The organism is Clostridium sp. AF34-13 (assembly GCF_003477845.1).
Lineage (GTDB): Bacteria > Bacillota > Clostridia > Lachnospirales > Lachnospiraceae > Butyribacter > Butyribacter intestini.
In genome coordinates this window covers 58245-115915 of sequence record NZ_QUEB01000007.1, presented here as the reverse complement: position 1 = coordinate 115915, position 57671 = coordinate 58245, and the positions used below count along the sequence as shown (strand labels likewise).

The following is a 57671-nucleotide window of genomic DNA, read 5'->3' as shown; positions in this document are numbered from 1 at the left end:
AAAAAAGTTGACAGCAGACGAAATATTTAATATTGTTGAGAGTGTGATAAAAAGCATTGGAGGGCTATATGATAAAAAATAGATATACAAAAGCGGCAGCGTGTGCCGTGCTTGCCGTGTCGATGATATTTACGGGATGCGGAAAAAAAGAGGGTACAAAGACCGCAGATAAAAAAGCGGAGACAACAAAAACAATTCGTCTTGAAAGAGGAGATATTACGGCAAATTCATATGTGATAAAGGTAGGTAATGCCGGTGTTCAGTACAGTGAAGTGTTAAACTATTGTTATCTTCTCAAAAATCAATATGAAAGCAGCTTTGGAAGTGAATTATGGAAATATAAGATTGATGATAAGACAACGATAGGGGACAAAGCTAAAAAAGAAATCGTAAGTACACTTACACAGTTAAAGCTTATTGGCGTAAATGCTGCAAAACAGGGTGTGACTCTTGATAATGACGAGCAGGATCAGGCATTGCAGGATGCACAGAAGCTTATAAAAAAGGCTTCAAAAGCTGACAGAAAAAAATATGAGCTTAATGTAAACAGCGTAAAAGAGCTGTTCGAGGACAATATACTTGCAAACAAAATGTTTTATGTTGCGACGGATGATGCGGATACAAATGTGACCGATGATGAGGCAAAGCAGATAAAAATCAGTTATATTGAGCTTATCACTAAGGGAACGGACAAAAACGGACGAAAAGTAAATATGAATGCAGCCGGGAAAGCAAAGACTTATAAGAGAATGAAAGAGATGCTTAAAGAAGCGAAAAAGGCTGATAATTTTTCTGACTATGCCGCTGTCAATACGGAAAGCAGACAGAGTGAGGTTACGATAGGAAAGGATACAAAGCTTCTGGATAAAGAAGCCGTAGATGCAGCATTTTCGTTGAAAAAAGGTAAGATGAGCAATGTAATAGGAGGCAAAAACGGATATTACATCATTTATTGTGAAAATGATAATGACGAAGATGCGACATATGCCAGAAAAGAGGCTATTATTGAAGAACGCCAGACGAAGATGTTTAAAGAAAAGTATTCTAAGTGGCTCTCAGAGTCAAGTGTCGATATAAGCAATAAGTTCTGGGATGTGTTTAAACTTTAGATGCAAAATTTCATTTACATAAAGTACACGATTTGTTATAATTAAATTTATATAATGCAAGGGGCAAAATAAATTTTGTCCAAACATCATTTAAATGAAACAAAAGAAAAGGTAGGTGATTAAGTGAAGGCAGAACATATCAATCCGTTTATTATTTCAGTATGTAAAATTATGAAAGATATATGTATGCTTGATTTAAAGATGGGTAAGCCTTTCGTAAAAGATGATAAATACGAGGGGGATAGTTCTTTGATTAAACTTGGAATTATCGGTGCCTTAAAGGGTGAAGTTGTTCTCAGTCTCCACTATGAAACAGCACTTGCGGTTATTTCAAAGATGATGATGATGCCCGTCAATGAGATTGATGCTATCGGACAAAGTGCCATATCAGAGCTTGGAAATATGATTGCAGGGAATGCGGCTACGGTATTTGCAAATGACAGTACTATTATAGACATAACGACACCGGATTATTGTGTGGGAAAAGATTACGCAGGCAGCGGTAAGCAGGTGTTTTGTATTCCGTTTGAATCTGATATAGGAGAATTATCAATAAACATATTTATTGAAGAATGATTTTTGGATTTTAATGATTAGGAGAGGATTTTTATATCCTCTCTTTTCCGTGAGTTAAAGATGTAAAGACAGAATTGGAGGAATGATGGATGGCAGCTTATAAAAGGTACAGAAAGGAAGACAGTGTGTCTTATTCACTTGGTATAACACTTACTTTTGAACTTTTAAAGTTTAAGACTGAGTATGTGAACCGGGTATTTGTTCACTCGGCAATGAAGCAGGGTGACACATTGGATAAACTTCTTAAACTTTGCAAGGACTCAGATATAGAGGTTGTTTATGCGGATAAAATATTTAATGTTTTGTCACAGAAAGACAATTGTTATGTTATAGGTGAGTTTAGAAAATTTGAGTCCGGACTTGATAAGGATAGTTCGCACATAGTTCTCGTAAATCCTTCAAATGCAGGAAATATGGGCACGATTATGAGAAGTGCACTCGGCTTTGAAATGAACCGTATGGCTATTATAAGGCCTGCCGTTGACGCATTTGATCCAAAAGTAGTAAGAGCATCTATGGGAGCAATATTCTCAACGGAGTTTGTTTATTTTGATTCTTTTGATGAATACATGAAAAAATACGGTGACAGAGAGTTATATCCGTTCATGCTCGATGCAAAGATAAAACTTCATGATGTAAAGCCACAGGGTAAATTTTCACTTATATTTGGTAATGAGGCAACAGGACTTCCACATGAGTTTTCTAAGATAGGAAAGTCGGTCATAATACCTCATTCAGACAGGATAGACAGTTTAAATCTTCCTATAGCAGCAAGTATAGCAATGTACGAAGCAACTAAGGCAGATTTTTAGATATATGATGCAAATGTCAGGCAGACAATAGCAATAAGATTAGAGCTGTTTGCAGGAACGTGGTAACTGTATAGATATGCGGTATCAGTGGCATCACAATATTAATATATAATAAAATTGAGAAAGGAAGTTATAAAAATGGCAAAAATTGATATTATCTCAGGATTTTTAGGAGCAGGAAAGACTACACTTATTAAAAAGCTTGTAGCAGATGCATTTCAGGGTGAAAAACTTGTTATCATTGAAAATGAATTTGGTGAGATAGGAATAGATGGTGGATTTCTTAAAGAGTCAGGCATCCAGATAACAGAGATGAATTCAGGATGTATCTGTTGTTCTCTTGTTGGAGATTTTGGAAATGCACTTAAAGATGTACTTGAAAAATACAGCCCTGATAGAGTTATCATTGAGCCGTCAGGTGTAGGTAAGCTTTCTGATGTTATAAAAGCAGTTAAAAATATCGGAGATGATGTGAAGATAAATAGTACGGCAACAGTAGTTGACGCATCAAAATGCAAGATGTATATGAAAAACTATGGTGAGTTCTACAACAACCAGATTGAGAGTGCAGGAACGATAATCTTAAGCCGCACACAGAATGTTTCAGAGGAGAAGCTTGCAAAAGTTCTTACAATGATAAAAGAGAAGAATGATGAAGCTTCTGTTATCACGACACCGTGGGATCAGATAGATGGAAAGAAGATTCTTGATGCTATGGAAAAAGTAAATACGCTTGAGAAAGAACTTCTTGAGGAACATCATCACCATGACGGAGAGTGCGGCTGCGGACATGAGCACCATCATCACGACCATGACGGAGAGTGCGGCTGCGGACATGAGCATCATCATCACGACCATGACGAAGAGTGTGGCTGCGGACATGAACATCATCACGACCATGACGAAGAGTGTGGCTGCGGACATGAGCATCATCACGACCATGACGGGGAGTGTGGCTGCGGACATGAGCACCATCATCACGACCATGACGGAGAATGTGGCTGCGGACACCACCATGAACATGGCCATCATCATGCAGATGATGTGTTTACAAGCTGGGGTGTTGAGACAGCTCACAAGTTTACAGAGGAAGAACTTAAGGATATTGTATCAAAACTTGCAAGTGATAAGTCATTTGGTGATGTTCTCCGTGCTAAGGGAATTGTTGCTTCAGATGAGGGTGAATGGTTCCACTTCGACCTTGTACCTGAGGAGACTGAGCTTAGAAGAGGTGCCGCAGATTATACAGGAAGAATATGCGTAATCGGTTCAAATCTCAATGAGGATGCTATAAAAGAACTTTTTCATGTGGCATAAACAGATATAAAACTAAATATATACTTGCACAATTTAAGATTTATTGATAGGTTTGTAGAATGTTATGTGCAACTTATAGGTAGTAAGTAGGAAGGAAAAATATGTTTGGTAAGAGAAAAGAAGAAATGATGGTTTATGTTGTCATGGGATTTCTTGAGGCTGGTAAGACAAGCCTTGTAAGAGATCTTATAGTTGACGATATGTTTGATGATAAGATAAAGACACTTATCCTTGCCTGCGAGGAGGGTGAGGAAGAATATGAGGAGGCTGACCTGAAGAAAGGCTGTGCTGTCTGCGAGTATATTGAGGACGAGGAGTCTTTCAACGGAAAAGTTATCCAGAAATTCCTAAAAAAACACAGACCTGACAGGATAATCATCGAGTACAATGGAATGTGGTCTGCCGCAAAAATTCCTGAGCTTTATGATGAACTTGAGGAAATCTGTTTTGACAGGGAAGTCATTATGCAGACACTTGATGTTGTCAATGATGAGACATTTTCACTTTATATGAAGAATATGCCGTCTCTGATGGTTGAACAGTTTAAGGTTGCGGAGATGATAATCGTAAACAGATGTACTGTTGAGAATACAAAGAAATCTGCGATAAGAGGAAGTGTAAAAGCCGTAAATCCTCGTGCACAGATAGTTTACGAGTCAGAAGATGATGCATTTTATGAGATGAAAGAAGAAATGCCATTTGATGTAAATGCTGATGTTATAGAAGTAAATGAGGGTGACTTCGGACTCTGGTATGTCGATATGATAGACCATCAGGAAACATACAACGGAAAGACATTAAAACTTACCGGAATGATACAAAAACCGGGTGGACTTGATAAAGGTTTTGCGGTATTTGGAAGATACGCAATGACCTGTTGTGCAGATGATGTTCAGTTTATGGGATTTTTGTGCAAGGCAGATGACTGGTCGCAGATAAAGAGCGGACAGTATGTGACAGTAACGGCACGCATGGAGTACAAGTTTATGGCTGAGTACGGCGAGGAAGGACCTGTATTTTATGCGGAGGAAATAGTTCCGGCACAGAAACCGGAGGATGAGTTGGTTTATTTTAACTGATTTTTGGCAGACGGACGAAAGTCAGGGTGACATATGTTCTTAGGTGGCACGCTTTTGCTATGCAAACACGCAGCGGTACTAACGCACCAAAATACGGTGCGCAAGTGCCGGCGTGTTTGAAATGCCGCTTGCAGAACATATATGCACCCTGACTTTCTGTTTTGTTGGTGAGAATATAGTTATTTTTGTTATATTATGTATAATATGTTTTTTTGTAATTAAATATGGGAATACTTGAAATAGCTGATTGAATATGTTATTATTGGATTAGCAAAATAATTGATAACAGTGTCATATATGACACAAAAACAAAACTCTCATAAGCCGCTAACTTATGAGAGTTTTTCTTTTTTGTTTGATAGAAAAGTAACTATCAGGCTAATTGTCACTGGATTTTTTCGTCTAACCATTTGCAAATATAGTAACTTAATATATTTACCATGACAGCATTTATAATTGATAACAACATATATGACACCCCCTCCCTGTTGTCCAGTTTGGGTTTGTGACAACATAGACATTATAATAGAATTTTGTATTTATTTCCATATAAAAGTTATTAATTTACTAATATGAGGATTGATTGGATTTTTAATTTTTGGTTTTATTTAGTGTATATTTTTTGCAACATTTTTTTCTAACTTCTGTCTTTATATGTAAGAAAGGTTTGCTTTCGTTTACATCTATGGTGCAAGTGACAGTGATTACAGGCAATTTCTATAGGATTAAAAAAAGTGTTTTAGGAGGCGGTTTTTATGAAGTTAGGAAAGTTATTTTTTGTGATGGCGGCTGGTGTTTTTTGTGTCGGGATTGGTGTGACGGCAGATAGTCACGAAGTTTCGGCGGCTGTTAAAGTTTCAGTCAGTAAAAATGAAATAAGGTCTTACAGTGGAAGTGGTGTTTTGAAAATAGGCAAAAATATTAAGAGTATAGCTGTTGACCCTACAATTTCAGGAAAGCACAGTATTTCAAGTATTAAGGTTGAGAGTGGTAACAAGTATTTTTATGTTAAAGACGGCGTACTTTTCAGCAAGGATAAGACTAAGCTGATTTTATATCCGAATATGCGTAAGAACACAACTTATACTGTTCCATCGGGTGTTAAAGTGATAGATGAATATGCGTTTGCAGGTGCAAATATTAAAAATGTCACGATTTCTTCTAAGGTAAGTGAAATTGGAAAGAACGCATTTGAAAATTGCAAGAGTCTTGAAAAAGTTCAGGGAGAATTTAATACAAGTGAATTACCGGAAAATTTGTTTTACGACTGTACGAAATTAAATTATTTTGTTATACCTGACAGTGTGAAAAAAATAAAATGGGATGTTTTTTACGGTTGTAAAAATCTTAAAGTTAAGATAGGCAAAAATGTTGAAAGTATAAGTCTAAACAGTGATGATTATGCTGCATCATATGAAGTTGACCCTGAAAACAAAGTGTATAAAATTGATGATGGTGTATGGTATTCAAAGGATGGTACAAAACTTTTGTGTTATCCGAAAAATAAAGCCGGTGAATATATTCTTCCGGACACGGTAACTGATATAAAACTTACGGCTGGTTTTGAGGAAAATAAAAAACTTACGGCACTTATTTTAAATGATAAAGTAACGGAGTTTGATATAAGAAAACTTGAGGGATGCTCGGCTCTTGAAAAACTTGTTTTAGGTGCTTCTGTTAAAGAGGTAAAGATGAATTTCACAAAAGAATATTCTCTTGAACTTGACAGTTTAAAGGAGATAAGCGTATCTGAAAAAAATGACTGCTATGCTTCATATGGCGGTGCTTTGTATTCAAAAGATTTTACTAAGCTGTATTTTATACCTGATGCTATGGATAAACTTGAGCTGAATGAAAATGTAGAGGAGATAGATGAGAGGATAGGTCTTGATAAAAATAATTATAATGAGATTATCCTGCCTGATACAAATAAAAATTTTTTTGTAAATGATAATGTCCTTTATGATAAAGGCATGACAAGAATAGTTATTTTTCCAAGTGTTATAACTTCATATAAACTTCCTGCTACAGTGAATGATGTATCGACGATAACAAGCAGTATGTATATAGATGATGGTGATAACGGATATGACAGATTTAGCCGCAGTGCCTGCAATCTTGAAAGTATTGAAGCGGATGAGAAGAGCAGTTATTTTAAATCTAAGGATGGCATTTTATATAATAATGACATGACAGAGCTTGTATTATATCCTCAGGCTAAAAAAGGTAAATATACAATGCCAAAAGGTATAAAAACAGCGGATATGGGTGTATTTTCAAATGCAACAGGACTTACGGAACTTACATTGTCTTATGAGAAAAGTCTTTCGTTTGACGGTTGTAAAGCATTGAAAAAGGTTACTTATAGTGAGGGTGTTACGAGTGTATCATTGTTCAGAACAAACAGTACGGCGATAAATAATATATATCTTCCGGGAACTTTGAGATATATTTCACTGTGCGGCTCTGGCAGGGGAGCAACAGTACACGGATATGATAAAACACTTTATTACAGTTCTGATGATGAATATTTCAAGACAAAGTTAGAGGATTATGTTAAAAAATACGGTTACAAATATAAAAGTCTTGGAAAAGCACCCGGAAAGGTTACAGGTTTGACGGCAAAAAAGACAGGTCACAATATAAAAGTGAGCTGGAATAAACTTGCGGGAGCAGACGGCTACAAAGTATATTATTTTGTGAAGAAAGATGGGGTAAACACGGAGGTTACATTAAAGAGCATCACAGGTTATAAAAACAGTTCATGTAGCTTTAATAAAAGTAAACTTCAGGGGGCAGTGCAGATATATGTTACTGCATATAAAAAAGTAAACGGTGTCAAGGTTTATAGTTTGCCTGTTTCGGTGAAGTGCAAATAAAAATTACATTGCATCGATTGACAGTCGCTTTGACATACAAAACCGCATCTGTTAAGATAATAGCAGATGCGGTTTTGCATTTTCCTGTGAATTTGTGAGAATGAAAGGTGATATAGATATGAGTAAAATTTTAATAATTGAGGATGATGCTGCTATTGCAGAGCTTGAAAAAGATTATCTTGAACTTAGCGATTTTGAGGTTGCCATTGAGTCTGACGGAAGTTCGGGTGCTGCCCATGCCGTTGATGAGGATTTTGACCTTATCCTTTTAGACCTTATGCTTCCGGGGATGGATGGTTTTGAAATTTGTAAGTATATCAGGGAGAAAAAGGACACGCCTATCCTTATGGTTTCGGCAAAAAAAGATGATATTGACAAGATAAGGGGACTTGGACTTGGTGCAGATGATTATATCACTAAGCCGTTTAGTCCGAGTGAACTTATAGCAAGGGTAAAGGCTCACCTTGCAAGATACAAAAGACTTACGGCATCGGGAACACAGGAGAATGATGTTATCGAGATAAGAGGTCTTAAGATTGATAAGACTGCGAGAAGAGTTTATATCAACGGTGTTGAGAAAAATTTCACGACAAAAGAGTTTGACCTTCTCACATTTCTTGCATCAAATCCAAATCATGTATATTCAAAAGAGGAATTGTTCAAAGAAATATGGGAGATGGAGTCAGTCGGTGATATAGCTACCGTGACGGTACATATCAAGAAGATAAGGGAAAAGATTGAGGAAAGCACGGCAAAACCGCAGTATATTGAGACTATCTGGGGCGTCGGTTACAGATTTAAAGTGTGATACCACAAGACGGGCAATTATCATTTTTGCCCGTCTTTTACTTTCAATGTAAAATAAATACTTGTCCCTGTTCCGGGTGTACTCTTTGCCCATATCTTTCCACCGTGGTCGAGTATTATCTTTTTTACTATGGCGAGACCGAGACCGCTTCCACGCTTGGCAGAATTTCTTGACGCATCTGCCCTGAAAAATCGATCAAATATGTTCGGCAGGTCTTTTTCCGAAATTCCGGGACCGTCATCGGAGATTTCTATGCGTACAAATTCATCCGGTTTTACCGGTGGATTTACATCCGTGCCATCCTTGTTTATCTGGCGGTATAAAGGTTTTTTTTGTTTGTGCGGTTTGTAGGAAAGAGCAATTCTTATATTGCCATGTTCTTTGTCCTTATATTTAAGAGCATTTCCGGTAATATTATTTAAAACCCTGCGAAGCTGCTCAGGGTCAGCAGATACCATGATACCCTGTGGTGCGTTATTTTCATAAGATACATTCATATTGTTTGACTCATAATCAAAAGAAATTGAATCAATATAATTTTCAAGATATTCTGAAATATCAAATGTAACATAATTGTACGGGATAGAATTCTGCTCTATTTTAGAAAACAGCGACAATTCATCTACGAGATATGTCATATCATTTGCTTTTGAATGAATGGTTTTAAGATATTTCTGCTGTTTCTCAGGTGTCTTTGCAATACCGTCAATAAGTCCCTCAGAGTAGCCTTTTATGGCAGTGAGCGGTGTCTTGAGGTCATGTGATATATTGCTCATCATTTCTCTTGTGTCATTTTCGTACTGGATTCGTTCCTCAAGCATTGACTTAAGTCTTATACGCATTTCCTCGAAATCACGGCATAGCACACCTATCTCATCGCAGGAATTTACATGGACGGGATTGTCAAGATTTCCGGCACCTATCTGCATTGTGGCGATACGAAGTATGTTCAAAGGTTTTATGATACTGTGGTATAGCCATATTATAAGGAGAGCCGCAGTCATAAACAGGATAAGTGTAAACGCTATGGCTATGTCTCTGACTGAACTTTCCCACCTTGGTATGAGATTAGAAAGTTTTGTTATAAGAAAAAGCTGTCCCGTAGTTCCATCAGAAAAATAAAAGTCTTTGCCACGGGTAAGTGTCGAACTTTTCTGGTCAATAAGGATATTATCGTTTTTGCCGTAGGAATATTCACCAAAAGACGGCAGCGTGGAAACACAGCCATAAAAATCTTTATTGCCTATGTAATATTCATTTTCACCTTTAAATACAACAATAAAAGAATCCTTTGAGGAAATAGAGCGGGAAGTATCATTTAAAAAATTTTTGTCAAGTAATTTGTCAGGATATTCGTCAGCAAGCGTAACAAGTTTATTATAATCATTAAGGGTAAGTTTATAAAGAAGCTGTACAGGATTTAAGACAAGACCATAATCATAGCTATTTTCACTTTCGGTACTGTAATAAGATGATAATATATCCGTCTGGTTCTGCACTATCAAGTGAAAACAGACAAGACCCGCACAAAGCGGAAAAATTGCGATAATCAAAAACGAAATAATCAATTTACCTCTAATCTTCATAAAAACCTCCATAAATCAAAGCTATCTGCCTGTTTAAGAGCAAATAGCTTTGTGAAAAAAATATTAGTAAGCATTTTTATTTACTTTTCGTCCAAAAAATGTAAGGAAAAGTATTTTAAAGTCAAGTGCAAGTGTCCAGTTTTCAACATAATAAAGGTCACACTCGATGCGGCCGGTTATGGAAGTATCGCCCCTAAAGCCATTTACCTGTGCCCAGCCGGTCATGCCCGGACGAACCTGGTGCTTTATCATATATCTTGGTATTTCTTCCTTGAATTTATTTACAAAGAATGGTCTTTCAGGTCTTGGACCGACAAGACTCATATCACCCTTTAACACATTAAATATCTGAGGAAGCTCGTCAATATTTGTCTTACGCATAAATTTTCCTATAGGGGTGACTCTAGGGTCATCTTTAGTGGTCCATGCTTTCTTTTCTTCGCTTGCTTCCTGAACTTTCATTGAACGGAACTTATACATATCAAACTCCCTGTTGTGAAGTCCGATTCGTTTTTGTTTGAATATAAGCGGACCCGGGGATGTTGTTTTTACGATTATTGCTGTTATAAGCATAGGAATCGCAAAGAGTATAAGTGCGACTGTAGCACCAAAAATATCAACGGCACGCTTTAATACAATATTGTATGAAGAACTGAGTGGTACATGGCGCACATGGATAACGGGTATTCCATCTAAATCCTCAGTGTAAGGTTTTGTAGGAATGATGTTGTTGTAATCAGGAGCAAATTTTGTATGGACACCTGATTTTTCGCAGATTGCTACAAGTCCTTCAAGTTTTGAATATTCATCGATGCTAAGTGTAATGACTATCTCGTCAAATTCATTTGATGAGAGATAATGTTCAAGGGCACCGAGCCTGTCTACAACTTTGATGGTACGGTATTCATCGCCTATTTTTTTGTTATCATCGAGAATACCATGTATTTTGTAACCCCATTCAGGATGCAGTCTTAAACGCCTTATATAATTTTCGGCGGTTCGGCTGTAGCCGACGATAAGGACATGTTTAAGATTTTTTCCGTCTTTTCTCATTTTTCTTAAGATAGAAATAACAACAAGTCGGAAAGCATAGTCGATAACAATATTTATGCAGGCAAAGAAGCCGAGTAAAAGTCTTGCGTAATCCCACTGTTTGAAGAAGTAAAGTGCTGCAAGGCAGTATATGATACCAAAAAAGTTTGACTTGATAAGGCAGAAAAGCTCCGCACGCCTGCCACTTGTTCTTTTTGGGTCATACATCCCGCAGAAACCGTATATGATGAGATAGCAGGGAACTATCATAGTCAGAAGATTCTGATACTGTGACATATCCTTGTAATATCCGAGCGGCGGAGAAATAATATGCCATCTGATAAGCGGGCTGTTAAATTCATCAAGTCTTAAGATATATGCTAAGTTAAACGATAAATAAATTATTATTGCATCAACAATAATGTGTAAAATGTTTAGTAATCGCTGGTTTTCTTTAATCAATTTTTCATCCTCTCAATCTCTTGTAACTTTTTAAAACCTATGGCTTTTAAAAATAAAATGTGCTAAAATGTTAAATGTTTGTATGTGCATTAATTATTATAGATGTTTGGGCAGAAGCTTTTTATTGCTTCTTTGTTATATGAATTTTCCCCTTGCATCATTATATAAGGTATAATTATTTTGCGCAACAATAAAATTTAATATAATATATGAAATGAAAAAATTATATTTTTTTCACAAGTTAAACACAAAAACTTGCTAAAATCTGTTTTACAGATAAGAAAAAGAGGTTACAGGCCTCACTATAGATGTGGACAGTAACAAAAAGTAAAGGGAGGTACCGATGATGGATGAGAACAACAATTTAAATGGAACAGATAGCGGTCAGCCACAGAATGAATATACCGGAGAGTATGGAAATTCTGTAGAAACAGATGGTTCTGCTGATTCTGTTTACAGTTATTCATATAAAAATGGTGCAAACAATGCAGAGTCTACACATTCAGGTGATTATTATGCAGGAAACAATAATGCAGAGAGTACAATGAATGACAGCAGACAGCAGGGTTACCAAAGCAGCAATGACACACAGAACGGATTTGAATCTTCATACAGAAATGAAAATCCGTATCAGAAAGCTAATCCTTATGAAACGAATATGAATAATAATTATAATAATACAAATCCATATGGAAACAATGGGGGAAACGGACAGAGCTATTCTTTTAATGATAATGAGGAGAAAAATAAATCTTCTAAAAAAGATGACAAGAAGTCTTCTTTAGGAAAAAAGCTTTTGATATGTGCTGCGTGTGCTTTGGTATTTGGCATTGTTGCGGCGGTTTGTTTTGAAAGTGTATGTTACTTTTCAAGTAAAGTTCTTGGTATAAACACACCGGCAATAACCACAAGTAAACAGATAGGAACAACGACAACGGGAAGCAGCAAAAAGGTTGCAACAGGAGCTGCAATAGCCGGAGGTACAAATGATGTGTCTTCAATCGTTGAGCAGACAATGCCGGCAGTTGTTGCCATCACTTGCACAAGCGAGGCTACAAACTATTACAGTTTGTTTGGAAATAGTCAGCAGCAGGAACAGCAGAGCAGTGGTACCGGATTTATAATCGGTCAGAGTAACAGCGAGCTTCTTATAGCAACAAACAATCATGTAATTGACGGAGCAAAGACAATATCAGTTCAGTTTATTGATGAGCAGGTATATGAAGCATCGGTTAAAGGTAAGGATTCAAGTAATGATCTTGCAGTAGTAGCCGTAAAACTTAAAAAGATTAAAAAATCAACAATGAATAAAATAAAGATTGCTGATGTAGGTGATTCAGATTCACTTAAGGTCGGTGAGATGGCTGTAGCAATTGGAAATTCACTTGGTTACGGACAGTCAGTTACAGTTGGATACATCAGTGCAAAGAACAGAGAGATAACAGAGACTTCAGAGACAGACGGTTCAACAAATTCAATCAAGGCAATCCAGACAGACGCTGCTATCAATCCGGGTAATAGTGGAGGACCGCTTATCAACCTCAAAGGTGAAGTTATCGGTATAAATTCAGCAAAGATTGCTGATTCGTCAGTAGAGGGTGTAGGTTATGCGATTCCTATCTCACAGGCAACACCTATCATTGATGAACTTAAGGACAAAGAAGAATTGTCGGATTCACAAAAAGGCTATCTTGGTATATCAGGAAGAACAGTCGGAAGTGAAGCAAGCAGCTACAATATTCCGAGCGGTGTATATGTCGCAGAAGTATCAAAGGGCGGTGCCGCAGAAGAAGGCGGCATTAAAGTCGGAGATATTATAACAGCTATCAACAATCAGGATGTCAGAAGTATTGAAAGTCTTAAGGAAAAAGCAAACGGTTACCGCAAGGGAACAGAAGTTGAGCTTACGATACAGAGAAGTGACAATGGAACTTATAAAGAGAAGAAAGTAAAAGTAAAACTTCAGGGTTCAAAGTCTCTTGACGGCTTGTCAAATGGCAGCGGTTCTGACAGTTCAAATAATGACAGTAATAACGGAAGCAATGGTTATAATCAGGGTAACGGAAACAGTGGAAACGGAAGTAACGGTTATGACAATAATGGAAACAGCGGTTCGGACAACGGTTCGGACAGTGGTGACGACAGCGGATTTGGCAATTTCTTCTCTAATCCGTTTGGAAATTAAATAGTAGAATTCAGTTTAAGCATATAGTGTTTGGACTGTGGATAACATCAGCCAGCCGTGATGATTAATGCACGGCTGGCATTTGGCGTTTTTAGGAATAAGAGACAAAAATTAAAGCGGATAAGGGGAATAAAATAATGCAAAATTGGACAGCGGGTGAAAAAATAGATGATGACAAAAAGGATGATGCCCGAAAAAATGTACCGGAAACAACAAATGAAGCCATTGGTTATGAACCGGAAATGGGAACAGGCAGGAAAAAGTTTATAAACGATATAAAAAGACTGGGTGTTATTCTGCTGTTTTTGGTGCTTACATTATGGCAGTTTTCATCACTGGAATTATTTTTTAAACAGACCATCAATAATTTCAATACGGAACTTATAATTAAAAATATGGCATTGTTTGCCACTGCCAATATTGTGCTTGTCGCATTGTTTCACAGAATGAAGCCGGCATTTTTAATATCATTTATTTTGACAATGTTCATAGGGATAGCAAATTATTATGTCATATCATTTAGAGGGTATGGTATAGTTTTTATGGATTTTTATGCCATAAAGACGGCGGCAGCTGTTGCAGGCGGATATAAATATGGGGTTGATATTTATCTTATTGCAGGAGTTTTAAGCTGTATAGCGGGAATTGCAATAAGCCTTATCCTGCCGTCAAAAAAGAGAATGTATTTTAATGTAAAAGATATGTGTGTATCTGTTTCTGCCTTGTTTATAGCTGCGGTGTTTGTTGTATGGCTGAACACTTCAGCAACATTCTTTGATAATGTAAGTTCGCTTTCATGGGATCACAGTATAGGGATAAATGACTATGGTTATCTTCTTTATTTTGTTGCAAATGCAGGAGAGTCAACGGTAGATGCACCTGATGGCTATTCAGTAGAAAAAGTCGATAAGATATTATCAAAATATGAGGATAAGAAAAAAACATCGGATTTGCAAGAAAAACATCCTAATATTATAATGGTAATGAATGAATCATTTTCAGATTTAAGGGTTTTAGGAAAATACACTACAAATAAAGAAATTATGCCTTTTTTTGACAGCCTTAATAAAAATGTGATAAAGGGTTATGCCGAATCATCAGTTTATGGAGGATATACGGCAAACTCTGAGTTTGAGTTCCTGACAGGATGTACAAAAACTTTTCTGCCTGGAAATCCGTATCTGCAATATATTGATGACTACCTGCCATCTGTTATAAGTAACATAAAAAGCCAGAAAGGTTATGGTGAGGCGGTTGCCGTGCATCCTTACAACCCGTCAGGCTATAACAGAAACAGAGTATATCCGTTATTGCATTTCGACAGATTTTTAAGCATAGATGATTTTAAAAATCCTTTGCTTATAAGAGATTATATAAGTGATAAGTCAGACTATGAAAAGATAATAGATTTGTATAAGAATAAGAAAAAGGACAAATCATTGTGTGTATTTAATGTTACAATGCAAAACCATAATCCATACAATTTCGACTATGTAGGTGATGTGAAAGTGACAGATTTTTCAGTTTCATCACAAGTGGAACAATATCTTTCTCTTATGAGAAAGTCGGATGATGCCTTAAAGGAGCTTATCACTTATTTTAAGAAGTCGGATGAGCCTGCTATCATTTTAGTATTTGGAGATCATCAGCCGCATTTGCCGGATTCATTTTATGAAAAACTATTTGGAAAAAATCCGGTGCAGTTTAGCAGGGAGGATAGTATGAAAGAACACTTGATTCCTTTTATGATATGGGCAAATTATGATATAGGAGAAGAAAATATAGAGAGGACATCCATAAATTATCTTTCTTCGCTGCTTCTTGAAAAGGCTGGTCTTAAGATGAGTGATTATAACAGGTATTTGCTGGAACTTTATAAGGAAATTCCGTCGTTGAGTGCAACCGGATTTTATGACAAAAATGGAGTATTGCATGACAATAAGGAAAGTACCGGAAAGTATGCAGAGATGTTGAAGGAATATGAAATGATTCAGTATAATTATCTTTTTGATAAAGATAACAGATTGGATAAACATTACAATGTAATGAAATAAACATTATTTAGGATTGGAGAGGGTAAAATGACGAGAATGTGCATTTATGATGATGATATAGAATTTTCATTATTGTTTGAAAAACTATTGTATAGATATGCAGAGGAAAATGATAAAGAGATTGATGTGGAAATCTTTCAGGGTGGTGAAAATGCGGCTTTACAAATAGCACAGAATGAATATGATATACTTTTTCTGGATATAGACCTCGGAGATGTGAAAGGTTTTGAGATAGGCAAACAGATACGCGATGAATTAAAAAATAATAAAATTCAGATAGTTTATATATCAGGAGATACCAGTTATGCTATGGAGCTGTTTAAGACAAGACCATTTGATTTTGTTGTAAAACCGGTAGATAAAAAAAAGCTTTTTAAGATGTTAGATACATATTTCAGTATATTTTCGGGTAAAAATAAATATCTGCATTACAGATGGCTTAAGCAGGACCATATTATAAAACAGGACAATATTATTTATCTTCAAAGCATTGGCAGGAAAGTTGTGGCAAAGACATTTGATGGTGATGTTGAATTTTATGATAAATTATCTAAAGTTATTGATAAACTTGATGATAATAAATTTTGCCGTGTGCATAAATCTTTTGTTATCAATTCAATTTATGTTGATGTATTTAAGAGTGATAAGGTTATAATGTGCGATTCAGCTTGGATACCGATAAGCAAATCATACAAGAAAAGTTTTAGGGAATGGCTGGTAAAACACAATGCATAAATTTGATGACAGTGTCTCATGCTGTTAAAATTCTGTGAAAAATTGAAAACTGACTTTTTTTACATATAAACAGCCTTTTTTTACATTTTTTTTGTTTTTTTTGATTAATTAGTGTAAATTTTGCTTTATTTTTTTATATGTATATGGTAATATGTAAATGAAATGCAAAGATAAGGCATACTATTTTAAAAGAGAGTGGAAGAAAGGAAGGGCAATTTTACTATGAATAGAAGAACTACGGAAATTTCACAGTGTGAACTTACTGTAATGAAGTGTATCTGGGATCTTAAGGCTGAGACAGGTGAGGTTACATGTGCACAGGTCATGGAAAAGCTAAAAGAAGATTATGGTCTTACATATAAAGACACTACAGTATATACTTTTTTGAAAAACCTTATCAATAAAGGCTTTGTATCATCAGAGAAAAAAGGAATTACATACTATACACCTATTCGTAAGGAAGAAGATTACAGAACAGATCTTTTAAAGCAGTCTAAAAAATTCTGGTTTAATGATTCTGTAGCAGACTTTGTCGAGGCAGTGCTTAAATTAGATACAATTACTGCTGAGGACAAGAAAAAGATTAAAGGACTTATTAAATAAATTGTCATTAGTTAAAAAAGTACCGTACTTACATCTTAATTGATGCAGGTACGGTACTTTTTGTTTTTATTGTATAGGAAAATGCCCGTAAAGTAGTGTGACACCAGGAGCAAAACGCTGGTTTTACTCTTTTTTAGATAAGCATAAATTAAAATGTTTATTTGTTTTCACTTTCATATGCTTCTCTTACGGCAATAGCAAGCTGGTCAGGACAGGAAGTAGGTTTAAAACCACATCTGATACCTTTAAGCTTGTTTTCAATCTGCTCTACGGTAAGTCCGTCTGTAAGTGATGAAATTCCCTGTAAGTTTCCGTTGCATCCTCCGGTAAATCTTACATTTGATACAATGTCTCCGTTTAATTCAAAATCAATCTGTGTTGAGCAGGTTCCTTTTGTTTTGTATGAATATTTCATGATATTCCTCCTTAATTTGTTAATGTGCTCTCGGTATCTTCTCAAAATGAGTCGTTTCGGCTGCATTTCCGATATACTGTTTCCATTTTCATTGCGAAAATGTCATTGTATATCAAAAAAACATATTGAAATTCTTCAATCAGAAGATTTTAAGAGTACATATTATTAATTGCGAAATTGTCTGTATGTTGTGTTAATTTTGCAGATATAACAAATACTGACGCAGGCTAAGTATGCCAAAATGAGTGATAACTCAAATTTGCGAAAATACTTCACCAAGACCACACTGTAGCAGTAAGTCTGCATTGTTGTCAAGTGGAGTTGACGATTTGTTTATAAGTACAAGACGGTTTCCGGTGTAGTATTGTAATAATCCGGCTGCAGGATATACGGCAAGCGATGTACCGCCGACGATAAGCATATCCGCATTTGCTATGGCTTTAATGGAATTGCTTATGGTCGAATCATCAAGTCCCTCTTCATATAATACCACATCAGGTTTAATAATTCCGCCGCAGTCACAGAGAGGTACACCCTGACTGTTTTTTATGTAGTTTACATCGTAAAATTTATGACATTTTTCACAGTAGTTTCTAAGGGTTGAGCCGTGTAACTCATAAACGGTCTTACTTCCGGCTGCCTGGTGAAGTCCGTCGATGTTTTGAGTGACAATTGCCGAAAGTTTTCCGGATTTTTCGAGTTCTGCAAGTTTTAAGTGTGTGATATTCGGTTTTGCATTTTCAATAAGCATTTTGTCCCGGTAAAATTTATAAAATTCTTTAGGATTTCTGATGAAAAATGAGTGACTTAAAATTGTTTCCGGCGGATAGTCATATTTTTGGTGGTACAATCCGTCAACACTTCTGAAATCAGGAATACCGCTTTCGGTAGAAACTCCGGCACCACCGAAAAATACTATATGGCTGCTTTCAGATACCCATTTCTTAAATAATTCCAAATCTTTTTTGTCAGGCTGCATGATGTCCCTCCTTTTAAAAAATCAGGCACCTTTTGGATGCCTGATGGTATTAAATTGAATATAGCACAAATTATTATAATTGGCAATCGTTGTGGTTGGAAAGCGTTATCTTTTTATGGTAGAATAGCTGTTTGCTTATTATATTTATAAATCAGCAAACAGGTTGTCAGTCGCAGTTATGCGGCTTTTCTTGTATTTGGATTTTTTAGATGGTATCATAAAAGAAATTGAACGCAGAATAAATATTTCTATACTGACAGGTTAAAAAGCGGCTGCGTTCATGAGCAGGCAGAGAAAGCGGATTTTGAATGTCCGTTTTACAATAAAAGCACAGAAATGGAGTAGTATATGACATTATTAACATATCAGGTTTTTAAGACAGTGGCAGACCACGGTAGTTTCAGAAAGGCGGCAGACATACTTGGTCTTACGCCGTCGGCAATAAGCCATGCGATTTCATCAATGGAAAATGAACTTGGTTTTTCTGTTTTGAACAGAAGTAAATCAGGTGTTACTCTCACTAATTATGGAGAAAATCTTCTCCCATATGTAAATGCTGTTTTAAACAGTGATGAAAGTTTATGGCAGGCAATAGCAGAGTTTAACGGATTAAAAAAAGGAAAGGTGAAGGTTGGGTGCTTTTCAAGTATTTGCACAAGCTGGCTGCCCGACATTATGAATTCATTTAAAAAAAAATATCCGGATATTATGATAGAAGTCTTTCAGGGGACATATGATGATGTTTCTTATTGGCTGAAAAACGGTGTTGTTGATATTGGATTTTTGTCGGTGTCGAGTGCAGGCGATATTCCGATAGAACCCCTTTACAAAGATAAACTTGTCTGCGTTGTTCCAAAAGGTCTGTTTGACAAAAATACGGATGAAGTAATGCACATAAGCGAACTCAGGAATCATCAGTTTGTTACACAGAGAGAGTCGACGGATGCAGATATTCAGAATTTCTTAAAAGAAAACTCATTGAATGTCCAGTCAAATTATCATGTGGTAGATGATCTTTCAACTATAGCACTTGTCGCAAACGGCTTTGGAATATGCCTTATGCCCGAACTTGTAATGAGAGATATTCCGTACGAGGTTGACTGCTATCAGATAGAGCCTGATGCATATCGAATTGTGGGGATAGCGACGATGAATTCTGATTTTATGGCACCGGCGGTCAGGACAATGTATAATCATATAATTAAGAATTATAAGAACATATGATGCAAGGGTCAAAAGCAAATAGCAATGTATGTTTACATACAAATTGCTATTTGGTGGCTTGACCCGCCAAACACCGACGATAAGATTGGATGTGGTTGCAGGATTGCGAAAATTGCATAGAAATGGAGCAATCCGTGGCATCAGTTTGGGTAAAAATATCAATAGATAGAAAAGAGGAATTTTAGATGAACAGATTACAGAGTGAATTGAGAAGAATTGACCACAGGGGGTATCCGGCATACAAGGATTTGCGTGGAAGTTATGATTTTGGTAAGTATATTTTAAATATTGAGCATATCCAGGGGGATCCGTTTGCGTCCCCATCTTCTTTAAGTGTGAAGATAAAAGGGAAGGCAGCTGGTTTTCCAAAGGAATATTATAACGGGTATGACAGAAAGACGGCTTTTGAGGATTTTATCTTAAGACGGTTCAGTTTTTTTGCTGCAGGAATCAGCTTTAAGGCAAAAGGTTCAGGAAAGAGCGGTATGGTATCAGCAAGCCGGCCGGGGCAGGAGATTATGGAGCGTAGTGCGTGCAAGGTTGATGAGAGTACGGGCGATATAATACTCAGATTTGTTGTGGGATTTCCTGCAAGAGGGCGTTCGATAGATGCGGGAGAGCTTGAAAAGATATTGTTCAGGCTTTTGCCGGGTGTTGTTGAAAAATCAGGGATATTTAAGCTGTTTACGGAAAATGAGAAAGTTAAGTTAAAAGAGCAGATAGAACTTTCAGACGATCAGAAAACATTGAGAAAGGCGGTAGGCGAAAACGGTTTTGCGGCATTTATAGCGGATGGTTCGATTTTGCCAAGAGAAAGCGGAGTGTCAGAAAGACCGATGAAAAATGCTGTTTTGTTTAAGTCACCTGAATCGATGAGAGTTACTTTTGAACTTCCGCATAAGGGAAAAATAACGGGAATGGGAATAAAAAAAGGTGTTACGCTTATTGTCGGAGGAGGTTATCACGGCAAGTCAACGCTTCTTCAGACACTTGAAAAAAGCGTATATCCGCATATAGCGGGTGATGGCAGGGAGTATATAGTGACCGATGCGACCGGTGTGAAACTTCGTGCCGAGGACGGACGAAGCGTTAAGAATGAAGATATTAGTCTTTTTATAAGAAACCTTCCTAATGGAAAAGATACAAAAAACTTCTCGACACTCGATGCGAGCGGTTCAACTTCGCAGGCTGCAAACACTATTGAGGCACTTGAAGCTGGGAGCAGGCTTTTTCTTATAGATGAGGACACGAGTGCGACAAACTTTATGATAAGGGATGAACTTATGGAGCGTGTCATATCAGCGGATAAAGAACCTATTGTTCCGTTTATAAAAAGTGTGGGACAGCTTTACAGGCAAAGAGGTATATCAACGATACTTGTTGCCGGAAGCTGTGGTGCTTTTTTTCATGTGGCTGACACGGTCATACAAATGGACAGATATATGCCAAAGGAGATAACAAAAGCGGCAAAAGAAGCAGCGGCAGACTATCCTCTGAAAATGCACGGGATTTCCAAAGACGGTATGTGTATTGAATGTACGGATAATTCACAAAATATGGACAACATAAATGAAAATCCTGAGATAGAGATAAACGGAGAAAGAAAAGTAAAACTTCCAAAATCTGATGACAGGACAAAGATTAAGGTGATGGGCACTGACGGATTTTTATATAACAAGACGAATGTGGATCTGAGGTATCTGGAACAGATAACTGATGCAGAGCAGATGCTTGCTATATCAAAAGCACTTGAATATCTTATAAAAAAATACGGCGGTAAGGAAATATCACTTAATTTATTGCTTGATGATATTGAAAATCTTATGGAGAAAAAAGGTGTCGAAGCACTTACGGGCAGAGGAAGTGTGCCTGATATGAGTAGACCGAGAAGATTTGAGATTGCAGGATGTATAAACAGGTTTGTGAAATAAGATTTAAGTAACAGTTCAGTCTTGCATTTCTTACATTCATAAACCTGCCAGCGAGCTGTCAGTCGCTGCTATGCAGCTTATGTTTATTTCATTTCAGAAATGAAAGGCTATTCTACCATAAAAAGGTACTTAACAATACAATGAACAAGCTCATTGTATTGTTAAGTACCTTTTTATGGCTGAACTGTTACAGATTTAGAGAAAATTGTCACAAATAATCGAGGATTATAAATAAATGTTTGTGTTTTAAATCTGAATTTATATATGTCAACATGAACAATTATACATGATTTATATATAAAATAATAAAAAAATTGTCACAAATAACGCCTAATTTGTAATATTTAACCATTTAAATGTGAACAAAGTGTGATATAATGAATATAGAGTTGGCAAATTTTGGAAAACAGGAGGTATGAAAAACAAAATACACTTATTATCAGTGATATTTTGCAATAATTTTGAGCTATATTCAGCCAACCGGAAACTAATTGACATCTAAAAACAAAAGGAGGAAAACTGATGAGATTTAACAAAAAAATTTTATCTCTCGTTCTGGCAGGTGCGATGGTAGTGTCGCTTGCACCGTCAAATGTCGGAGTTGTGTCAAAAATGGCTGCGGCATCGGGAAAAATGAGTGCAAAGAGCTATGACTATGACCCGGCTTACCAGACGCAGGAAACACTCAAAGATGAGAGCGGAGAAAAGATAGGAACGCTTACCTATACAAATAAGGCGTATTTTAATTCTATTATTTCAAGATATAACAATATGACATTAGAAAGTGAAGATGGCAACAGCATTTATACGGATACTATTTTATTCTTTGATTTTGATTATAATGCTACAACAGGTACAACAAGCAGTGCCATTGGAAGTGAAGCCAGTTCATCATTAGACATAGAAGATATGTATAAAAAGAAGGCAGCGGCAGAACTTAAAAAAGCCGGTGCCGATGAAAAAGATGTTGATTATTCTGACAAATTGAATAAACAGGTATCTGCTGACTGGAAAGCAGATGTAAAAGTAGGAAAGAAAATCTATGCTAAGTTATTATATTATTATTATGATAAAGATGATAAAAAGCAGAGTGGTGAAGTAAAACTTGCCTTTACATTAAGTGACAGTTATAAGAAATCAGAAGATTATGAGCAGTATGCAATATATAAATATAAGACTGATGATGACGATTCATATGTTGTCACAAATGACAATTATCTATATTCAGGATTAACAACTGTTGACAATGCTTATTCCATTGGTTCATACACATATCAGTGGTATAAGGCTGATGCATCAGGAGAATACACAAAGATAAACAACCAGACATCAAGGTCAGTTTATCTGAAAAATTCAAATGTCATCGATCCTCAGAGCAAGACTGATGATAAGTTAAAATGTATTGCAACAGTAAAATATGATGGCATTGAAATTCAGTCAATTGAGTATGATTACACGGTTTATAAGGTCGGTTCAGATTCTTTATATACAACGGATGATAATTCTAGCTGGGCATATGCAAAGAAAGATGGAAAAGCCGTATTAAACAGTGGATATGAAGCCATAAACGGAGCAACAGCAAAATATACATGGCAGAAGTATGATGAGAAAGAAAAAACATACAAGACAATAGATGGACAGTCAGGCAAAACACTTACAATAGATAAGTGCACAGATGCGGACTATGTAAGTTATAGAGCTAAGATACAGATTTCTGTTGGAGAGTGTTTATATACTTCATTTGAGAAAACTATCCAGCTTGTAGAAAATCCACCATACTCTGTTAATAATAAGACAGGATATGGCAAAAATGCAGAAAAAGATGATGCAGATGGAAAATATTATTCACAGTACAGCTTATCAAATAATGTTGTACCGGGTGATACAGACAATATGACTGTAGATGTAAAAGCAGATACAGGATATTCACTTACATACACATGGTATGAGTACAAAGATGGCAAGTGGAATGAGATAACTGATGCCAAGACTAATGTTTACTCAAAGAAATTTGAGACAGCAGATTTTGACAGTACCACATCTAAGCAGTATAAGTGTAAGGTAACAGCTTCAAATGGTACTCTTACATATGACAAGTCATGTTTTATTTTCTTTGAAAACAGAGATCCTGAAATGTACGAGAATTATTCAAATGTTAAGTATGGAAGTACATCAAGATCTAATGCAAAAGACAATGCACTTAAAACAGCAATAGGTTCATCTGCAACACTTTCAGGACCTAAGGTATCTGTGAACAGTCAGTACCAGCTCAATTATCAGTGGCAGAAATTTACTAAGATTGATAAAGATGAGTACAATAAGAACTATTTGATCAAAGTAGATGAAAACACATGGGAAACTAATACTGACTATGGATATACATCAGTATATGATGAAGATAAAGATGAGTATGTATATACTTATTATAAATGGACCGATATAAAAGATGCAACAGCAGATACATACACTATCGCAAGTGTGACAGATACTGCTGAAAAATCTGATTTTGGTGAGTACAGACTTAAGTATAACGCATACAAGGCAGGAACGACTGATCTTACAAATGCAAAATCAGTCGCATCCGGAGAGTTCTATGTAAATCTTGAGCAGTTTAATGGATTTACGGCAGCACTTCCAAAGAATACTGAGGACAATTATACTCTTGAAGTAGGAGGAACCATCGACCTCGGTGTAATTGCTTCTATTGCAAATACAGAAGCTAACAATCAGAAATATGACATTGCATATCAGTGGCAGAAATATGACAGCAAGACAAAGGCATATATAGATATTAAAGATGCCACAACAGCGGATTACAAGAAAGAAAACATCACAGCAGATGATTTTGGAAAATACAAATGCGTTATCACTGTTATTGACAAGACGACAAAAGCAGTAATAAGTGATGTTAAGCCAGCAGAATTTGAGTTTAATATCAAACAGGCTGTTAAGGCTGAAAATGATACTTTAACAGTAAAATCAGAGTCATCATATGTTGTCAATCACAAGAATGTAGGTGACAATGTAACATTAAGCGTAGCTGCTGAGACAGCAGATGCTGCAAAATATCCTCTTACTTACAAGTGGGAGAAGATTGAAAAAGACTCATACAGTGATTCATATGGCAAATATGTTGATGTTATGGGATCAGACGGAAAAGCAGTTTCAACTGCTGACTATGCTTTAAATATAGCGGATGAAAATGCATTTACAACATATCGTTGTACTGTTTCAAACGGTGCTCACAGTCAGAAAGTTACCTTTAATGTTTCAAAGAATGATAATTTCTATGCTTATGCAGCAGCAACAAAATCAGATAATAAAACATTCATTAAGAAAGCCGGCGAAAGCGTAAAGATGCAGGTCGTAAACGGCTCTGATGATGCAGCAGCTACATTCAGCTATAAGTGGTATGCTTGTAGTTCTAATCACAGGTCTTATAAGAACGAAGACGATGACGATTGGTACACTATCGGTGACGGTTATGTGCAGAAGAGACTTGCAAATACAACATCAGTTTATGAGATTTCATCTCTTACGGATGCAGATTTTGATGTAAATTATTATTATTGTGAAGTTAAGAACGAACTCACAAAAGAGACAAAGACAGTAACATTCTATGTAAAGAAATATGATACAACAGACATAACATTTACTGACCTTGACGGAGCATATGACAGTTCAGGTACATCTTGTATTGATGTTGAACTCGGCTCATCAAAAGAGTTTGGTGCAGTTGTTAAAAATCCTGAGTCAAAGAACTTTATTTACAAGTGGTCATTTGAAAAACTTCATAAAGATGATACAAAATATGAGTATGATTATGAGAGAGCACTTGACTGCGCAACAGAAAAGCTTACTCTTTCAAATATCACGGAAGACAATTTAGGAAGATATACACTTCGCATTTACGAGGGAAGTGCAGCAGATGATGATACACCTGTTATCACTCACTATTTCGAGGTATCAAAGAAAGATGCAGCAGCAAAGAAGTTTACATTAAGTGCTGTCGGCAATGGACAGACAGGTTACTATCGTTCAGTAGGCGGAAATGTTACATTTGCGACAGAACTCAGTACAGAGTCAACAGACACTGTAACATATCAGTGGTATCAGGGCGGATATTATGATGATGACGATGATACATATAATAAGGGAGATGCCATATTAGGCGAGACTGGTTCTTCACTTAACCTTACAAACTTAAGAAAATCTGACTTTGGTAAATATACTTGTGTTGCTAAAGCAGGTAAATTAACAGACTTTATTACATTTAGTGTATCAGAGGCAGATGCTATCACAGTTGACTGGAACAATGATGAATTTGACATTTATGGCGGCGGTGCAAGTTACAACAAGACAGTTAAGGCTAAGATTGGAGATTCAACAAATCTTACAGCGGTTGTGACAAGTGCAACAGGTGATGCTATCTCATATCAGTGGTATGAAGAGATTTTGGAAGATACACACTATAATTTCTACGCTAAAGATAATGTAGAAAAAGGTGCATATAAGATTATGCAGGGTCAGACAACTGACACACTTGCACTTAACCAGATGACTAAAGATGCATTTAAACGCTATAAGCTTGTGATTTCAAATGGCGGATATACAGTAAATGTTTACTTTAAACTTGTGCGTACAGACCTGCCTAAGGTAAGTGTTAAGGCTGACAAGACAAGTCTTGAAAAGGGTGAGACAGCAGTTCTTACTGCAAAGGTTACAAATCTTGGAGACAAGACAGCAACATATCAGTGGTACAAGAATGGCAAGAAGATTGATGGTGCTACGGCAGCAACATATACAACAGAAGCACTCTTTAGTGATTTAAATGAACTTAAAGATGATGAAAAATCTGTTACATACAAATGTGAAGTATCAACAGATATTGACAAGGTTTCAGATGAGATTTCCATCAACTTTGCAGGCTGGGGAACTATAAGCCAGACTAAAGATTTTGTCATGAAAGGTGATACTGTAGACATCGGTGTAAAGATGAAAGAAGCCGGTGACTGGAAGTACACATGGTATAAGAAAGACGCAGTCAGTGATGAGTATGTAAAAGTACCGGAAGCTACATCAGCTACAATTTCTGCAATCGCAACAAGTGATGACAGCAAGAAACTTGATAATAACAGATATAAGGTAGTAGCAGAAAAAGGAAGTGATGAGACATATGTTAGTTATTATGCATATGCTGATGTAGATGTATTTAATATATCTGACATGACTACACTTCCTTCAGGAAAGGTTGCAGCATACAATAAAGATGCTGATGAAGAGACAAACTACAATCAGTACTTTGGTTATGGTATTGATGGTGCATCTAAGCTTAGAATGACATTCAGCAAAGATTCAAATCTTTATGACAGCAATGCAGCATTATATGTATTTGAGCTTGATACACAGAAGATTCATCGTTTTGACGGTTATGACCTTGCAGGACGCACATATGTATTTGACAGTGGTAAGTGTGTATTTGAACTTACAAGTGCAGGTTCAGATAAATATACATCAGCAACTGACGGCTTTACAGTTGAAAAGGCAATCAATCCTGACATTGATTACTCAACACTTTCTGTAAGCAAGAAGAGTGTAAAACTTAATGCAGGCAAGAGTGCAACAATCACATACAGAGCACTTGACAACTTTGGTGATACAACTAAGGTTACAGCTAAGACATCTAACAAGAAAGTTGCTACAGTTTCTGTTGCAGCAGGAAAGGTTACTATCAAGGCTGCAGGCAAAGCTAAGGGAGCAGCAACAGCTAAGATTACTCTTAAAAACGGAACTAAGAAAGCAACTATCAAGGTTACTATCAACAACCCTGTTAAGAAAGTAAAGGCTGCCAAGAAGAAAGCCACTGTTAAGAAGAAAAAGACAGTTAAGCTTACATTCAAGGTAACATCTTACAACAAGGCTAAGAAGACATCTGATAAGATTACTTACAAGACATCTAAGAAGAAAGTTGCTAAGATTACAAAGAAGAAAGTTTCAAGCAAGAAGATTATTGTCTCAGTTAAGGGTCTTAAGAAGGGAACTTCTAAGATTACAGTAACTATAGGCAAGAAGAAAGCTGTTGTAACAGTTAAGGTTAAATAATAACTGTATCTTAAAGCAGTGAATATTTCTTAAATAAACGCACATATTAAGATGTGTAAAGAAAAACACCACCGGATGGCACTTGCCAGCCGGTGGTGTTTTTTGTTATCAGGAGGAGATTTATTGTATGTTCTGATGCGTGTTTATAACACTAACACTATTAGCTTCTATCGCAGCATATCAGAAGTGTGGACAAGTTCATGCCAATTATTGCTCTACACAATAAAAGTTTGGAATGCCTGATAGTATTAAAATATAGTTTCAAGTTTCTCTAAGTCAAGTTCCTTTTCAGGAGTAAACACATCTGAGGTAAGATAGTTTACAAGAGATTTTATAAACTGTTTTACTTCAGTGTTTTCTGCTATTTCTCCAAGTTTTGATGTGCATACCATAAGTTTTCCGTCACCAGCTTTTCCTTCAAAGAGGATACCGAGTTTATGGTTTCGCTCAAAGTTATCTGCCATCTGTACTATAGGTCTGTAATCTTTATCGGTCACATCATCAAGTATTGCACAACGGCTGTGAGATACTATCTTATACCACTGAGGGGTTGAGTATCTGTGTGTGGCAAAATCGTTAAGTGCAGGGTGACTGCTGTCGATGAGTAGCCCCATTGTGCCTACTGCGACAGGTTTTTTCATCCATTCACATATATCCCTGAACATCGGGTAACACCAGAAGTCAGTGCAATAAAATCCCTCAAGGCTTTCTTTTACTTCATTTGGCATAAAGAGAACCTTTTTGCCCTGCTTAAGGAGTGATTTTGTTTCAGTAAATTCATTTGTTATAAATACCTGATTATCACCTTCGCCTATGATTGCGATATTTTCAAGTGATAAAACATCATCATTGACAGGATAACAATAAAGTTCATATTTATTTTTGTATGGTGTGCCGTCAATCGTAAGGATAAGGTCATACACGGCAGTTTTGTCTGTCTCAGGCATTGCAAAGAAAATCCCGCCAAGCTGAACAAGTTCTTTTGCTCCGTCAGGAATTTTCACATCACCGCTTGTTACCACGCTTGTTTCACCGTTTACGGCAAAGCCCGTGGTTTCTGCGGCACTTACATCACGGCGGATAAGTTCATAGTGAAGTTTTTTGCCGGTGAGTTTTTCAGGATTGTAATATCTTATGGCAAGGTCAGCTTTAAAGTTTTCGCCTGATGTGTAGACATATTTTTCAAACTGTGCAAGGAGTATTGCATCTGAACAAAAGCCAGCCCATTCTTCAGGTGTTATATGACCCTTGCTGTCCATAAATGCATCAAGTATTCCAACAAGTGCCGTACCCTGTCCCGGAAAGTCCTGAAGATCGAGTATCTGGTAACCTGCTACAAGACTGCTTCTTGCGGCAGCTTCAAGTTCTTCTTTGTAGCATTGTACTGATAACATACCGCTTGCATAGAAGAAGTCGTCTGCCTGGTCGAGCATACCTTTCTTGTCAAGGTTATCCCTGAATACCTCAAAGTTTCTTGCTTTCAATACACCGGTATATTTAGGTATTTCCTTAAAGTTTGGATATACGGCATACTGACCGATTTCATGTGTCACGACAGGGATGTGTGGTATGAGCGGTCCGTCTGCACTTGCCGCCTTGACTTTTTTTACACCCGTTCCGTACTGGATTTCAATCTCCTCACCTGCATCGGTGCCATTGCCGGAGTTTTCATCATCAGGAACTATTTCCTTATCATAATTGTGTGTTGTTGATGGTTCTTCCCACTGGATATGACCGAGAGGTGCATCACACATACCATAAGAACCTCTTATAAGACGGTTCTTGCTGAAACGGACACCGACAAAGAAATCGTCTTCAGGCAGAAGAACCGGTGTGTGCTGGAAGTTGTTTGAACCCTGTGTGTATAGGTGGCGGTTGTCTACATTGCGGTAGCCCGTGATTATTTCAGCCATACGCTCTTTGCTGCCCCAGAGTTCATTTCCGAGTGACATCATGCAGTATGAAGCGTGGTTTCCAAAAGTATTTAACATACGGAAACCTTCTTCAATAAGATAATTCTGCTCGGTTTCATTGTGGTTTTCATCACCCGGTGCTGTGAGTGTTCCCCAGAATGGAAGCTGTGGTTCCATATAAATACCGAGCAGGTCTGCTGCGATAAAGGCGGCTTCAGGCGGGCAGCAGGTATGGTATCTGTAGTGGTTTATGCCGTAAGACTTTGAAATCTTCATAACGCGTACCCACTCGTCCACATCAGCAGGAACTGCACCTGTAAGTGGAAATACAAGTCCATCATGTTTTCCACGGAGAAATGCCGGCTCACCGTTTATAAGAAATTTAGTCTCGGTTGTTGAAAACTTTCTAAGACCAAAAGTAGTGACTGTATTTTCGTCTGAACCGCATAAAGAAATCTCAAGACGGTAGATAACAGGTGTGTATTCGCTCCATAAAACGGCATCTTCACCGAGGAAGTATTCAAACTCTGCCGTGCTTTCACCTTTTGCAAATATAACCTGAATCTCTGCTGCCGGTGCTTTTATACCTGTGTCTCCATTTATGTCCGTAAGAAAAGCATTGACATTTAAAGTGACTTTCTTATCCTCCGCTGTGTCATTAACTGTTTTTAATATGACGGTCACGGATTTTTTGTCAACATTAGGATAAGTTTTAACATCTGAAATATATATCTTATCAAATATGCGGAGTGAAATTTCACCTATGATACCGTTCCAGTTAGTCTGTGTGTCCGGTGAAGTTAGATGACCGCCTTTTGTAGGGTAATCCACATTGGACACAAGCACGGTTATCCTAAAATCAGTCTTTTTAACAAACCTTGTAATATCGTAATAATGCGGTGTCGTGAGACTGTCAAATTCACCTGCAAAGGTATCGTCTATCCATATTTTTGTAAGTCTTGTTCGCTCCAAAAAAAGAAAGATATTTTTATCTGTGTCGCTCTCATCAATATGTACATCTTTAGAGTACCATGCATATCCCTCAAAAAGATAAGGGTCGGTCAGAAATCCCGTTTCCTTTTTATCACTGAAAGTTCCTTTTTTGGCAATAGAAGTGGTTCCCGGAAGAGTGATAGTGTCATTTTTTGCTTTGTCAAATAATCTTGCTTCAATTCCCTTTTTGTCAGGGTCAAGTTCAAAATTCCAAATTCCTGATAAATCAATTTTCTTAATCATTTAAGTCCTCCGTATCAATTATGATGTATTCGCATTATCTTATTTATTATAAACGCTGATATAAGGGCTTTCAATATAAAAAGCCTACACAAATTACCTTAAAAAACTCAGTATGATGCAAGTGGCAAAAGAAAATATCTCCTTTTGATGGTGTAATATCGGTATTTTTATTGCAAGCCATTTTATAATGAGATATACTTAGATGTATATGAGTAATAATGGAAGAGTAAAGGTAGTTATTGAAAGCTGCATACTTCTGATAGCTTTAGTAATAGTAAGTTGTCTCTATACGGCAGAGCTTTCAAAAAGCAGAAATGTATTAAAAGAAGAAAACAAAAACGGTGTTGTGCATGAAGAAAAAAAGCAAAGTAAAACCGTAAAAAATGCTTTATTTGATAAGGATGATTATAAAGCGGAAGGATTTAAAAATATTACGGTTGTAGTGGATGCCGGTCATGGCGGAAAAGACGAGGGGGCGAGGTCAAATAACCGCAGATACAGAGAGAAAGATTGCAATCTTGCCATGGTAAAAAAGCTGAAGCAGATGTTAGACCAGACAGATATAAATGTTATATATACAAGGCTGGAGGACAGATATATCACTAAAAAAAGGCGTACTGTCATAGCAAATATGAAAAAAGCAGATCTGTTTATAAGCATACATTGCAATGCTTCAGACAATATTCATTCAAGGGCATCAGGCATCGAGACACTTTATGCAAAGCGTAAAGGTGATAACAGGCTTATGACAAACCGCAGATTTGCACATATTTTGTTAGATACCGTAGAGGCTTCTTCTTTAAATAAAGCAAGAAAATGTATAAGAAGAGAGGATCTTTTTGTACTTCGTCATACGGATATGCCGGCTGTTATAGTTGAGACAGGATATATGTCGAACAGAAAGGATATGAGTTACATAAATTCACAAAAGGGACAGTATGAGATTGCAGATGGAATTTATAAAGGTATAATAAAGACTCTTAAAGAAATGAGCAGGAGGAAGAAACGAGGATGACAAAAATTATAGTTGCCACAGGCAATGAAAATAAAATGAAAGAAATAAGACAGATAATAAAAAGAGATGATATTCAATTTGTATCTCTTAAAGACGAGGGACTTTCTGATGTTGAAATCGTTGAGGATGGAGATACATTTGAGGAAAATGCCATTATTAAGGCAAAAACGATAGCCGACATCACAGGCACTATCGTTATAGCCGATGATTCGGGACTTGAAGTTGATTATCTTGATAAGGCACCGGGAGTATATTCGGCAAGATATATGGGTGAAGATACTCCGTACACCGTAAAAAACAATCATATCATAGAGCTTCTTAAGGATGCCAGGGGCGTGGAGAGAAGTGCAAGGTTCGTATGCGTCATCGCCTGCGTTATGCCTGATGGAAATGTAATAACGACCAGAGGTACGATAGAGGGTCAGATAGGATATGAAGAAAAAGGTGAAAACGGATTTGGATATGATCCTATATTTTATCTTCCTGAAAAGGGATGCACAACGGCAGAACTTTCACCTGAGGATAAAAATGAGATAAGCCACAGAGGTCGTGCACTTACGGCTATGTATAAAAAGTTGGAGGGAGTGTTATAGATGGCGATGAAGATACTTATTGTCAGTGACTCTCATGGAAATAACAGAAACCTGATACAGGCTGTCAAAAATATGTCAGGGACAATGGATATGATGATACATCTTGGAGACATGGAGTGCAGTCCTGACAGGATAAGAGAGCTCGTTGACTGTCCGGTCGAGCTGGTAAAAGGAAATTGTGATTATGGCAACGAGCTTCAGGGTGCGAAGCTTATTCAGATAGGTGGGCATAAAGTATTCATAACACATGGAAATCACTATGGCGGCGAGTTTGGAATACCGACGATGAAAGATATTGCAAAGGAAAACGGTGCAGATATAGTGATGTTTGGGCATTCACACAAACCTGTTATTGAAAAGAGTGGAGATGTGACAGTCATAAATCCGGGAAGTATTTCAAGACCGAGACAGGATGGATTCAGACCAACCTATATGGTTATGAACATAGAGGATGATGGCAGAACGGATTTTGTCCTTGTAACTATGTGATGCAGATGTAAGATACAAATAAAATTTTATAACCTGCATATGAGATGCGGCAGCAATATAAAAACATAATACAAAACATTAATCCGTAACAGGAAATAATAGGGAATTTTCTAAAAATGAAACTGACAGAAAAAGAATTTAATTGGATAGTTGAATATATGCATAACCGTTATGGTATAGAGCTTGGACATAAAAGAGTATTGATAGAGGGACGGCTTGAAAATTATCTTTTAAAAAACGGTTATACGAGTTATGGTGAGTTTATCAACCGGATAGCTTCATCGCCGGATGGTGAAGAGGCAGGCGACATGATAAATATACTGACGACAAATCATACATTCTTTATGCGTGAATTCATGCACTTTGAATATCTTAGCAGATATGTACTTCCTTGGATAAGAGAAAAAAAAGCGGGGACAAAGGATGTAAGGATATGGTCGGCGGCAGCGTCAACAGGCGAAGAACCATATACCATAGCGATGATATTAAATGATTATTTCGGCATGGAGCCCGGTTGGGATACCCAGCTTCTTGCAACTGACATTTCAATGGAAGTTTTGCAAAAAGCAAGTGATGGTATTTATCTTACAGAACAGATAGAAAGTATTCCCGACAGATGGAAAAGACAGTATTTCAGAAAAATAAATGATGAGCAGTTTCAGGTAAGCAGAGAACTCAGAAAACAGATTGTCTTTAAGAGATTTAATCTTATGGATGACATAATGTTTAAGGGCAGATTTCAAGTGGTTTTTCTGAGAAATGTCATGATATATTTTGAGGATCAGACAAAGCTTAATCTTTTGAAAAAGATATATGACCATATGGAAGACGGCGGGTATCTTTTTATTGGTACGACGGAGAGTATAGATAAGATAAGATCCGGATTTAAGTATATACAGCCGTCGATATACAGAAAAATATAAGGTTATTTTCAAAAAATACGGGAGTAACTGATACAGGAAATGAGGGATTATATGAGGAGGGTAAAGGTTCTTGTAGTTGATGATTCGATTATGTTTAGGAAAATGTTGTCGGAATTTCTTGACGAAGATCCTGAGATAGAAGTCGTTGCCATGGCGGGAGATCCATATCAGGCAAGAGATATGATAATCAGATTTAATCCTGATGTTATGACACTTGATATAGAGATGCCGAGGATGAACGGTATAGAATTTATGAAAAAACTTATGCCGCAGCATCCGATGAAAGTTATAATGATTAGTTCGATGCAGCAGACACCGACGGATTATGCTATCTACGGGGCAGTTGATTATCTTCAGAAGCCGCATGACATGGACGGTGATGCGATATATAAATGGGTGCACGAAGAACTTATTGCAAAAGTAAAAGCGGCATATCATGATAAGCTTGTCGAGGAGAAGAAAAAGCAGATTGCGGTTTCTCCAAACAATTTTAAAAGAAAATACAACAATAAAATAGTTGCGATAGGGGCATCTACCGGTGGGACGGAGGCAATACTCAGTGTTGTCAAAAATTTTTATCCCAATATTCCGGGAACGGTAATAGTGCAGCATATGCCGCCGGGATTTACAGAGATGTATGCAGCAAGACTTGACAAAGAGTGCCGTGTTAAAGTCAGGGAGGCAAAGGACGGTGATCTTGTAGAGGATGGCAAGATACTTATAGCCCCCGGTGACAAGCATATGACGCTTATGCGTGAGAATGGCAGATATTATGTTAAATGTTTTGAAGCAGAAAAAGTAAGCGGTCATTGTCCGTCAGTGGATGTTTTGTTCAAATCTGTTGCAAAAGCGGCGGCGAGTGATGCTGTTGGTGTTATACTTACCGGTATGGGCTCGGATGGTGCGAGAGGGCTTCTTGCTATGAGGAAAAGAGGAGCACACACTATCGGTGAGGATGAGAAAAGCTGTGTTGTTTATGGAATGCCAAAGGTTGCATATGACATAGGGGCTGTGCAATATCAGGAACCACTTGAGAATATAGCATCAAAAATATATAATATTTTGAATACTATTCCATAGTAACGATGTCAAAACATCATTCCATAGTAATGATGTCCAAGCAAAACACCATTCCATAGTAATGATGTCAAGGCAAAACATCGTTCCATGGTAAAACTTTTTTATAGAAAACAGATAGAAATAAATATAAAAATTCCAGATAACAGGAGGAAGAAATTATGAGAATATTAATAGCAGAGGATGATTTTGCAAGCAGAAAGTTTATGCTTAAATTTTTATCAAAATTTGGTGAATGTGATATTACAGTAGACGGTATGGAGGCTGTAGATGCATATCTTATGGCACTTGATGCTGATACACCATACGATCTTGTGTGCCTTGACATTATGATGCCGGCACTTGACGGTTATCAGGCACTTAAAGCGATAAGAGATATTGAGCAGGAGAGAAAGATTCCGGAAGATCAGAGAGCAAAGATAATTATGACAACAGCACTCAATGAGGGGGCAAATGTAAACAAAGCATTTGATCTTGGCTGTGTAGCATACGCAGGAAAACCTATCGACCAGGTGAAATTTGAGAGCGTGCTTCGTAAACTTGAACTTATTGACTAGAACCGTGCCGGTTTACTTATCATAAATTTTTGTGTTATGCAAAAGGGATTTGGACACGGAAAATAAGATATACCGCCGCTATGAAACGGCCGGATAAATAGTACAGACAGAATAGGAGGGTGTTATGGGAGATGATATGATTACCGAAGGTATGCTCGATATGTTCATCTTTGAAACAGAGCAGGGACTTGAAAATCTCGAAAACATATGTCTTGAAAGTAAGGATGTTGGAGAGTTTGACGAGGACAATGTAAACGAGATATTTCGTATCATGCATACTATAAAGGGATCATCGGCAGTTATGATGTTTCAGAATGTTGCAACACTTGCACATAAACTTGAAGATGTATTTTATTTTATCAGAGAAAGTCATCCTGATGATGTACCACATGACGAGCTTGTTGATGATGTACTTGAAGTATCGGATTTTATAACAGAAGAACTGGAAAAGATAAAAGATGGCGCTGATCCTGACGAAGATCCGACAGCATTGATAGAGAAACTCGATAAGTTTTTAAAGAAAATTCAAAACAAATCAGATAAAGACGCAGAACAGGTTATAGCTGAAAAACAGGAAAAAGCAAAAGAAAGTGAAAAACCACATTTTTATATTGCACCTGTAGCATCGGATGACAGCAAGTTCTACAATATATATATTACATATTATAAAGAGACTGAGATGGCGAACATAAGAGCATATATGGCTGTCAATTCGCTTAAAGGGATTGCGGAGGATATACTTTATACGCCATCTGACATTATCTCAAATCCTGACAGTGCAGATGTTGTTCTTGAATTTGGTTTTAGGATTGCACTTCAGACTACAGAGGGACCACAAACTATAACTGAACTTATAAATTCAAGTGCAGGAATAGAAAACATAGAGATAAAAGAGTGTACCAGTGATGAATTTCTTGATTTCTGTGTGGAGGCTGAGAGTAAACCGGCATCGAGTGCAGGAGATGTTCTCACAGCTCCGGTAGAGAAACCTACGATACTTGTAGAAAGCCAGAAGCCGGGCAGTTCGCGGGAAGAAAAAGAAGGAGCTGACAAACAGACAAAGGAAAACGAAACGGATAAGGCAGAGCAGAAAGCAAAGCCAAAGAAAAAGCCAAAGCGTGCTCCGGTCAAGAAAGGTGAAGCACAGAGTTTTATCAGTGTGAATATTAAAAAGATGGATCTTTTGATGGATCTTATCGGAGAGCTTGTTATCGCAGAAGCAGTAGTTTTGCAAAATCCTGACCTTAAAGTGCCGGGACTTGACCTTACAAACTTCCAAAAGTCAGCAGGCCAGCTTTCAAAAATAACATCAGAACTTCAGGATGCCATAATGGCAATGCGTATGATGCCGCTTAAAAATACATTCCAGAAGATGAACAGAATAGTTTATGATACATCCAAAAAGCTTGGCAAAGATATAGAACTTGAGGTTATCGGTGAGGACACTGAGGTTGATAAAAATATTATCGAACATATTTCAGATCCTCTCATGCATCTTATAAGAAATTCTGTTGACCACGGAATTGAGAGTGACGAGGACAGAAAAGCCATCGGAAAGACGGAAAAGGGAAAGGTTGTGCTCGAAGCCAAAAATGAGGGCGGTCAGGTATGGATATCGGTATCAGACAACGGTAAGGGTCTTAAAAAGGATGAAATCCTTGAAAAGGCAAAGGCAAATGGTCTCTTGGGAAACAGAACAGAAAAAGACCTTACAGAAAAAGAAATATTCAATTTCATAACGGTACCGGGCTTTTCTACAAAGAAGAAAGTTACCGAGTATTCGGGCAGAGGTGTAGGAATGGATGTTGTTGTTAAGAATATCCAGCAGGTTGGCGGTGTTCTTGACATTGAGAGTGTTGAGGGGCAGGGTTCTACTATGACGATGAAGATTCCTCTCACACTTGCGATAATCGATGGAATAATTTTTTCTGTCGGGGAGACGAATTTTGTTACACCGACGAACTCTGTTACAGAATTTATACGCATTGAGAAAGATAAACTTATAGTAGAACCTGACGGTGAAGAATATGTCATGATAAGGGAGGAATGTTATCCGCTTATCAGATTAAACAGATTTTATCATCTTGATAATGCGGTTGAAGAAATTGATGAAGGAATAGTTATCATACTTAATCATGAGGACAGAAAACTTGCTGTATTTGCTGACAGACTGGCAGGTGAACAGGAGATAGTTGTCAAACCTATACCTTCATATGTAAAGAAAGTAAAAGGTATATCGGGATGTACGCAGCTTGGTGATGGAAGCATCAGCCTGATACTTGACACAGGCGGACTTGTGATGAATTGATGGAGGTGCAGAATGGATTTAACCGATGGAAAAATGGATATACCTGATGTTATTGTTGAGGACGAAATTCAAAAAGAACAATATATGACATTTAAGTGTGCGGACGAGATATATGGTATTTCAATCAAATATGTAAATGAGATAATCGGCTTATCGCAGATAACAAAAGTACCTGAAACGCAGGATTATCTTATAGGGCTTATAAATCTTAGAGGAAAGATTATACCTGTTATAGATGTAAGGATAAGGTTTGGAAAAGAACCACTTGAATACAATGACAGAACTTGCGTTATAGTTATAGATGTCAAGTCAACAGTCATAGGTCTTATCGTAGATGCGATTGATGAAGTTGCAGCTTTTGCTGAAAATGAGATAACTCCTCCGCCAAGCGTCAGCGACCTTGTAATGCAGGCGAAAAAATATGTGTTTGGAATAGGCAGGGTAAACGGCGAGGTTAAGCTTTTGCTTGACCCAGACAAGCTTATCAATGACCCGGAGCCTGAAAAGGATGATGAAGCGGAAGATGAAACAGAGGAAGAATAAATAAAAATCAATATAAATGGAGGAAAAAACATATGAAGAATTTGAGTTTGGCTAAAAAGACTTTCATTGGATATGGAGTCGCAGGAATTATTTTGATAGTATTTAGTATTATGGGAATAAATGCACAGAGAACAATAGCTGATAAATATAATACGGTATATGATACATATACACAAAAATGCATTGATATAGGAACTTTTACTAAGGATTATAAAGGACTTGAAAGTCTTTTGTCTGACTATGCATATGCAGCAAATGACGGTATAGATTTGAGTTCACTTTCAAAAGAGATTACGGAATCGTCAGAAACCTGTACAAAAGAGCTTGATGATCTTATAGACTCTATTCCAAAGACGGATGAGAACGGACAGGCTAAAACTTCTCTTGAAAATGTTAAAAAAATATTGAATGACGGAACTGCAGCATTTAAGCAGATAATGACACTTGTATCACAGAAAAAATATACTCAGGCAATGAAGATATACAATGATTCCGTAAAAGCAGTATCAGATGATGTTGACGAGGAAGTTTCAAGCGTATCAAAGTATTTTAGTGATAAGAGTGATGCAGGAAGAAAAAGTGTTGAAAAACGAAATGAGCAGTCAAGTGTTGTTTTGAGTATTATAACATTTATATGTCTTGTATTTTTTATCATTATTGCCACTACATATACAAGATTTCTTACAAAACCTATCAAAGCACTTACCGACCTGGCAGAAAAGATTTCAACAGGTGACCTTTCAGGTGATAAGATTGCTGCGACGACAAACGATGAACTTGGAAAAATGATAAACAGCTTTAATAAAGTTGTTGAAAGAATGAAGAGAGAGGTTGCCGTAGCGAATGATGTTGCAGGAGGAAATCTCTCAATGCAGATAAATCCACAGACAACAGCAGATCAGCTTGGTTTTGCGTTTAAACTTATGGTTGACTCAAATAATAAGACGCTTGGAAATATTAAAGAATCGGCATACCAGGTAGGTGCAGGAGCACAGCAGGTGGCAATAGCAAGCCAGTCACTTGCACAGGGTTCTACACAGCAGGCAAGTGCGATTGAGCAGGTGACAGCATCAATTACAGAAGTAACATCCAGAACTAAGCAGAATGCCGAGGAAGCAAAAGAAGCTGAAAATCTTGTGAATCAGGCAAAGGATGAGGCATCAGCCGGAACAGATGAGATGAACAGAATGATGTCGGCAATGCAGGATATTACAGAGTCATCAGAAAATATATCAAAGATTATCAAGACGATTGATGATATTGCATTCCAGACGAACATACTTGCACTTAATGCAGCGGTAGAGGCAGCGAGAGCAGGTGAGCATGGCAAGGGATTTGCAGTAGTAGCTGAGGAAGTAAGAAACCTTGCAGCAAAGAGTGCGGCAGCAGCGAGTGAGACAGCAGAGATGATAGAAGATTCTATCGAAAAGACTCAGAACGGTTCAGTTATAGCAAGTGAGACAGCTTCAAAACTTGCAGCCATAGCAGGAAATGTTGAGGAGATAGTCAGGATAGTTGCCAATATTGCAGAGTCCTCAACTGAGCAGGCAACAGCACTCAGTCAGATAGACGAGGCTATCGGACAGGTCTCATCTGTCATTCAGAATAATTCTGCTACAAGCGAACAGTGTGCAGCCGCAAGTGAACAGTTGTCAAATCAGGCTCAGAACCTTAAGGTGCTTCTTGGAAATTATAAACTTAAAAATAATCCGGGAATGACAGGTCCTGATTATGGCAGTCAGTCAGGAAATATAGGTACAAACACAGGTATGGCAAAAAAAATAGATTCATTTGGAGTTTCAAATAGTGCAGGATTTAACAACAGTGCACACCGCATACCTGATGCTTCAGAGTTTGCAGGACAGAGCAGCTACAGTGAAAATGAGAATATTATATCATTAGAAGATAATGGTTATAGTAAATATTGATTGACCGTACACTAATCATAAATATATAATATTTGAAATAATTTATTCATTAAGTAAATAAAGAAAATTCCTCAAAACACCCGTAATGCTTATTTTATGGGTGTTTTGTTGCTGATAAAAATGACATAAAAACTTTTTTTGTCAATAAAAAAGATAATATGAGAAAATTTGTTAATTAGAAATACTTGACTATAGGTTAAATACATGATAAAAATTAGTTGTTGCAGGTATAAAGTTATTTTTATACCATAACAAATATAATTTATACATTTTATCAATATACAGGAGGAAATTATCGTGGTAGAGATGAAAGAATGGGATGGCTTTGAAGGAAGACTCTGGAAAGAGGAAATCAATGTCAGACAGTTTATTCAGGACAACTATACACCATATGAAGGTGATGAATCATTCCTTGAGGGACCTACTGAGGCTACAGATAAGCTTTGGGGAGCACTTCAGAAACTTCAGAAAGAAGAGAGAGCAAAAGGCGGAGTGCTTGATATGGATACAAAAATCGTATCTTCGATTACTTCACATGATGCGGGATATATAGATGAGTCGTTAAAGGACTTAGAGAAAGTAGTAGGACTTCAGACAGATAAACCTCTCAAGCGTGCATTTATGCCTTATGGCGGTATCAAGATGGCAGTTCAGGCTTGCGAGACATACGGATATGAAGTAGACCCTGAGATTAAAAAGATTTTCACGGTATATCACAAAACTCATAATACTGCTGTATTTGATGCATATACACCTGAAATGCTTAAGGCGCGTCACAATAAGATAATGACAGGACTTCCTGATACATACGGTCGTGGTCGTATCGTAGGTGATTACAGACGAGTTGCGCTTTATGGTATCGACTTCCTTATTGAAGAGAAGAAGAAAGACAAGCTCAAATGTGGAAGCGGAAGCATGAAAGGCGAAGTTATCCGTCTTAGAGAAGAAATCGCAGAACAGATTCGTGCCCTTGAAAACATGAAGAAAATGGCTGAGATTTACGGATTTGATATTTCTGAGCCGGCAAAGAATGCAAAAGAAGCAATCCAGTGGATTTACTTCGGATACCTTGCAGCGATCAAGACACAGAACGGTGCAGCGATGTCAGTAGGCCGTGTATCAACATTCATTGATATTTATATAGAGAGAGATATGAAGAAAGGCATCCTTACAGAGAAAGAAGCACAGGAGCTTATCGATCATATGACAATGAAGTTCAGAATGGTTAAATTCGCAAGAATCCCATCATACAATGAACTTTTCTCAGGTGATCCGGTATGGGCTACACTTGATGTTGCAGGTACAGGTGTTGACGGACGCTCAATGGTAACAAAGACTGATTACCGTTTCCTTCATACACTTGAGAACATGGGACCTGCTCCTGAGCCAAATCTTACGGTATTTTATTCATCAAAACTTCCTGATAACTTTAAGAGATATGCAGCTAAGATTTCCATCACAACAAGCTCTATCCAGTATGAGAACGATGATGCAATGAAGCCTGTATGGGGTGATGATTACGCTATCTGCTGCTGTGTATCAGCAACACAGACAGGTAAGGAAATGCAGTTCTTCGGTGCAAGAGCAAATCTTGCTAAGTGTCTTCTCTATGCTATCAACGGTGGTGTTGATGAAAAGACAGGCGACCAGGTAGGACCTAAGTACAGACCTATTACATCTGAGTACCTTGACTATGATGAGGTAATGGAAAGATATGATGACATGATGGACTGGCTTGCAGACCTTTATGTAAATACGCTTAACCTCATCCAGTATATGCATGACAAGTATTATTATGAGGCAGCAGAGCTTGCACTTATGGATACAGACTTAAAGAGAACATTTGCAACAGGTATCGCAGGATTTTCTCATGTAATTGACTCGCTTTCAGCTATCAAATATGCAAAGGTTAAGGTTATCCGTGATGAGAACGGACTTGCAAAAGATTATGAGATAGAAGGAGATTTCCCTAGATACGGAAATGATGATGACAGAGCAGACGAGATTGGTGTATGGCTTCTTGGAACATTCATGGATAAGATTAAGAAGCATCACACATACAGACGCTCAGAGCCTACAACATCAATTCTTACAATCACATCAAATGTAGTTTACGGAAAAGCAACAGGTTCAATGCCTGACGGAAGAAAAGCCGGAGAGCCTTTATCACCTGGAGCAAACCCAAGCTACGGTGCAGAAAAGAGCGGACTTTTAGCTTCGCTTAACTCACTCACAAAACTTCCATATGAGTGGGCACTTGATGGAATTTCAAATACACAGACAATCAATCCGGGAGCACTCGGAAACGAGGATGGCGAGCGTGTGACAAACCTTGTTCAGGTAATGGACGGTTACTTCGACCAGGGAGCACATCACCTCAATGTCAATGTATTCGGTAAAGAAAAACTTATCGACGCTATGGAGCATCCTGAGAAAGAGGAGTATGCAAACTTCACAATCCGTGTATCAGGATATGCAGTTAAGTTCATTGACCTTACAAGAGAGCAGCAGCTCGATGTAATCGCAAGAACCTGCCATGACCATATGTAGGAAATCATAAGCTTGGTGTACTATGATTTTTAATGATGTTTAAGAAGAAATGGTATGCAAAAGGCATTTAATACTATCAAGCAGGCAGCAAAGCCTATCACGAATATCCGCTTGATAGATATTGAAAAAATAGCTGCCAAACGCACGCAGGTGTGGGCAGTAAATAAATAACTCCCAATTGCCGCCGGAAAGGCGGTGATGGGGAGTTTTTTGTTGAAATTTATGTCATGGATTGCAATTTTTACAATCATGCAAATAGCAATTTGTATGTAAAAATATATTGTTATCTATATTTGATGCTTTCATAACTTAATGATAAAAATCAATAAGCTATGTATAATTTCATGAGCAAATCTGCTATACTATAAGCGATTTAGGAATATAAAAAAAGAAATGGAGATTATTATGTCAGAAAATAAACAGATATATGCAAGAGTACATTCAATAGAAAGTTTTGGTTCGGCAGACGGGCCGGGAGTGAGATTTCTTGTCTTTTTACAGGGTTGCAATATGCGTTGTAAATATTGCCATAACCCTGATACATGGAAACTTCCGGGGGATGACTATGATAATTTAAAGACGCCGGAGGAACTTTTAAAACAGGCTAAAAGATACAAAAGTTATTGGGGAAAGACCGGCGGCATCACGGTAAGCGGCGGCGAAGCACTTTTACAGATAGATTTTCTTATCGAATTTTTTAAACTTGCAAAGCAGGACAAAATTCATACAACACTCGATACCGCCGGAAATCCGTTTACAAGAGAGCCGGAGTTTTTCGACAAGTTCAATGAACTTTTAAAATACACGGATTTATTTATGCTCGACATAAAACATATAGATGATGAGGAGCATAAAAAACTTACGGGATTTACAAATAAAAATATACTTGATATGGCTGAGTATCTTTCAAAACAGGGAAAAGATATGTGGATAAGACATGTTCTTGTTCCGGGGATAAATGATGATGAGAAATATTTAAAAAGACTTTATGAATTTATCTCAAAATTAAAGACAGTCAAAAAAGTTGAGATACTTCCTTATCATACGCTTGGTGTATTTAAATGGAAGGAACTCGGTTACAAGTATAGCCTTGAGGATGTCGAGCCGCCTACAAAAGAGCAGGTGGAGAGGGCAAAGGAGATACTTCATATTAAATAGAAGATGTATTGTGGGATTGGAAAATGGTTAATTGCAGATGTTTTTCACATGGTGTAAAAGCATATAAAGAAAAGAGGTTAAAATGAATAAAGATAAAAGACCAAAGATAGTTTTTATGGAAGCACAGTCGCTTGGTGATGATATGGATCTGTCTGCTTTTGATAAGCTCGGTGATGTTACTGTATATGATGTAGATACTCCGGCTGAAAATGCAATCCGTATCAAGGAAGCAGATATTGCCATTATGAATAAGATAAAGATGGATGAGTCTATTTTAAAGGATGCAAAAAATCTGAAACTTATCTGTATCACGGCTACAGGAACTGACCCAATTGATGTTCCTTATATAAAGAAGCGTGGAATTGCGGCTTCTAATGTTGTCGGCTATTCTACGGAGGCAGTGGTGCAGCATACCTTTTCGCTGCTTTTTTATCTGTGGGAAAAGTCGAGATTTTATGATGACTATGTAAAGAGAGGTGAGTACGAGAGACAGGTCGGCTTCGGCTGTTTTCCAGAGAAGTTTCATGAGCTTGCAGGTAAGACATGGGGCATTATAGGTCTTGGCAGGATTGGCAGGCGTGTTGCTGATATTGCAAAAGCATTTGGGTGTGAAGTTATATATTATTCAACTTCGGGAAAAAACAGTAACAGCGATTACAGACAGGTTTCGTTTGATGAACTGCTTTTAAAATCTGATATAGTGTCAATTCATGCACCGCTAAATGATGCGACAAGTAAACTTATGAATGAGAGTGCATTTAAGAAGATGAAAGAAGATGCGGTACTTTTAAATCTCGGCAGAGGTGGTATTATAGATGATGAAGCATTGGCAGAGGCTATAGAGAATGACGAGATAGGAGCTGTAGGACTTGATGTTTTAAACGGCGAGCCGATAAAGCACGACAATCCTTTAAACAGAATTCTTGACAGAAGCAATGTTTATATAACACCGCATATCGCATGGGCAGCGGTAGAAGCGAGAAAACGCTGTGTGGAGGAAGTTTATAAGAATATTGAGTCATTCCTTAACGGTGAGGTGAGAAATTCGGTGTATGATATTTAGGAGGGGTTAAATTTACCAGTGTGATTTGTAAAATATCTAAGAAAAGGATATTTTACTGGATATTTATGTCAGGTTTTAGAGAAAACTTTAAATTCTTACAAAAATGCTATATTTTTTTACATTAAATAAAAAATAACAAATGCTATGTTATATTAAATATGGTAGGTAATTACGAAATTCATTATTTGTACTTGGAAATTGCATTTATTTATTTGTACAAAATGCCAGCTAACACTATTTGTTAAATCAGCACAATTTAACATTATTAAGGAAGTCACCACATCTATTGCGTAGAGAGCGTGGGGGACTTGCTTGTATCAGGAGAGGGACAAGCCGCTTCTGATACATATGCTGAGGTAGCAGCTAATAGTGTTATGAGCAAGTAGCAGAGCGGATTGCGAATATCCGCTTGACTAATATATTATGAGAGTTTCGCAAATGCCTAAGAAGAATATGGAATTTAAAGGAGGAAAGTCATTATGAAAAGTTTTATGTCAAATATTAGTAGAGTATTTTTGGTGGTTTTAGCAATTTTTTTGTTTGGGAAAAAAGTTAATGCAAATGGGGTAACAAATTATAATGATATTTTTTTGACAAATTCAACAGAAAATAATTCAGTGTACATATCTGATAAAATTAATAAATTTGCCTTAGAACATTATGCTGAAATATCTGACTATGCGAGAGAATATATTGGGGAAAATGGTGATACAGAAGAAAAGCTTTATATTGGAGAACCATTTTGTGTAATAAATGTTGACGAAATTAATCAACAAAGTGTAGTATATTATCCAATTATGGATACAAATAAGAAATATAAGTTATTAATGGAAGTTGTTTGTATTAACAATGAACTACAATGTGGTGTGAGTACAGAAATGGTAGAATGTTTGAATCAGATAGATTATTATAATAGAGATTATGTGTTTTATTTAGAAGATGATATTCTTATAGCGCAATCCGATTTAGAAAAAGTAGAGTTTTTTGGGGATTCTAAGGAAATATATTACGGCAGTTTAGATTATTTTAAGTTATATAATAAGAGTATCGGAGTTATGTCAAATATTGAACAAAGTTATGTAAATATAACAGATTATGATAATACAGAAATTGTGATGGAAAAATATCAAGCAAAATTTTCAAGTCAAATTAATGATACAAATTTAAAAGAAACAATGCTGAAGTTAAATAATCCTAAAGGGCAGGGAAATCACAATTTATGTTGGGCTGCTTCAGTTGCAACTATAGTTAATTATGTAAATGGTAAAGATATATCTGCTAGAGCAGTAGCTGATATTATAGGTAGAAATTATGAAAAAGGTGGAACTATATATGACAAACAAAATGCTTTAGAGAAGTATAAAATTAAATATGAAATTAGACGAGGAAGGGTTTTAAAATGGGCTGAAATTATAAAGAATATTGATGCAAAGAAACCAGTGTCTATATCAGCTAGGTCGTTGGATTTAGGTCATTCGGTAACAATAATAGGGTATAGAAGACATAAGGCAGATGAATATATAGCTATATGGGATTCGGCATTAAATAATGATTTAGGCGGTACTAAGATAATATATTATAAAGGAGAAAAAACAACTTTTAAGTCATCTGTAAATGGACCAGTATTTACATGGGTTTCATCATTGTCTAAAAAGTAAGGAGTTGAATGATTACATGAAAAAAGGAAAAATTTTTGTATTGTGCATTGTGGTTTGCCTTATCTTAATTTTTGCAGTCTATAGTAACAGAAAGGTAAAGGGAGTAAAACTTTTTGGTTTTGCAAAGCCTGAGAAAATGACGATAGAAATGGAGATTGGTTCTGTAAGAAATAAAGTCATGGCAGATAAGGACAAAGAAAAGTTTATTTCATACCTTAATAATGCCGGCTATAAAAAAGTAAAAAGTGAATTGATTGAGGGAGTCAGTGTACTTTATATAAAAAGTAAAGAAAAAAAATGGCAGATTGGGATTGCCGGGTCAAAAGTATTTTATAATGGAAAATGTTATGAGATGGATAGAGAGGTTATTAACGATTTAAGAGAACTGGCAGGGTTTTAAACGCAGATAGAGAAAAGCTAATATCTGATTTACCTGAAAATGAGTGTTGCCGGATAATGTAAGTGTGAGCAGAAATAAAAAGCCTTACATCTTTAAATTCTTACAAAAACGCTTTGTTTTTTTACATCCTGCATAAAAATGCAATGAAATATGTTATTATTTTCATTGTAAATAGGTGTATTTTTGCCGGGAGTAGTGAGTTATAAGATTACCGTAGTATTGCAGATGTGATAAACGGTAATGATATAAATTGCGGCAGAAAGGAGGAAAAATGCAGGATGTTTGACAGTGATGAAATTTCCGAGAGACTTACAAATCGTCTTATAAGAAAAAAAACGGCTGAGTTGGGCGAGATTGAAGAGTATCAGCGGAGAATCAAAAAGACGATAATATATTTGAAAAATTTTATCATTGTATTTATCATCATAGTTGTGATTATTGTTTTGTGTCTGAAAGTATTATGAGAAGGCAGCAGAGTGGATTTAGGATATCCGCTTGAATGTTTACACTATGTATTGTTGACGGCAAAAATTTCATACATGGTGCAGTATTTGGTATGGGTGATAATAATTTTTGGTTCGTGAAGATAGGAGAAAAGGGTTAAGGTTGATATAAATAAATTACGATGTCTTGTGCAAAAGATGTTTTGTATCATGCATCATAAATTATAAAAGTATAATATATTATATGAAATAAATCAGAATGTTTCCGGTTGCACAAAATATGTGGATATCAGATATAAATCATTTTGACTTAGTTTATATATGATGTTATACTTTTTTTGACATATTTTTGACAAACGGTAATAGAAATGGAGTACAATGTGATAAAGATTGCTATATGTGACGATGAACCACAGTTTTGTTCCGATTTAGAGCGGACACTTATTAAAATATTAGATAAAAAATGTATAGAATATGATATTGATGTTTTTTATTCTGGGGTAGAACTTTGTGAAAAAATAGAAACAGGTGAGCTGCCATATTGCTATGATATGCTGTTTCTTGATATTCAACTTCCCAATATGAACGGTGTCGATATTGGAAGATATATAAGGCAGCAGCTTAAAAATCAAATAGTTCAGATAGTTTATGTTTCTTCGCAGAGAGAGTATGCTATGGAACTTTTTGATTTCAGACCGCTTAATTTTCTTATAAAACCCATAGATGAGAGTGCCATATTAAATGTCGTAGAACAGTTTGAGGAAATAAACGAAAAGGATAATTATTTATTCAGATTTAAAAAAGGCCGTGATTTTTATAAAATTCCGATAAGCAAAATTTTATATTTTGAACGAAAGGGAAGAAAAATTTATGTTCATTTGCAAAATGAAGAATATGATTATTATGATTCTCTCGAACTAATATATGAAAATCTGAAACAGTATGATTTTTTATTGATTCATAAATCATATCTTATTAATTATCGTTTTGTAAAGATAATGTCATATGATCATGTCGTTTTGGTTGATGGTACACAGATACCGATAAGTCAGGCAAAAAGAGAGCAGATAAGAAAAGAATTCATGAAGATAGAGGGAAGATAATGGATAAGATATGGTATATACTAACTTACTTAATTGTAAATGCACTGGATTTGGGTGTTACGGCAAAGTATATGAATTTTTTTCTTGGAAAACTGAAAGTGCAAAAAAACAGAGCAGGGATTACATATATTTTATGTTATATTATAGGCAGTTTACAGTATATTTTATTCCCGATTCCGCTGGTTAACGGGATTACATCGTTTATTATATTATATTTTATTGCGGACTGTTATGAGAAAAAATTAAACAGAATAATGTCAACAGTAGTGCTGGTTTTTATGTTTCCACTTATGTGTGAATTGGTACTTGGACTAATAATAGATGGAGGCAATAGAAATATGACTCAAAATGGATATTTTGGGGAAACATACCAGCTTATTTGTATTAGTATAATGCAGATATTATTATGTTGTGTTGTGACCAGCTTTAAAAATGTTAATTCAAAATTGCAGCTTCCAATAGGATTTAATATATCTATAATCTTAGTGATTTTGCTGATATATTGCATGGAATTAATGATTTATATGAGCAAAGATGTAAGCCAAAATATAAAAATAATATCAGTATTTTTGTCATTGTTTATACTTATGCTTATAATGTATATGTATGATTTGATGTCCGGAAGTTATATAAACAGTATCCATACAAAAATGATGGAGCGTGAAAATATATATTCTGCAAAACAGGCTGAGGTTTTACGGAAGAATAGTGATAGTATTAGAAAAATCAGGCACGATATGAATAATCATCTCTATGTGCTTGAATCATTGATTGATGAAGATGGCGAAAATGTTGAGGCAAAAAAGTATATTGAACAGATGATAGGTAAGATTAACCAGGCGAAAATGTATTGTGATAGTGGGAATGTGCAGCTAGACAGTATTGTAAATTACAAATTGAGTGAAGCAGCAGAGAAAGATATAAACATTGAATTAATTACAAAACTGCCTGAAATAATTGAGGCTGACATGGGAGATATGGTGACTGTACTTGGAAATATACTTGATAATGCCATAGAAGCTGCACAGATTCCTGATAAAGACAGATATATAAAACTTGATATTAAATATAAGTCGGGAGCAATGTTTATAACTTTGAAAAATAGTTATGATGGCAGAATAAATGCTAAGAATGGTGTTTTAAAGACAATAAAAAGCAATAAGATAGAGCATGGAATCGGATTAAACAGCGTACAGGAGGTTGTACAAAAATATAATGGGGAAGTCGAGATGGAGTATGATGATAGGGAGTTTTGCATAATGATTGTTCTTTATATGAATAATTATTGTTAAAAAGGCATATATAAAATTTTTATTATGTGTGATATACTTTCTTTGATATTGTCAGTGAGCTGTACTTTGCCGGCCGCCGCAGGCAGGTTAAAGAGACAGACTTAAAAGGGAATGCAGTGAGATGCTGCAGCAGCCCCCGCTACTGTAAGAAGGATGATTTTTTGTGCATGGTATAAAGACTTTATCAATATACAAGTAGTGCTATGAGCAGGTAGCATGATATGTTATGAAGAGTTTTATGCTTTGTTTAAAGCCACTGTGAAAAGACTATAGCCAGACAAATTCATGGGAAGGTAAAAAATCAGTTGAGTTCGAGCCAGGAGACCTGCTGACAAGGAGATTTTAGCTACCTTGCTTATCAGGTCTACTTCGGTGGGAAGTATCAGAGCGGATAGTGTTTTTTTGTTATGCAAAGACAAAAAGAAATCTCCGATTGGGGATTTTTTATTTTGTCTTTTTTAATGTTATAGGAAGTTTTGCAAATATTTATCATATGTGTGTTTGTCAGGAAAAAACAGTACATGAATATGGATTAGTAAGCAAACAAGAATGGAGATTTATATGAAGAATTATAGAAAATTTCTCATTCCTATAGTTTTAGTGGTTTTGTTAGTGCTTGGTGTTTCAAGGCTTGATATACAGTCGGTTAAAAATCATGATATGGCAGATGACAATATTGTTGCCGAAGAAAGCGATAAATCATCTGACAATGATACCTCGTCTGAGATTAAAGAGGATGAGAACAGCTTGCAGCAGGATGATAAAAATGATATAGGGCGAAGTGAGGATAAGACAGATAGTGGAGATATTGCAAGTGATGAAAAAGAAGAGGGGAAGAATTTAAAAAAGAAAAATACTTCTAAAAAAGATGCCCTAAAAAATGGAAGTTCAGGCGAGAGTAAGAAATCTAAAAAAGAAAGCGGTTTAAAAAATAAAAGTAATACCAGGAATGACAAAAGTATTTCCGCAAATAAAAATACGGAAAAAAAGAGTAATGTATCAGAAAAAAATACAAATAAAAAGAACACAACAAGGAAAAATAAGACAAATAAGGATGCTGCAAAGAAAAACACATCTGATAAGAATACAAAAAAAGATAATACTTCTGTATCAGATAAAAATTTAACCGATGAAAAAGATGATAAAAATTATATCAAATGTGATGTGACGATTGATTGTACTATTCTTCTTTCAAATATGGATAAACTAAATAAAAATGCGAGAAAATATGTGCCCGACAGCGGAAAGCTGCTTGATAAAACAAGTATTAAAATAAAAAAAGGTTCTTCGGCATATGATGTGCTGACAGCGGTATGCAAGCTAAAAAAGATTGCATATGATGCTGAATACTCACCAATTTACAAAACTTCATATGTAAAGGGGATTGGTTATCTCTATGAAAAGATGGCAGGTGATATGAGCGGCTGGCTTTATCTTGTTGATGGAGTTACGCCAAATGTAGGGTCATCGGCTTATAAACTGAAAGGTGGAGAGCATATAGAATGGACTTACACCTGCAGCGGCAGGGCGGGAAGTTGATAATATATAGATTTTTTACATTCAAGATTTGTATATGTGCACACTTGACACAAATTTTATAAAAAACATATGCAGAAATGAGGATTAGTATAGTGAAAAAAGGATTGTTAAGAGAATTGCACCCGGCAGTAAGTATGTTTTATTTTATCATGCTGCTTATAATGACAATGTTTACACTAAATCCCGTGATAATAACAGTGTCATTTGTGATGGCACTGTTTGGAGTATTAAGGCATAAAGGAACAGGAGCACTAAAAATGACAGCAATGTTATTTGTTCCGATAATGTTATTTTCAGTGATAATACTTCCAATTTTTAACCACAACGGAGTAACGCCTCTGTTTTATGTAAACGATATGGCAGTAACATTAGAAAATATCATATATGGATTGTTTATGACAATAATGCTCATGGCGGTGTCACTGTGGTTTGTAACGGCAGGATGCATGACAGACTCAGAAAAAATACTATATATAACAGGAAAAATATCACCTAAAATTTCACTTGTAATCTCAATGGTGCTGCGTTTCATACCGATGATGATAAAAAGATGGCGGGAGATACATGAAGCACAGATAGGAATGTTATGTACACAAAATACGGGGATGATACCCAAAGCAAAGCAATTCACAAAAGAATTGTCAATTCTCATATCGTGGAGTCTTGAAAACTCCATAGACACATCTGTATCAATGGAATCAAGAGGATACGGAACAGGCAGAAGAAGCAGTTACCACAGATTTAGGATAAAAAAGAGGGACATAATATTCATGATTGCATTTATAGTCATATCTGTATTGATAATATACACATTGTGCACGGGAAGATTTGAAACATATTACTTCCCGGAAATTGAAATAAAAAAAGCAGATGCGGTGGCAGTATCAGCGGTCATATTCCAGTGTATATATATGTGTGCAGCACTTATATGATATAAGATGAATGTAAATTTTAAAGTAAAAAATATATGCTTGAGAAACTATTGCAACATATATGAAGTATTTTAAACACAAAAGTGTAAAAGGAAAACTGTATATCAAAAATCAATCTCAAAATTCTTCATTCAGAAGAATCCGAGAGTTTATAAATAGGCGTTTGCGAAACTCTCAGTAAACTATACTTTGTATATGCTGCACAAAATTTAACAATATGTAATGAGTTTCGCAATTGCCTAGAGTTTATAAACTAGGAAAGGAGGTCACAATGCTTAAATTTGATAATGTCTCATTCAGATACCCCAATCAGTCCCAAAATGCAATAACAGATATCTCTTTCGAGATAAAAAAAGGCGAGTTTGTTTTGCTCTGTGGGGACTCAGGCTGTGGCAAGACTACGCTGTTAAGGCACGCAAAGAAAAATCAGATACCGACAGGGCATGGCAGCGGAAAAATGTATTTTGACGGGAAAGACATAGAGTTTATGGACGACCGGGAGAGTGCCGCATTGATAGGATATGTCGGGCAAAGCCCTGACGGACAGATAGTGACGGACAAGGTCTGGCATGAGCTTGCCTTTGGACTTGAGAGTCTTTCATTTGACAGGGAAACAATGTACAGACGGATTGCTGAAATGTCAGAGTATCTTGGGATAAGCGGCTGGTATGAAAAAAAGACTGAAGAATTGTCGGGAGGCCAGAAACAGATATTAAATCTTGCGTCCGTTATGGTAATGCATCCCAAAATACTGATACTCGATGAACCTACATCGCAGCTTGATCCCGTTGCAAGTGAGAGATTTTTGCAGAACATATTCAGATTGAACAGGGATTTTGGTGTGACGATACTCATATGTGAGCAGAGAGTACATGAAGTTATTCACATGGCAGACCGTGTTATGCTAATGAAAGACACAAGAGTTATCGGATTTGATGATGTGAGAACGATAGTGCATCAAATGAAAGAAAAATCCAGCAAGGTCTATGAAGCACTTCCGGGTTATATGAAACTTTGGAGTGAGTATGGTAAAATGGGAAAACTGCCATTGACGATAAGAGATGCAAAATTGTGGATAGAGGACATAAAAAACGACATATCTGTTAAAATAAATGCTCACAATAAAATGTCTGAAAAAGAAATGACAGACGATAGGGAATGTATGAATAATACTGCGGTGGTAAAAAATAAATCTGAACAGGATGGTATCAGACCGCATAAAAAGTCTGAAAATGACAGAAAAATAAAAGATATATTAATATCAGCAGAAAATTTAAGTTTTTCATACGGAAAAAATGAGGTTTTAAAGGATTTTTCGATAGACATAACAGGTGGAAAAATTTATGCGGTTATGGGCGGAAACGGCTCTGGAAAGACAACAGCATTAAAAATACTTGCAGGCATTTACAAAAAGAAAGGCGGCAGGATTAAAAAGCTAAAAGATTTAAGAAGTGTATATCTGCCGCAAAATCCGCAGACCGTATTTACTGAGATAACTGTTTATGATGAACTGCTTGAGGTATTTAAAAGCCACAGGGATTTATATGAGGGAGCACAGTTTGTTGACAATAATATAAAAGAAATGCTTGAAAAAATGGAGTTGTCAGAAAAAAAAGACTCGCATCCGTTTGATTTAAGTGTTGGACAGCAGCAGAGACTTGCAATAGGAAAAGTATTGCTGCTAAAACCTGATGTTTTGATGCTTGATGAGCCGACAAAGGGAATTGACGGGGAGTTTAAGAAAAAGCTTGCCGTGATGTTTGATGAAATGAAAAGAGCAGGGATTGCCGTTGTGATTGTGTCGCATGATATTGATTTCTGCGCGGAAAATGCAGATGAATGTGGGCTTTTATTTGATGGGGAACTTACAAAAATGCAGACGGCGGAAGAATTTTTCAGGCAGAATTATTTTTATACGACAGACATATGCAGGATATTTTCAGATATTTATGATGAGCAGGCAGATTTGTATGGATTTGTGACGGATGACAGAAAGTCAGATATAAACCGAAATAAGATTTACAAAAAAACAGATGTGCGGCAGATGGAGAGTAAACGGATATGTTTACCGGTAAATTACAGACAGGCGGTGGAATTATTTGAGAAATAAATATGTAAGTCGCAGAAATTATGATGAGGAAAAGATAAAAAAGAACATATTAAAAAGAAAAATATCCGTATGGCTTGTAATAATAACCCTGATACCGACTTTGCTTTATATATCCAGTTATGTATTAAGACAGAAACATTATCTGTTTATAAGTATGTTTATGCTTGTAGCAGTTATGCTGCCGTTCTTTGTAAGTTTTGAATACAAGGCAATAAGGGCAAGGGAGATAGTTCTTTTTGCGATGATGGTATCTTTCTGTGTGTCATTTAATCTCTTATGTGCACATACAATTCCACTGCATGGTGGAAGTGCGGTGGTAGTTTTATCGGGTATAGCGTTAGGACCTGAAGCCGGATTTCTGACGGGTGCACTTGGAAGATTTATATGCAATTTTTTTGACGGCCAGGGGCCGTGGACACCGTGGCAGATGGTATCATGGGGTCTTATAGGTTTTATAAGCGGAGTTGTATTTGTGAGATATGACTTAAGAGGAAAGAAAGATTTAAAAAACAACAGCTCGTTTATAACATTAATTGCGAGTGTAATATTGTTTGAAGTGACGGGGTATCTCTTTGTAGTGTTTACCGGCAGGGATATGGCAGACACAAAAGGCATAATGCTTTATATATTTGGTCTTGCAGGACTTATAACAGGCGGTCTTTTGCTGCGGAAAAGACTAAAAACAGACAGTATAGTTATGGCAGTATTTACATTTTTAGTGATATTTATAATATATGGAGGCATAATGAATTTTGCGGCACTTATAATGCAAAGTTCATATACAAAAGGTACAGGGATAAACCTTGCCGCATTGAAGGCACTTTATATAACGGGAGTGCCATATGATATAATGCACGCGGCAACAGCGGCATTATGTGTATTTTTAATAGGAGAACCATTCCTTAAAAAAATAGAAAGGGTTCAGATAAAATACGGGATATACCGTATGTAAAAAACATATTTATGGAGGTAAAAAGATGAGGAACAAAAAAGCGATAAGCATTGCATTATCAGCAGTAATGGCATTTACAACGGCGTTTGGAATGACAAGCGTAAAAGCAAATGCAGACGAAAAGGAAAAGATTGTTGTCTATGTGGCAGCAGAAGGAAAGAATGCATCAGGCTCGGCAGTAGCAGTAAGCAAAACAGCCATTCAGCTTGATGAGGGTGCGGTAGCAGAAGATGCTATTAAAACAGCACTTGACAAATCAGCATACAAGGATAACTATAAGATTTCATCTTCATCATGGGGTGACAGCCTTGATTCAATAGCAGACCTTGATATGTATAATGTCGGAAACGATTGGTATTATTGGGGCTTTTTTGTAAACGGACAGTATGCAAATCTTGGAATCAGCAGCCAGAAAGTAAACAATAATGACAAGATAAGTCTTATCTACAGCTATAACAACTACAATACAAGTGCATCATGCTTCAATGATGATGCTTCAAAAAATCCTGCTGGATATTCGGTATATTCAGAAAAAGCGAAAAAAGCCCAGGATGTACTTGCACAGAAGATTTATGATACTACATTTAAGAGTGGAAAATATGTACCGGGTGTAGAAGATTCATCAGGACTTTATACAGTATTCTCACTTGCAAGAGCAGGTTTTAAGGCAGACAAATTTTACGATGCAGTTTATGCAAAAGTTAAAACACAGCTTGGAGCAATAAAGAAAACGACAGGTAAATTCTATGATGATACAAACAAAAAATATGTATCACAGGGAAGCATATTAAAAGACGGTGCAGCAAGCCAGACATATGCTAAGATTGCACTTTGCGTAACGGCACTTGGAAAAGACGCATCAGATGTAAGCGGATTTAATCTTATAGAAAAACTTGCTGATAAGAGCATTTACGAAGCATCAAGCATCTACAGCAGAGAGACAATGATACTTATGGCAATTGACTCAAAGAACTATGAGTTAAAGACAGGAGACAACTATCTTACAAGAGCAGAACTTGTAAACAAGACCGTATCTGATGTTGACAGCCAGATTAAAACATCACTTGAGTGGAACAGCCTTGACAGTGCGGTAATGCAGATTCAGCCACTCTATGCATATGAGACAAAAGACGAGGCAGGTGTAGATAAAGAGGCAGTAAAGAAAGCCTGCGATAAGGTACTTAGTCTTATTTATAATATGCAGGGAGCAGACGGAAAATACGGAGATTCATACTCAGCAAGCAATGCTTGGACAACTGCTCAGATAATGATAACAGCAGGATTATTTAACATTGATGTGGCAGCAGAAGAAAACGGAACAGACCTCATCAAAAACGGTGTTACACTTTACGATGATGCACTCGGATTTGTAGATACAGACAAAAATACTGTAGATGAGGGTCTTATGTCATTCCAGCCGGAACAGCTTCTCAGAGGACTTAACGCAGCAGTAAGAGCATCAGAAAAAAGTGAACGTATGCTTCCGGTAGAAAAAGTGGCATACACAGCATCAGATGACGCAAAATATACACTTCCAAAAGAAAATAAAACAACAGCAGCAAAACTTGCCAAAGCAAAAATAACAAAACTTACAGCAGGCAAAAAACAGCTCACTGTAAAAATTGCAAAAGTAAAAAATGCAAAATCATACAAAGTACAGGTATCAACAGATAAGAAATTCAAGAAAAAAGTAACAACAAAAACAACAAAGAGCACAAGCCTTACAATCAAGAAACTTAAATCAAATAAGAAATATTATGTAAGAGTGCAGGCTGTATCAGGCAAGACAACAGGAACATACAGTGTAGTAAAAAATGTGAAAGTAAAATAATCACAAATCATAATCAGTAAGATAACAAAAAGGCGGGATTGAATTTAAATCCTGCTTTTTTCACATTGTAACGACATCCAAAACACAGCAGGAAAGGGATTATTATCGTGGCTGAATGGAGCGGGAGCGTCCATGAGGTCTGATAATAATCCCTTTCCTGCGTCCGTTGG

Annotated in this window: 42 protein-coding genes and 1 riboswitch (1 of these 43 only partly in view); of the genes, 37 read left to right on the top strand and 5 right to left on the bottom strand. The window is 36.6% G+C overall.

Annotated elements, in window-relative coordinates; translation table 11 throughout:
- The 8 genes from mfd to DWZ63_RS07630 all read left to right on the top strand — a co-directional run.
- A protein-coding gene (mfd, locus tag DWZ63_RS07665; RefSeq protein WP_118499344.1) for a transcription-repair coupling factor crosses the window boundary here: on the top strand, window positions 1-82 show its 3' end. 3530 nt of this gene lie to the left of the window's left edge; the window shows 82 of its 3612 coding nt (coding positions 3531-3612); its start codon lies off the left edge, out of view; its stop codon occupies window positions 80-82.
- Window positions 69-1109, top strand: a complete 1041-nt coding sequence (locus tag DWZ63_RS07660) for a peptidyl-prolyl cis-trans isomerase (protein ID WP_118499342.1) — start codon at window positions 69-71, stop codon at window positions 1107-1109. Before mfd ends, DWZ63_RS07660 begins: the two co-directional genes overlap by 14 nt.
- Window positions 1110-1232: 123 nt before the next feature.
- Window positions 1233-1685 (top strand): chemotaxis protein CheX, encoded by a 453-nt coding sequence (locus tag DWZ63_RS07655; protein WP_118499340.1) that lies wholly within the window; start codon window positions 1233-1235, stop codon window positions 1683-1685.
- An 89-nt stretch (window positions 1686-1774) separates the two neighbouring features.
- On the top strand, window positions 1775-2497 hold the full coding sequence (locus DWZ63_RS07650) for a TrmH family RNA methyltransferase (protein WP_055940955.1): 723 nt from the start codon (window positions 1775-1777) through the stop codon (window positions 2495-2497).
- A 138-nt stretch (window positions 2498-2635) separates the two neighbouring features.
- Window positions 2636-3814, top strand: a complete 1179-nt coding sequence (locus tag DWZ63_RS07645) for a CobW family GTP-binding protein (RefSeq protein WP_118499338.1) — start codon at window positions 2636-2638, stop codon at window positions 3812-3814.
- Window positions 3815-3915: 101 nt separating this feature from the next.
- Entirely contained in the window at window positions 3916-4893 is a 978-nt protein-coding gene (locus DWZ63_RS07640; protein WP_022013868.1) for a GTP-binding protein, read from the top strand.
- Window positions 4894-5648: 755 nt separating this feature from the next.
- A complete protein-coding gene (locus DWZ63_RS07635; RefSeq protein WP_118499337.1) occupies window positions 5649-7772 on the top strand; it encodes a leucine-rich repeat domain-containing protein in 2124 nt (707 codons plus the stop codon).
- A 118-nt stretch (window positions 7773-7890) separates the two neighbouring features.
- Window positions 7891-8580: a response regulator transcription factor gene (locus tag DWZ63_RS07630; RefSeq protein WP_022013870.1), complete on the top strand. Its 690-nt coding sequence runs from the start codon at window positions 7891-7893 to the stop codon at window positions 8578-8580.
- A gap of 20 nt (window positions 8581-8600) precedes the next feature.
- On the opposite strand, the gene DWZ63_RS07625 is transcribed toward DWZ63_RS07630, so the two are convergent.
- Both DWZ63_RS07625 and DWZ63_RS07620 read right to left on the bottom strand, forming a co-directional pair.
- Window positions 8601-10166 carry a HAMP domain-containing sensor histidine kinase gene (locus DWZ63_RS07625; protein WP_055940963.1) on the bottom strand — a complete coding sequence of 522 codons (1566 nt, stop codon included), beginning with the start codon at window positions 10164-10166 and terminating at the stop codon, window positions 8601-8603.
- A 63-nt stretch (window positions 10167-10229) separates the two neighbouring features.
- The gene (locus tag DWZ63_RS07620) at window positions 10230-11660 is read right to left on the bottom strand and encodes an undecaprenyl-phosphate glucose phosphotransferase (RefSeq protein ID WP_055940966.1); all 1431 of its coding nucleotides are present in this window, start codon (window positions 11658-11660) and stop codon (window positions 10230-10232) included.
- A gap of 343 nt (window positions 11661-12003) precedes the next feature.
- On the opposite strand from DWZ63_RS07620, the gene DWZ63_RS07615 reads away from it, so the two are divergent.
- The 4 genes from DWZ63_RS07615 (at window position 12004) to DWZ63_RS07600 (ending at window position 17237) form a co-directional block, all read left to right on the top strand.
- Entirely contained in the window at window positions 12004-13845 is a 1842-nt protein-coding gene (locus DWZ63_RS07615) for a trypsin-like peptidase domain-containing protein (protein WP_082440576.1), read from the top strand.
- Between the two features lie 137 nt (window positions 13846-13982).
- Window positions 13983-15899: an LTA synthase family protein gene (locus DWZ63_RS07610; RefSeq protein ID WP_118499335.1), complete on the top strand. Its 1917-nt coding sequence runs from the start codon at window positions 13983-13985 to the stop codon at window positions 15897-15899.
- A gap of 27 nt (window positions 15900-15926) precedes the next feature.
- The gene (locus DWZ63_RS07605; RefSeq protein ID WP_055940974.1) at window positions 15927-16634 is read left to right on the top strand and encodes a LytTR family DNA-binding domain-containing protein; all 708 of its coding nucleotides are present in this window, start codon (window positions 15927-15929) and stop codon (window positions 16632-16634) included.
- Window positions 16635-16856: 222 nt separating this feature from the next.
- A complete protein-coding gene (locus DWZ63_RS07600) occupies window positions 16857-17237 on the top strand; it encodes a BlaI/MecI/CopY family transcriptional regulator (protein WP_022013877.1) in 381 nt (126 codons plus the stop codon).
- A 157-nt stretch (window positions 17238-17394) separates the two neighbouring features.
- Here DWZ63_RS07600 and DWZ63_RS07595 read toward each other — a convergent pair whose 3' ends face one another.
- Window positions 17395-17652 (bottom strand): TIGR03905 family TSCPD domain-containing protein, encoded by a 258-nt coding sequence (locus DWZ63_RS07595; protein WP_055940976.1) that lies wholly within the window; start codon window positions 17650-17652, stop codon window positions 17395-17397.
- A 253-nt stretch (window positions 17653-17905) separates the two neighbouring features.
- The gene (locus DWZ63_RS07590; protein ID WP_022013879.1) at window positions 17906-18631 is read right to left on the bottom strand and encodes an NAD-dependent protein deacylase; all 726 of its coding nucleotides are present in this window, start codon (window positions 18629-18631) and stop codon (window positions 17906-17908) included.
- A 348-nt stretch (window positions 18632-18979) separates the two neighbouring features.
- Between DWZ63_RS07590 and DWZ63_RS07585 the strand changes: the two genes are divergently transcribed.
- The 3 genes from DWZ63_RS07585 to DWZ63_RS07575 all read left to right on the top strand — a co-directional run bounded on the left by DWZ63_RS07585 (window position 18980) and on the right by DWZ63_RS07575 (window position 27888).
- Window positions 18980-19855 (top strand): LysR family transcriptional regulator, encoded by an 876-nt coding sequence (locus DWZ63_RS07585; RefSeq protein ID WP_022013880.1) that lies wholly within the window; start codon window positions 18980-18982, stop codon window positions 19853-19855.
- Window positions 19856-20040: 185 nt separating this feature from the next.
- The gene (locus DWZ63_RS07580; protein WP_118499333.1) at window positions 20041-21786 is read left to right on the top strand and encodes an ABC-ATPase domain-containing protein; all 1746 of its coding nucleotides are present in this window, start codon (window positions 20041-20043) and stop codon (window positions 21784-21786) included.
- A gap of 522 nt (window positions 21787-22308) precedes the next feature.
- Entirely contained in the window at window positions 22309-27888 is a 5580-nt protein-coding gene (locus DWZ63_RS07575; RefSeq protein ID WP_118499331.1) for an immunoglobulin domain-containing protein, read from the top strand.
- A gap of 248 nt (window positions 27889-28136) precedes the next feature.
- Here the strand turns inward: DWZ63_RS07575 and DWZ63_RS07570 are convergent, their stop codons facing one another.
- Window positions 28137-31037, bottom strand: a complete 2901-nt coding sequence (locus tag DWZ63_RS07570) for a sugar-binding domain-containing protein (RefSeq protein ID WP_118499329.1) — start codon at window positions 31035-31037, stop codon at window positions 28137-28139.
- A 202-nt stretch (window positions 31038-31239) separates the two neighbouring features.
- On the opposite strand from DWZ63_RS07570, the gene DWZ63_RS07565 reads away from it, so the two are divergent.
- The 22 genes from DWZ63_RS07565 (at window position 31240) to DWZ63_RS07460 (ending at window position 57501) form a co-directional block, all read left to right on the top strand.
- Window positions 31240-32052 carry an N-acetylmuramoyl-L-alanine amidase gene (locus DWZ63_RS07565; RefSeq protein ID WP_022015013.1) on the top strand — a complete coding sequence of 271 codons (813 nt, stop codon included), beginning with the start codon at window positions 31240-31242 and terminating at the stop codon, window positions 32050-32052.
- Window positions 32049-32645: an XTP/dITP diphosphatase gene (locus DWZ63_RS07560; protein ID WP_022015014.1), complete on the top strand. Its 597-nt coding sequence runs from the start codon at window positions 32049-32051 to the stop codon at window positions 32643-32645. Before DWZ63_RS07565 ends, DWZ63_RS07560 begins: the two co-directional genes overlap by 4 nt.
- Window positions 32646-33134: a metallophosphoesterase gene (locus tag DWZ63_RS07555; protein ID WP_243020521.1), complete on the top strand. Its 489-nt coding sequence runs from the start codon at window positions 32646-32648 to the stop codon at window positions 33132-33134. It abuts the gene before it with no gap.
- Window positions 33135-33250: 116 nt separating this feature from the next.
- Window positions 33251-34057, top strand: a complete 807-nt coding sequence (locus tag DWZ63_RS07550; protein ID WP_118499327.1) for a protein-glutamate O-methyltransferase CheR — start codon at window positions 33251-33253, stop codon at window positions 34055-34057.
- Between the two features lie 51 nt (window positions 34058-34108).
- Window positions 34109-35137 (top strand): chemotaxis response regulator protein-glutamate methylesterase, encoded by a 1029-nt coding sequence (locus DWZ63_RS07545; protein ID WP_118499325.1) that lies wholly within the window; start codon window positions 34109-34111, stop codon window positions 35135-35137.
- A 158-nt stretch (window positions 35138-35295) separates the two neighbouring features.
- The gene (locus DWZ63_RS07540; RefSeq protein WP_022015018.1) at window positions 35296-35691 is read left to right on the top strand and encodes a response regulator; all 396 of its coding nucleotides are present in this window, start codon (window positions 35296-35298) and stop codon (window positions 35689-35691) included.
- Window positions 35692-35815: 124 nt separating this feature from the next.
- The gene (locus DWZ63_RS07535; protein WP_118499323.1) at window positions 35816-37999 is read left to right on the top strand and encodes a chemotaxis protein CheA; all 2184 of its coding nucleotides are present in this window, start codon (window positions 35816-35818) and stop codon (window positions 37997-37999) included.
- A gap of 12 nt (window positions 38000-38011) precedes the next feature.
- Window positions 38012-38542: a chemotaxis protein CheW gene (locus tag DWZ63_RS07530; RefSeq protein ID WP_172794130.1), complete on the top strand. Its 531-nt coding sequence runs from the start codon at window positions 38012-38014 to the stop codon at window positions 38540-38542.
- 32 nt (window positions 38543-38574) lie between these two features.
- Window positions 38575-40470 (top strand): methyl-accepting chemotaxis protein, encoded by a 1896-nt coding sequence (locus DWZ63_RS07525; RefSeq protein WP_055940999.1) that lies wholly within the window; start codon window positions 38575-38577, stop codon window positions 40468-40470.
- A 297-nt stretch (window positions 40471-40767) separates the two neighbouring features.
- Window positions 40768-43020 (top strand): formate C-acetyltransferase, encoded by a 2253-nt coding sequence (gene pflB, locus DWZ63_RS07520; RefSeq protein WP_055941002.1) that lies wholly within the window; start codon window positions 40768-40770, stop codon window positions 43018-43020.
- A gap of 405 nt (window positions 43021-43425) precedes the next feature.
- Window positions 43426-44178, top strand: coding sequence for a pyruvate formate-lyase-activating protein (gene pflA / locus DWZ63_RS07515; protein WP_055941005.1), 753 nt, complete (start codon window positions 43426-43428; stop codon window positions 44176-44178).
- Window positions 44179-44260: 82 nt separating this feature from the next.
- Entirely contained in the window at window positions 44261-45241 is a 981-nt protein-coding gene (locus DWZ63_RS07510) for a D-2-hydroxyacid dehydrogenase (protein ID WP_118499321.1), read from the top strand.
- A gap of 479 nt (window positions 45242-45720) precedes the next feature.
- Window positions 45721-46899: a C39 family peptidase gene (locus DWZ63_RS07505; RefSeq protein WP_118499320.1), complete on the top strand. Its 1179-nt coding sequence runs from the start codon at window positions 45721-45723 to the stop codon at window positions 46897-46899.
- 16 nt (window positions 46900-46915) lie between these two features.
- Window positions 46916-47299: a hypothetical protein gene (locus tag DWZ63_RS07500; protein ID WP_118499318.1), complete on the top strand. Its 384-nt coding sequence runs from the start codon at window positions 46916-46918 to the stop codon at window positions 47297-47299.
- 278 nt (window positions 47300-47577) lie between these two features.
- Window positions 47578-47763, top strand: coding sequence for a hypothetical protein (locus tag DWZ63_RS07495; protein ID WP_147353208.1), 186 nt, complete (start codon window positions 47578-47580; stop codon window positions 47761-47763).
- A 359-nt stretch (window positions 47764-48122) separates the two neighbouring features.
- A complete protein-coding gene (locus DWZ63_RS07490; protein WP_022013423.1) occupies window positions 48123-48845 on the top strand; it encodes a LytTR family DNA-binding domain-containing protein in 723 nt (240 codons plus the stop codon).
- 338 nt (window positions 48846-49183) lie between these two features.
- Complete coding sequence (locus DWZ63_RS07485) at window positions 49184-50137, top strand: ATP-binding protein (RefSeq protein WP_182431457.1); 954 nt, start codon at window positions 49184-49186, stop codon at window positions 50135-50137.
- A 53-nt stretch (window positions 50138-50190) separates the two neighbouring features.
- Window positions 50191-50485, top strand: a riboswitch (cobalamin riboswitch).
- A gap of 213 nt (window positions 50486-50698) precedes the next feature.
- Complete coding sequence (locus DWZ63_RS07480; RefSeq protein WP_182431456.1) at window positions 50699-51676, top strand: DUF4430 domain-containing protein; 978 nt, start codon at window positions 50699-50701, stop codon at window positions 51674-51676.
- A gap of 92 nt (window positions 51677-51768) precedes the next feature.
- Window positions 51769-52608 (top strand): energy-coupling factor transporter transmembrane component T, encoded by an 840-nt coding sequence (locus DWZ63_RS07475; protein WP_182431455.1) that lies wholly within the window; start codon window positions 51769-51771, stop codon window positions 52606-52608.
- Between the two features lie 271 nt (window positions 52609-52879).
- Window positions 52880-54718, top strand: coding sequence for an ABC transporter ATP-binding protein (locus DWZ63_RS07470; protein ID WP_118499308.1), 1839 nt, complete (start codon window positions 52880-52882; stop codon window positions 54716-54718).
- Window positions 54708-55670, top strand: a complete 963-nt coding sequence (locus DWZ63_RS07465; RefSeq protein WP_118499306.1) for an ECF transporter S component — start codon at window positions 54708-54710, stop codon at window positions 55668-55670. The genes DWZ63_RS07470 and DWZ63_RS07465 overlap by 11 nt, the downstream gene beginning before the upstream one ends.
- A gap of 25 nt (window positions 55671-55695) precedes the next feature.
- On the top strand, window positions 55696-57501 hold the full coding sequence (locus DWZ63_RS07460) for a DUF4430 domain-containing protein (RefSeq protein WP_118499304.1): 1806 nt from the start codon (window positions 55696-55698) through the stop codon (window positions 57499-57501).
- Window positions 57502-57671 lie beyond the last annotated feature (170 nt).

Coding starts and splice junctions, on each gene's coding strand:
- DWZ63_RS07625 (WP_055940963.1), bottom strand. CDS start 10,166: ATGAAGATTAGAGGTAAATTGATTATTTCGTTTTTGATTATCGCAATT.
- pflA (WP_055941005.1), top strand. CDS start 43,426: ATGTCAGAAAATAAACAGATATATGCAAGAGTACATTCAATAGAAAGT.
- DWZ63_RS07555 (WP_243020521.1), top strand. CDS start 32,646: ATGGCGATGAAGATACTTATTGTCAGTGACTCTCATGGAAATAACAGA.
- DWZ63_RS07550 (WP_118499327.1), top strand. CDS start 33,251: ATGAAACTGACAGAAAAAGAATTTAATTGGATAGTTGAATATATGCAT.
- DWZ63_RS07485 (WP_182431457.1), top strand. CDS start 49,184: ATGACTCAAAATGGATATTTTGGGGAAACATACCAGCTTATTTGTATT.
- DWZ63_RS07530 (WP_172794130.1), top strand. CDS start 38,012: ATGGATTTAACCGATGGAAAAATGGATATACCTGATGTTATTGTTGAG.
- DWZ63_RS07590 (WP_022013879.1), bottom strand. CDS start 18,631: ATGCAGCCTGACAAAAAAGATTTGGAATTATTTAAGAAATGGGTATCT.
- DWZ63_RS07635 (WP_118499337.1), top strand. CDS start 5,649: ATGAAGTTAGGAAAGTTATTTTTTGTGATGGCGGCTGGTGTTTTTTGT.
- DWZ63_RS07535 (WP_118499323.1), top strand. CDS start 35,816: ATGGGAGATGATATGATTACCGAAGGTATGCTCGATATGTTCATCTTT.
- DWZ63_RS07500 (WP_118499318.1), top strand. CDS start 46,916: ATGAAAAAAGGAAAAATTTTTGTATTGTGCATTGTGGTTTGCCTTATC.
- DWZ63_RS07495 (WP_147353208.1), top strand. CDS start 47,578: ATGTTTGACAGTGATGAAATTTCCGAGAGACTTACAAATCGTCTTATA.
- DWZ63_RS07525 (WP_055940999.1), top strand. CDS start 38,575: ATGAAGAATTTGAGTTTGGCTAAAAAGACTTTCATTGGATATGGAGTC.
- DWZ63_RS07560 (WP_022015014.1), top strand. CDS start 32,049: ATGACAAAAATTATAGTTGCCACAGGCAATGAAAATAAAATGAAAGAA.
- DWZ63_RS07480 (WP_182431456.1), top strand. CDS start 50,699: ATGAAGAATTATAGAAAATTTCTCATTCCTATAGTTTTAGTGGTTTTG.
- DWZ63_RS07650 (WP_055940955.1), top strand. CDS start 1,775: ATGGCAGCTTATAAAAGGTACAGAAAGGAAGACAGTGTGTCTTATTCA.
- DWZ63_RS07640 (WP_022013868.1), top strand. CDS start 3,916: ATGTTTGGTAAGAGAAAAGAAGAAATGATGGTTTATGTTGTCATGGGA.
- DWZ63_RS07545 (WP_118499325.1), top strand. CDS start 34,109: ATGAGGAGGGTAAAGGTTCTTGTAGTTGATGATTCGATTATGTTTAGG.
- DWZ63_RS07610 (WP_118499335.1), top strand. CDS start 13,983: ATGCAAAATTGGACAGCGGGTGAAAAAATAGATGATGACAAAAAGGAT.
- DWZ63_RS07645 (WP_118499338.1), top strand. CDS start 2,636: ATGGCAAAAATTGATATTATCTCAGGATTTTTAGGAGCAGGAAAGACT.
- DWZ63_RS07470 (WP_118499308.1), top strand. CDS start 52,880: ATGCTTAAATTTGATAATGTCTCATTCAGATACCCCAATCAGTCCCAA.
- DWZ63_RS07595 (WP_055940976.1), bottom strand. CDS start 17,652: ATGAAATATTCATACAAAACAAAAGGAACCTGCTCAACACAGATTGAT.
- DWZ63_RS07570 (WP_118499329.1), bottom strand. CDS start 31,037: ATGATTAAGAAAATTGATTTATCAGGAATTTGGAATTTTGAACTTGAC.
- DWZ63_RS07565 (WP_022015013.1), top strand. CDS start 31,240: ATGTATATGAGTAATAATGGAAGAGTAAAGGTAGTTATTGAAAGCTGC.
- DWZ63_RS07585 (WP_022013880.1), top strand. CDS start 18,980: ATGACATTATTAACATATCAGGTTTTTAAGACAGTGGCAGACCACGGT.
- DWZ63_RS07575 (WP_118499331.1), top strand. CDS start 22,309: ATGAGATTTAACAAAAAAATTTTATCTCTCGTTCTGGCAGGTGCGATG.
- DWZ63_RS07615 (WP_082440576.1), top strand. CDS start 12,004: ATGATGGATGAGAACAACAATTTAAATGGAACAGATAGCGGTCAGCCA.
- DWZ63_RS07580 (WP_118499333.1), top strand. CDS start 20,041: ATGAACAGATTACAGAGTGAATTGAGAAGAATTGACCACAGGGGGTAT.
- DWZ63_RS07505 (WP_118499320.1), top strand. CDS start 45,721: ATGAAAAGTTTTATGTCAAATATTAGTAGAGTATTTTTGGTGGTTTTA.
- DWZ63_RS07510 (WP_118499321.1), top strand. CDS start 44,261: ATGAATAAAGATAAAAGACCAAAGATAGTTTTTATGGAAGCACAGTCG.
- DWZ63_RS07600 (WP_022013877.1), top strand. CDS start 16,857: ATGAATAGAAGAACTACGGAAATTTCACAGTGTGAACTTACTGTAATG.
- DWZ63_RS07630 (WP_022013870.1), top strand. CDS start 7,891: ATGAGTAAAATTTTAATAATTGAGGATGATGCTGCTATTGCAGAGCTT.
- DWZ63_RS07460 (WP_118499304.1), top strand. CDS start 55,696: ATGAGGAACAAAAAAGCGATAAGCATTGCATTATCAGCAGTAATGGCA.
- DWZ63_RS07660 (WP_118499342.1), top strand. CDS start 69: ATGATAAAAAATAGATATACAAAAGCGGCAGCGTGTGCCGTGCTTGCC.
- DWZ63_RS07540 (WP_022015018.1), top strand. CDS start 35,296: ATGAGAATATTAATAGCAGAGGATGATTTTGCAAGCAGAAAGTTTATG.
- DWZ63_RS07605 (WP_055940974.1), top strand. CDS start 15,927: ATGACGAGAATGTGCATTTATGATGATGATATAGAATTTTCATTATTG.